This window comes from Streptomyces sp. NBC_01622, from assembly GCF_045209635.1.
Classification (GTDB): Bacteria; Actinomycetota; Actinomycetes; order Streptomycetales; family Streptomycetaceae; genus Streptomyces.
Genome location: NZ_CP109293.1, coordinates 10,406,027 through 10,462,171 on the forward strand (window position 1 = coordinate 10,406,027; position 56,145 = coordinate 10,462,171).

The 56,145-nt window shown below is 68.3% G+C and carries 55 protein-coding genes and 7 pseudogenes (2 of these 62 only partly in view); 22 read left to right on the forward strand and 40 right to left on the reverse strand.

The window, feature by feature from the left end:
* From OH768_RS48030 to OH768_RS48050, 5 genes are all read left to right on the forward strand, one after another.
* Positions 1 to 557 carry the 3' portion of an MFS transporter gene (locus tag OH768_RS48030; RefSeq protein ID WP_406463386.1) on the forward strand. Its footprint begins 607 nt before the window's first position, so 557 of the gene's 1,164 nt are visible here — the last part of the coding sequence; its start codon lies off the left edge, out of view; it ends in the stop codon at positions 555 to 557.
* Entirely contained in the window at positions 554 to 1,207 is a 654-nt protein-coding gene (locus OH768_RS48035; protein WP_406463387.1) for an HAD-IA family hydrolase, read from the forward strand. Before OH768_RS48030 ends, OH768_RS48035 begins: the two co-directional genes overlap by 4 nt.
* 44 nt (positions 1,208 to 1,251) lie before the next feature.
* Positions 1,252 to 2,868 carry a DUF317 domain-containing protein gene (locus OH768_RS48040; RefSeq protein WP_406463388.1) on the forward strand — a complete coding sequence of 539 codons (1,617 nt, stop codon included), beginning with the start codon at positions 1,252 to 1,254 and terminating at the stop codon, positions 2,866 to 2,868.
* 42 nt (positions 2,869 to 2,910) lie between these two features.
* Positions 2,911 to 3,789: a hypothetical protein gene (locus OH768_RS48045; protein WP_406463389.1), complete on the forward strand. Its 879-nt coding sequence runs from the start codon at positions 2,911 to 2,913 to the stop codon at positions 3,787 to 3,789.
* Between the two features lie 64 nt (positions 3,790 to 3,853).
* Entirely contained in the window at positions 3,854 to 4,855 is a 1,002-nt protein-coding gene (locus OH768_RS48050) for a SpaA isopeptide-forming pilin-related protein (protein ID WP_406463390.1), read from the forward strand.
* 167 nt (positions 4,856 to 5,022) lie between these two features.
* On the opposite strand, the gene OH768_RS48055 is transcribed toward OH768_RS48050, so the two are convergent.
* Both OH768_RS48055 and OH768_RS48060 read right to left on the reverse strand, forming a co-directional pair.
* The gene (locus OH768_RS48055; RefSeq protein WP_406463391.1) at positions 5,023 to 5,529 is read right to left on the reverse strand and encodes a DUF6233 domain-containing protein; all 507 of its coding nucleotides are present in this window, start codon (positions 5,527 to 5,529) and stop codon (positions 5,023 to 5,025) included.
* Positions 5,530 to 6,039: 510 nt separating this feature from the next.
* A complete protein-coding gene (locus tag OH768_RS48060) occupies positions 6,040 to 6,285 on the reverse strand; it encodes a hypothetical protein (RefSeq protein ID WP_406463393.1) in 246 nt (81 codons plus the stop codon).
* Between the two features lie 806 nt (positions 6,286 to 7,091).
* Between OH768_RS48060 and OH768_RS48065 the strand changes: the two genes are divergently transcribed.
* From OH768_RS48065 to OH768_RS48080, 4 genes and pseudogenes are all read left to right on the forward strand, one after another.
* On the forward strand, positions 7,092 to 7,457 hold the full coding sequence (locus OH768_RS48065) for a DUF317 domain-containing protein (RefSeq protein WP_406463395.1): 366 nt from the start codon (positions 7,092 to 7,094) through the stop codon (positions 7,455 to 7,457).
* Positions 7,458 to 7,561: 104 nt separating this feature from the next.
* The gene (locus OH768_RS48070; protein WP_406463396.1) at positions 7,562 to 7,843 is read left to right on the forward strand and encodes a hypothetical protein; all 282 of its coding nucleotides are present in this window, start codon (positions 7,562 to 7,564) and stop codon (positions 7,841 to 7,843) included.
* A gap of 78 nt (positions 7,844 to 7,921) precedes the next feature.
* Positions 7,922 to 8,608: pseudogene (locus tag OH768_RS48075) on the forward strand (DUF317 domain-containing protein).
* 214 nt (positions 8,609 to 8,822) lie between these two features.
* On the forward strand, positions 8,823 to 9,866 hold the full coding sequence (locus OH768_RS48080; protein ID WP_406463398.1) for a hypothetical protein: 1,044 nt from the start codon (positions 8,823 to 8,825) through the stop codon (positions 9,864 to 9,866).
* A 79-nt stretch (positions 9,867 to 9,945) separates the two neighbouring features.
* On the opposite strand, the gene OH768_RS48085 is transcribed toward OH768_RS48080, so the two are convergent.
* The 11 genes from OH768_RS48085 to OH768_RS48135 form a co-directional block, all read right to left on the reverse strand.
* Complete coding sequence (locus OH768_RS48085) at positions 9,946 to 10,644, reverse strand: hypothetical protein (RefSeq protein WP_406463400.1); 699 nt, start codon at positions 10,642 to 10,644, stop codon at positions 9,946 to 9,948.
* 95 nt (positions 10,645 to 10,739) lie between these two features.
* Positions 10,740 to 11,171: a hypothetical protein gene (locus OH768_RS48090; protein ID WP_406463401.1), complete on the reverse strand. Its 432-nt coding sequence runs from the start codon at positions 11,169 to 11,171 to the stop codon at positions 10,740 to 10,742.
* Positions 11,172 to 11,253: 82 nt separating this feature from the next.
* The gene (locus tag OH768_RS48095; RefSeq protein WP_406463402.1) at positions 11,254 to 12,972 is read right to left on the reverse strand and encodes a relaxase/mobilization nuclease domain-containing protein; all 1,719 of its coding nucleotides are present in this window, start codon (positions 12,970 to 12,972) and stop codon (positions 11,254 to 11,256) included.
* Positions 12,969 to 13,325, reverse strand: coding sequence for a plasmid mobilization protein (locus OH768_RS48100; protein WP_406463403.1), 357 nt, complete (start codon positions 13,323 to 13,325; stop codon positions 12,969 to 12,971). Before OH768_RS48100 ends, OH768_RS48095 begins: the two co-directional genes overlap by 4 nt.
* Positions 13,326 to 13,627: 302 nt before the next feature.
* A complete protein-coding gene (locus OH768_RS48105; RefSeq protein WP_406463405.1) occupies positions 13,628 to 13,795 on the reverse strand; it encodes a hypothetical protein in 168 nt (55 codons plus the stop codon).
* 165 nt (positions 13,796 to 13,960) lie between these two features.
* Positions 13,961 to 14,152 carry a hypothetical protein gene (locus OH768_RS48110; protein ID WP_406463406.1) on the reverse strand — a complete coding sequence of 64 codons (192 nt, stop codon included), beginning with the start codon at positions 14,150 to 14,152 and terminating at the stop codon, positions 13,961 to 13,963.
* A complete protein-coding gene (locus OH768_RS48115; RefSeq protein ID WP_406463408.1) occupies positions 14,149 to 15,759 on the reverse strand; it encodes a hypothetical protein in 1,611 nt (536 codons plus the stop codon). Before OH768_RS48115 ends, OH768_RS48110 begins: the two co-directional genes overlap by 4 nt.
* A gap of 14 nt (positions 15,760 to 15,773) precedes the next feature.
* Positions 15,774 to 16,427 carry a WhiB family transcriptional regulator gene (locus OH768_RS48120; protein WP_406463409.1) on the reverse strand — a complete coding sequence of 218 codons (654 nt, stop codon included), beginning with the start codon at positions 16,425 to 16,427 and terminating at the stop codon, positions 15,774 to 15,776.
* A gap of 147 nt (positions 16,428 to 16,574) precedes the next feature.
* A complete protein-coding gene (locus OH768_RS48125) occupies positions 16,575 to 17,267 on the reverse strand; it encodes a hypothetical protein (protein ID WP_406463410.1) in 693 nt (230 codons plus the stop codon).
* Between the two features lie 5 nt (positions 17,268 to 17,272).
* Positions 17,273 to 18,178 (reverse strand): helix-turn-helix domain-containing protein, encoded by a 906-nt coding sequence (locus tag OH768_RS48130; protein ID WP_406463412.1) that lies wholly within the window; start codon positions 18,176 to 18,178, stop codon positions 17,273 to 17,275.
* 1,077 nt (positions 18,179 to 19,255) lie between these two features.
* Complete coding sequence (locus OH768_RS48135; protein WP_406463413.1) at positions 19,256 to 19,933, reverse strand: SDR family NAD(P)-dependent oxidoreductase; 678 nt, start codon at positions 19,931 to 19,933, stop codon at positions 19,256 to 19,258.
* A 327-nt stretch (positions 19,934 to 20,260) separates the two neighbouring features.
* On the opposite strand from OH768_RS48135, the gene OH768_RS48140 reads away from it, so the two are divergent.
* A complete protein-coding gene (locus tag OH768_RS48140) occupies positions 20,261 to 21,070 on the forward strand; it encodes a helix-turn-helix domain-containing protein (RefSeq protein WP_406463414.1) in 810 nt (269 codons plus the stop codon).
* 823 nt (positions 21,071 to 21,893) lie between these two features.
* Here the strand turns inward: OH768_RS48140 and OH768_RS48145 are convergent.
* The 12 genes from OH768_RS48145 to OH768_RS48200 form a co-directional block, all read right to left on the reverse strand.
* Complete coding sequence (locus tag OH768_RS48145; RefSeq protein WP_406463415.1) at positions 21,894 to 22,679, reverse strand: aldo/keto reductase; 786 nt, start codon at positions 22,677 to 22,679, stop codon at positions 21,894 to 21,896.
* Entirely contained in the window at positions 22,676 to 23,272 is a 597-nt protein-coding gene (locus tag OH768_RS48150) for an AAA family ATPase (RefSeq protein WP_406463416.1), read from the reverse strand. The genes OH768_RS48145 and OH768_RS48150 overlap by 4 nt, the downstream gene beginning before the upstream one ends.
* A complete protein-coding gene (locus OH768_RS48155; RefSeq protein ID WP_406463417.1) occupies positions 23,269 to 23,874 on the reverse strand; it encodes an exonuclease domain-containing protein in 606 nt (201 codons plus the stop codon). The genes OH768_RS48150 and OH768_RS48155 overlap by 4 nt, the downstream gene beginning before the upstream one ends.
* Positions 23,871 to 25,064, reverse strand: coding sequence for a radical SAM protein (locus OH768_RS48160; protein WP_406463418.1), 1,194 nt, complete (start codon positions 25,062 to 25,064; stop codon positions 23,871 to 23,873). The genes OH768_RS48155 and OH768_RS48160 overlap by 4 nt, the downstream gene beginning before the upstream one ends.
* A gap of 22 nt (positions 25,065 to 25,086) precedes the next feature.
* Entirely contained in the window at positions 25,087 to 26,175 is a 1,089-nt protein-coding gene (locus OH768_RS48165; protein WP_406463420.1) for a nucleoside-diphosphate kinase, read from the reverse strand.
* On the reverse strand, positions 26,133 to 27,155 hold the full coding sequence (locus tag OH768_RS48170; RefSeq protein ID WP_406463421.1) for a thymidylate synthase: 1,023 nt from the start codon (positions 27,153 to 27,155) through the stop codon (positions 26,133 to 26,135). Before OH768_RS48170 ends, OH768_RS48165 begins: the two co-directional genes overlap by 43 nt.
* 244 nt (positions 27,156 to 27,399) lie before the next feature.
* Positions 27,400 to 27,573, reverse strand: a complete 174-nt coding sequence (locus OH768_RS48175; protein WP_406463422.1) for a hypothetical protein — start codon at positions 27,571 to 27,573, stop codon at positions 27,400 to 27,402.
* Positions 27,574 to 27,732: 159 nt separating this feature from the next.
* Positions 27,733 to 28,248: an NUDIX domain-containing protein gene (locus OH768_RS48180; protein ID WP_406463423.1), complete on the reverse strand. Its 516-nt coding sequence runs from the start codon at positions 28,246 to 28,248 to the stop codon at positions 27,733 to 27,735.
* A gap of 37 nt (positions 28,249 to 28,285) precedes the next feature.
* Positions 28,286 to 28,993, reverse strand: a complete 708-nt coding sequence (locus tag OH768_RS48185) for a hypothetical protein (RefSeq protein ID WP_406463425.1) — start codon at positions 28,991 to 28,993, stop codon at positions 28,286 to 28,288.
* Positions 28,990 to 29,388 carry a DUF6415 family natural product biosynthesis protein gene (locus OH768_RS48190; protein WP_406463426.1) on the reverse strand — a complete coding sequence of 133 codons (399 nt, stop codon included), beginning with the start codon at positions 29,386 to 29,388 and terminating at the stop codon, positions 28,990 to 28,992. The genes OH768_RS48185 and OH768_RS48190 overlap by 4 nt, the downstream gene beginning before the upstream one ends.
* Positions 29,388 to 29,792 carry an ATP-binding protein gene (locus OH768_RS48195; RefSeq protein WP_406465737.1) on the reverse strand — a complete coding sequence of 135 codons (405 nt, stop codon included), beginning with the start codon at positions 29,790 to 29,792 and terminating at the stop codon, positions 29,388 to 29,390. The genes OH768_RS48190 and OH768_RS48195 overlap by 1 nt, the downstream gene beginning before the upstream one ends.
* Positions 29,793 to 29,857: 65 nt before the next feature.
* Positions 29,858 to 30,658 (reverse strand): TauD/TfdA family dioxygenase, encoded by an 801-nt coding sequence (locus OH768_RS48200; protein ID WP_406463427.1) that lies wholly within the window; start codon positions 30,656 to 30,658, stop codon positions 29,858 to 29,860.
* Between the two features lie 168 nt (positions 30,659 to 30,826).
* Here OH768_RS48200 and OH768_RS48205 point away from each other — a divergent pair, with 168 nt between their 5' ends.
* From OH768_RS48205 to OH768_RS48215, 3 genes are all read left to right on the forward strand, one after another.
* On the forward strand, positions 30,827 to 31,246 hold the full coding sequence (locus OH768_RS48205) for an NUDIX domain-containing protein (RefSeq protein WP_406463428.1): 420 nt from the start codon (positions 30,827 to 30,829) through the stop codon (positions 31,244 to 31,246).
* Between the two features lie 6 nt (positions 31,247 to 31,252).
* Entirely contained in the window at positions 31,253 to 32,416 is a 1,164-nt protein-coding gene (locus OH768_RS48210; RefSeq protein ID WP_406463430.1) for a helix-turn-helix domain-containing protein, read from the forward strand.
* Positions 32,417 to 32,608: 192 nt separating this feature from the next.
* A complete protein-coding gene (locus OH768_RS48215; RefSeq protein ID WP_406463431.1) occupies positions 32,609 to 33,850 on the forward strand; it encodes a helix-turn-helix transcriptional regulator in 1,242 nt (413 codons plus the stop codon).
* 65 nt (positions 33,851 to 33,915) lie between these two features.
* On the opposite strand, the gene cutA is transcribed toward OH768_RS48215, so the two are convergent.
* Entirely contained in the window at positions 33,916 to 34,242 is a 327-nt protein-coding gene (gene cutA / locus OH768_RS48220; RefSeq protein ID WP_406463433.1) for a divalent-cation tolerance protein CutA, read from the reverse strand.
* Positions 34,243 to 34,560: 318 nt separating this feature from the next.
* Here cutA and OH768_RS48225 point away from each other — a divergent pair, with 318 nt between their 5' ends.
* The gene (locus tag OH768_RS48225) at positions 34,561 to 34,893 is read left to right on the forward strand and encodes a hypothetical protein (RefSeq protein WP_406463434.1); all 333 of its coding nucleotides are present in this window, start codon (positions 34,561 to 34,563) and stop codon (positions 34,891 to 34,893) included.
* 227 nt (positions 34,894 to 35,120) lie between these two features.
* On the opposite strand, the gene OH768_RS48230 is transcribed toward OH768_RS48225, so the two are convergent.
* The 3 genes from OH768_RS48230 to OH768_RS48240 all read right to left on the reverse strand — a co-directional run bounded on the left by OH768_RS48230 (position 35,121) and on the right by OH768_RS48240 (position 38,245).
* Complete coding sequence (locus tag OH768_RS48230) at positions 35,121 to 36,059, reverse strand: sigma-70 family RNA polymerase sigma factor (RefSeq protein WP_406463436.1); 939 nt, start codon at positions 36,057 to 36,059, stop codon at positions 35,121 to 35,123.
* Positions 36,060 to 36,069: 10 nt separating this feature from the next.
* Complete coding sequence (locus OH768_RS48235; protein WP_406463438.1) at positions 36,070 to 37,260, reverse strand: NAD(P)/FAD-dependent oxidoreductase; 1,191 nt, start codon at positions 37,258 to 37,260, stop codon at positions 36,070 to 36,072.
* A gap of 214 nt (positions 37,261 to 37,474) precedes the next feature.
* Complete coding sequence (locus OH768_RS48240) at positions 37,475 to 38,245, reverse strand: transposase (protein ID WP_406463439.1); 771 nt, start codon at positions 38,243 to 38,245, stop codon at positions 37,475 to 37,477.
* Positions 38,246 to 39,088: 843 nt separating this feature from the next.
* Between OH768_RS48240 and OH768_RS48245 the strand changes: the two genes are divergently transcribed.
* From OH768_RS48245 to OH768_RS48255, 3 genes and pseudogenes are all read left to right on the forward strand, one after another.
* Positions 39,089 to 39,262 (forward strand): helix-turn-helix domain-containing protein, encoded by a 174-nt coding sequence (locus OH768_RS48245; protein ID WP_406463441.1) that lies wholly within the window; start codon positions 39,089 to 39,091, stop codon positions 39,260 to 39,262.
* A 156-nt stretch (positions 39,263 to 39,418) separates the two neighbouring features.
* Entirely contained in the window at positions 39,419 to 40,462 is a 1,044-nt protein-coding gene (locus OH768_RS48250; RefSeq protein WP_406463443.1) for a tyrosine-type recombinase/integrase, read from the forward strand.
* A 12-nt stretch (positions 40,463 to 40,474) separates the two neighbouring features.
* Positions 40,475 to 40,570: pseudogene (locus OH768_RS48255) on the forward strand (IS5/IS1182 family transposase); the annotation flags it as partial.
* 70 nt (positions 40,571 to 40,640) lie between these two features.
* Here the strand turns inward: OH768_RS48255 and OH768_RS48260 are convergent.
* A pseudogene (locus OH768_RS48260) lies at positions 40,641 to 40,802 on the reverse strand (LuxR C-terminal-related transcriptional regulator); the annotation flags it as partial.
* An 11-nt stretch (positions 40,803 to 40,813) separates the two neighbouring features.
* Between OH768_RS48260 and OH768_RS48265 the strand changes: the two are divergent.
* Positions 40,814 to 41,321, forward strand: a pseudogene (locus OH768_RS48265) (sensor histidine kinase); the annotation flags it as partial.
* A 408-nt stretch (positions 41,322 to 41,729) separates the two neighbouring features.
* Here the strand turns inward: OH768_RS48265 and OH768_RS48270 are convergent.
* Positions 41,730 to 42,773, reverse strand: a complete 1,044-nt coding sequence (locus tag OH768_RS48270) for a tyrosine-type recombinase/integrase (RefSeq protein WP_406463443.1) — start codon at positions 42,771 to 42,773, stop codon at positions 41,730 to 41,732.
* A gap of 205 nt (positions 42,774 to 42,978) precedes the next feature.
* On the opposite strand from OH768_RS48270, the pseudogene OH768_RS48275 reads away from it, so the two are divergent.
* Positions 42,979 to 43,143, forward strand: a pseudogene (locus OH768_RS48275) (pirin family protein); the annotation flags it as partial.
* A gap of 733 nt (positions 43,144 to 43,876) precedes the next feature.
* Here the strand turns inward: OH768_RS48275 and OH768_RS48280 are convergent.
* Together OH768_RS48280 and OH768_RS48285 are read right to left on the reverse strand one after the other, a co-directional pair.
* A complete protein-coding gene (locus OH768_RS48280; RefSeq protein ID WP_406463445.1) occupies positions 43,877 to 44,995 on the reverse strand; it encodes a fatty acid desaturase family protein in 1,119 nt (372 codons plus the stop codon).
* A gap of 7 nt (positions 44,996 to 45,002) precedes the next feature.
* Entirely contained in the window at positions 45,003 to 46,058 is a 1,056-nt protein-coding gene (locus OH768_RS48285) for a ferredoxin reductase (protein WP_406463446.1), read from the reverse strand.
* An 87-nt stretch (positions 46,059 to 46,145) separates the two neighbouring features.
* Here OH768_RS48285 and OH768_RS48290 point away from each other — a divergent pair, with 87 nt between their 5' ends.
* Positions 46,146 to 47,285 (forward strand): PucR family transcriptional regulator, encoded by a 1,140-nt coding sequence (locus tag OH768_RS48290; RefSeq protein ID WP_406463448.1) that lies wholly within the window; start codon positions 46,146 to 46,148, stop codon positions 47,283 to 47,285.
* A gap of 439 nt (positions 47,286 to 47,724) precedes the next feature.
* Entirely contained in the window at positions 47,725 to 48,063 is a 339-nt protein-coding gene (locus OH768_RS48295; protein ID WP_406463450.1) for a thioredoxin family protein, read from the forward strand.
* A 96-nt stretch (positions 48,064 to 48,159) separates the two neighbouring features.
* Here OH768_RS48295 and OH768_RS48300 read toward each other — a convergent pair whose 3' ends face one another.
* Positions 48,160 to 48,747, reverse strand: coding sequence for a transposase (locus tag OH768_RS48300; protein WP_406463452.1), 588 nt, complete (start codon positions 48,745 to 48,747; stop codon positions 48,160 to 48,162).
* An 819-nt stretch (positions 48,748 to 49,566) separates the two neighbouring features.
* Here OH768_RS48300 and OH768_RS48305 point away from each other — a divergent pair.
* Positions 49,567 to 49,728, forward strand: a pseudogene (locus tag OH768_RS48305) (pirin family protein); the annotation flags it as partial.
* Positions 49,729 to 49,735: 7 nt separating this feature from the next.
* Here OH768_RS48305 and OH768_RS48310 read toward each other — a convergent pair.
* The 6 genes and pseudogenes from OH768_RS48310 to OH768_RS48335 all read right to left on the reverse strand — a co-directional run.
* Positions 49,736 to 50,956 carry a metallophosphoesterase gene (locus OH768_RS48310; RefSeq protein ID WP_406463454.1) on the reverse strand — a complete coding sequence of 407 codons (1,221 nt, stop codon included), beginning with the start codon at positions 50,954 to 50,956 and terminating at the stop codon, positions 49,736 to 49,738.
* A gap of 19 nt (positions 50,957 to 50,975) precedes the next feature.
* Positions 50,976 to 51,488: pseudogene (locus tag OH768_RS48315) on the reverse strand (carbohydrate binding domain-containing protein); the annotation flags it as partial.
* Between the two features lie 404 nt (positions 51,489 to 51,892).
* Positions 51,893 to 52,813, reverse strand: a complete 921-nt coding sequence (locus tag OH768_RS48320; RefSeq protein ID WP_406463456.1) for an ROK family protein — start codon at positions 52,811 to 52,813, stop codon at positions 51,893 to 51,895.
* Complete coding sequence (locus OH768_RS48325) at positions 52,810 to 54,504, reverse strand: class I mannose-6-phosphate isomerase (RefSeq protein ID WP_406463458.1); 1,695 nt, start codon at positions 54,502 to 54,504, stop codon at positions 52,810 to 52,812. Before OH768_RS48325 ends, OH768_RS48320 begins: the two co-directional genes overlap by 4 nt.
* 29 nt (positions 54,505 to 54,533) lie before the next feature.
* Positions 54,534 to 55,448, reverse strand: a complete 915-nt coding sequence (locus OH768_RS48330) for a carbohydrate ABC transporter permease (RefSeq protein WP_406463459.1) — start codon at positions 55,446 to 55,448, stop codon at positions 54,534 to 54,536.
* Positions 55,445 to 56,145: the 3' portion of a carbohydrate ABC transporter permease gene (locus OH768_RS48335; protein WP_406463460.1), read on the reverse strand. 232 nt of this gene lie beyond the right edge of the window; the window shows 701 of its 933 coding nt (coding positions 233-933); its start codon lies off the right edge, out of view; its stop codon occupies positions 55,445 to 55,447. The genes OH768_RS48330 and OH768_RS48335 overlap by 4 nt, the downstream gene beginning before the upstream one ends.

Genomic DNA, 56,145 nt, shown 5'->3' on the forward strand with positions numbered 1-56,145 from the left:
TGGACCAGGGCGCGGCTCTGCCGCGGCCCCGGCTGTGGCTGCTGGGCGCGCTCGCGGCAGCAACGCTGCTGGGCGAGGGGGCCGCCGCCGACTGGGCCGCCGTCCACCTGCACGACCTCGGCGCGACAACCGCGACCAGCGCCGCCGCGTACGGCTTCTACAGCGCCGCCATGGCCGCCGGTCGCCTCGTAGGAGATCGCCTCACCGCCCGGTTCGGCGCTCCCGCCGTCGTCCGCACCGGGGCTGCCCTGGCCTCGCTCGGCCTCGCCACCGGCCTCGTCGGCTCCACCGTCAGCTTCGCCCTGCTCGGGTGGGCGACCTTCGGCCTGGGGTTGTCCGTCACCATCCCCAGCCTGATTACCGCCGCAGGCATCGGCGGCCCGCGTGCGGTCGCTACCGTCGCGGTCACCGGCTACGTCGGCCTGCTCGCCGGACCCGCCCTCATCGGCGCCCTCGCCACCGTCACCGCACTGCCGCACGCCCTGCTGCTGCCCGCCCTCCTCGCCGCAGCTGTCGCCGCCCTCGTCCCCAAAGCCCTGGAGAAACCCGCCCCTTGACCCACACTTCTGTCGCCCCGAACGGCTTGGACGCCCTGATCCTCGACTACAACGGCGTCCCGGGCTTGCAACCCACCACCGCCATGTGGATGCGTCTCGCCGACCTTGCCGAGTGGCCCGGCCGGCACCTGCCCTCGTTCCTGGACGCCTTCTGGGCTCCCCGGAACGCTTACGACGCGGGGGAGTTGAGCGATCTCGCCTACTGGGCGAAGGTGCTCGGCCACCACCCGGGCGCGCGGTGGCTGCGCACGCTGCGGGCCGCTGATACCGCCATGTGGACCCGCACCGACCCGCGCGTCCTCGACATCCTGTACCGAGCCCGGGCTGCGGAACTGTCCATGGTGCTGCTCTCCAACGCGCCGGCCCACCTCAGCAATGTCTTGGACGCCACGGTGTGGCGGCGCGAGCTGATGGCCGACGCCCTGTACTCCGCCCGCCTGGGCCTGTGCAAGCCCGATCCGGCCGCATACGAACACGCCCTGGCGGCCACCGGCATGGCCGACCCGGCACGCGTACTGTTCGTCGACGACCGCGAGGACAACTGCCGGGCCGCCGCCGAGCTGGGCCTGCGCACCCTGCACTACACCGGCCAACCCGCAGACCTGGAACAGCAGTTGCTGCCCGCCCTCGCGGACCGCACCGGTTCCTGACCGCGCATCACGCCGCTCACCACAGCCCCGACCCCTGGACTTTTGTGCCCGACACCGAAGAGATCGACGGCGACATCTACGTTTCCCCCCGCTACCTCGCTGGCAGTACCTGGACCGGAGACCCTGCCATGGAGCCCTTCCTCGCGCTCGGCTTCGACCTCCGTCACGACGACCTCGGCAACGTCTATGTCACTGCTCCCGACCACCGCATCCGCCTCGGCTATCTGCCCGAGGGAGACGACGACGGACTGTGGCGGATCAATGCCTACCGCGACCGATTCGGCCCGCCCGCCTGGGGCGTGAGCTTCAACGACATGGCGCCCACGGAGTTCGTCACCGCCTTCACCACCACCCTCGCTCAGGCGTACACCGCCGGCCCCGACACCTACCTCGCCGAGCCCGATCTCAAGGACCCCGAACTCGGCGCCTTCGACGCCGTCGTCCCGCTGATCAAGAACGGCTGGCAGTTCCAGCAACCGCGCTGGGGCGTGATCGCACTACAGCCTTCGGACGGGATGGCCACGTGCGAATACACCACCAACCGGCTTGACCCCGAGAAGGAACTCACCACCCTTGAGGCCCGATGGCACCTTTGGGGTGGTCCGAAGAGCGGCTACGCCCGCTGGTACGCCACTGCCACTACCAACACCCCCATCGCCTTGGTGAAGGCCATCACCCAGAGCGTCTCCGACCCGGCCCCCTGCCGCGCTCGAAGAACTCGTTGCTCCCGCGGCTGCGCGAGACGGCGAGGCTCACCCCCGTCGCACCGTTTGCGCCCCCGGTTCCGACCCCACTCGACGTCCAGAACGCCGCCGCCCACCGCCCACCTGCGCTCGGCACCCGCAGCGTCCCGCGCTGGAGCACCACCAGCCTTCCTGTCTCCACCGCCGCCCCACGTACCCCCGCACGTCGCTGATCCGCGCCGCCCACCACCAGCAACTCCCGTCCAACGAAAGGACCTTGTGCCGCTCAGCCCGCTGGACGATCTCGACGACCACGACGTGGTCGAGGTCCTGCCCCGCCACCTCGCCGGCCCCGGTGTTCACGACCTCGCCGACGTGTGGCCCTTCTCCTTCGGCCAGGACTGGACCCTGACCCACGCCTCAGACGGGCCAGCCATTGCCGTCAGCCCCGGCATGCGCCTGCTCGCCGGACACTTCCCCTCCGAGACCCACCCACGCAGCGGAGAGTGGCTGGTCGCCGCGCACAAAGACCCCTTCCGGCCGGCCACCTGGACGGCCACGCTCCAGTACCTCCGCAGCCCGGACGGCCACGGCGTGCTGCAACACGCCTACGTGCACAAGAACTTGGCCGCACCTGTCTGGTCCGCGTGGGGCGGGTCACCGGACTACCTGCTGTGGAAGGCCACGTTCTCCTCCGCCGTGCCCGCTTCTCTGGTCGCGGCGTTCGCCTCCTCCTTGAGCTCACCCGTGCCTCTCGCGCGGGCGGTGTGGAACATTCCGGCCGACACTCGTCTCCATCTCACCCTCCTTGCCGCCTTGGCCGCTACCGCCGCGCACCGGGTCGCCCCGGCACAGAGCCGAGCGTCAGCACGCACTTCGCCGACCTTGTCGTCCGAACCCGCCTCGGCGACCGGGGTCCCGGGCACCGCGCCCGCGCCGTGCGCCCCTCCCGCCCCGTCGGTTGGCCGACTCAGGTAGCCACCCCGCAGAACCGTCCGCTGCCGAGGAGCACCATCACCGTTGTCCCTTCATGCCCAGCACTTCTTCACTGACCTGCTTGCCCTGCCCGTGCACGAACGGCGGGTGATCGGCGACGCCTGTTACGCGGTCCTCTCGCCCGACTCGCCGCTGCGTCTCCGAATCGAGTTCGCCCAGACGATCCGACACCGCGAGTACGGCGGACTACGCCTGAGCATCCTCCACCCCGACCGCGGCGCCCTCGACCACGCGTACCTGTCCTTCGCCGACCACGGCACGTTCGCCGTACGAGATGCCCGCCTCGGCAGACAGCCCGGACACGACGGCTACGGCGTCGTACGCGACTGGCACGATGACGACAGTTCACCTTGGACCGGCGCCGCCGTCAGAGCCCTGAGCCATGCCGTCCAGGACTACCTCAAGGTCTGGACGCCCGAACCATCCCCGACCAGCAGTGCCGACAGTGGACAACGACGGCCGACCCGTGTCGATACGGATCCCGAACCGGCCCGGGGATGCTGGCTCACCGACGCCGACTTCCTCACCCGCCTCCACCAGGCCACGCTGCTCTGGCTGGACATCGTCAACGACGTCCTCGACGACGACTTTCACCTCCCTGAGGCACTGACCGAAAGCCGCGAACACGCCGCCCAACTGCTCAACATTCCACCGGCGTTCGGCCTCCTGATCGAAGCCGAGGCAGCCGCCCGGATCGTGCACGCCGCTGGCCTACCGGCGGGTGCCCTGCGCGGTACCTCCATCGCGCAGGGACTGTCGCACATTGCGACGTTGCCCATCGAGGACCAGCACCACCTCGTCCGGGCCGCCATCCGCAGCAACGCGATCGACCCCCCTGTACACCTTCCCGGGCAATCACGCCCGGCCCCGCCGCCCCACCCGTCACCGGCCCGCACCCGTTGACCGGCCTTACCCAGCCTGCACCGACGGGCAGCCCTACCCGCGCCCACTCCCGGAAAGTTCCTTCTTGCCTACCCGTTTCCACCGCTGCCTGCCCGCCGTGGCCGTCACTTTCGCCACGGTGGCTTTGGCCCCGGCCGCCTCCGCGCAGACCCCCGAGCCGACCCCGTCCATCACTCCCCTGAGCGCGGCCGGGAATGGCGGCGTCACCATCCTGAAGAAGGACCCGGGCGGCGATGTTCTCGCCGGCGCCACGTTCACCCTGCTCGACTCCACCGGTCAAAAGATCGCCACAGGAAACACCGACGCCGACGGCCGGCTGGCCTTCCAGGATCTTGTCCCCGGTGTTTATCGGCTCAAGGAAGTCTCCAGCGGTAGCCCGCTGCACGACGTTGTCGACGACCAGGACGTCATCGTCACCCCCAGTGCCGACACCCCGCTAACGATCATCGACCCGTTCAAGCCCGCCTCGGTTCTGCTGAAGGCCAAGGGCGACAAGACCGGCAAGCTGCTGGCCGGATCCACGGTCAACATCGGCAGCGACGACAAGACCATCCTGACGCTGACGACCGGCTCCGACGGAACGGCCAGCGGCAACCTGCCCATCAACTCCCGCACCGGCAGCGACTTCTGGGTCAAGCAGATCAAGGCGCCCGCCGGCTACGAGATCCACAAGCCCTCGAAGGCATTCAGGGTCAAGCCGGGCGAACCGGTGACCGTGACCGTCACCAACGCCAAGAAGACCAGCGGCACGACTCCCGAACCCCCCTCCTCCGAGAAGCCGTCTGACGAGCCGACCACCGATACATCCACACCAGACTCCTCGGCCCCGGAGCAGGGCGACAGCCCCGCCTCGTCGTCCACCGCGCCGTCTGATGGCCCGGTCGCCGATTCGACCGCGCCAAGCAGCACGGCACCCGCCCCCAGGGGCTCCCTCGCCCACACCGGCGCCGACGCCACCCCTTGGCTGCTCGGCGGCGCCGGTGTCCTCCTCGCCGCTGGCGGTGGAGCTGTCTTCGCAGCACGGCGCCGCCGTACCGAGCACGACAGCGACAGCGCCCAGGACTGACACAGCCCTCCAGGCCGTTGCACCAGCCCCCGAACTCCCTCAGTCACGGACTTCGGGGGCTTTCGTCTGCCCGGTAGACGGATGAACCAGATGGCCGCTCGCCCAGCCCACCGCTGGTACCGGCGATAGACTCACAGCGGTTGCGGGGTCCCGGAACTCAGTGGCAGCTACCCGTACCCCTTGCCCAACTCCAGTACAGGAACAAGGACTTCGGCCGCACAGCACTCATGGCACGCTGAAGCGCCCGGCCCCATCAGCGCATCCAGCGCCTCCAGCGTGCCCAGCTCCTTGCCTCCGCCCGTCGCATCGGGGCAGACAGCATCGTGCACGACCGTCCCTCCGCGACGTCGCGGATCAGGCCGCACGACCCACCCTGACGGCTTCGGAGGCCGCAGGGGCTCAGGACGCCGACGCGTCGGCACGACCGACAAGTCCACACCCTCGATCGGCTTGAGTTGCTTGTCTGTGACCCACACCGAGTACTCGGCAGGCTCCACGCCCTCCTCCGTCGTGATCCAGGCGGGTACGCCGATCCGATACCGCCACGGATGCCCTCGCTTCGCACGAAGCCGCTCGTAAAGCCGCACTTCCACGGTCTGTCCGTCAGGCAGAGCCAGCAAGATCCTGGCCGGAGTCCCGTTCACCGACCGCCGGTCACCGGACGTTCCCTCCATCTACCGCACCCCGGACTCCAGCTCGCGTGCCCGCATGAGCAGAGCCGCCCGCTGGCCCGAGCCCGCCATGCGCCAGTACGGGTGACAACCCACCCGTACCGACAACTCCAGCAGGCGCCGCCGCAGCGCAGTCGTCCTGCCTCGGCAGGAGGGATCAGAAAGCGCTCGATATGTGCGGTCCCACTCGCACTGTGCGGCGATCAGGTCCTCGGGGAATGCAGGGCATCGCATACAGCTATTGCATCACGTGTTCGATTTAATGCGCATCCGTGCAGGTCGACCATTGGGACGTCCAGATGTGGCAGCGGCCTCCAGTTTGTGGTGGCCGTCGCGGAGGAAGTGGGTCGGCCCCAGTGTGCGGAGGGGGCATCGCCCAAGCCGAGGGGGGCTGGCACACGTCCAGCGTATAGATCGCCACTGCTGTGGGGGCCGTTCCCCGTCCCACAAGCGCGACGGACTCCTCGACACGCTCCCTCTCGTTCAGTGGCACTACCCGCAGTACGCCCTCACTCAGCAGTCGTAGCTCTTGAGCGTCTTCGAGGCACCGGTGGCCGACTTCAGGTAGTCGTTCTCCGACTTCAGGCTCTCGTTCTCCGCCGTCGACTCCGCCAACTGCACGACCAGTCCGGCAGCCATGGACAGGAGCCCGTCGTGCTTCGTCTGGAGCTCCTCGTGCTCTTCCTGAAGCCCCTTGTACTTCCAGGCGAGGACCCCAATGGTGGTGGCGGCTAGAACGCTGGCGCCGGCCTTAAGCACGACCCTGGCTTTGCCGAACTTACCTCCGGCTGGCCCGGCACTGTCCTTGCCGATGCAAATGTGGCCCGTCTGGTGCGAGTGCTGTTGAGCCTCGCCGAGATGGTCGCTCTGATACGAGCACGATCCGCATTGGTAATGGGTCATCAGTCGTTCCTCTCCCCCAGGGAGATGAGCTTGCCACAGGTCACATGCCTCCCGTGATCACTTGGTCATCCTCCGTACGCCCACCGACGCTGAGGGAAGAACGCGCACCTACCGCGCCAGTGACCAGGGCCTTCTTCCCCACCTGCTTGTGATCGCCGCACTGACGAAGAAGGAGCCGAACTCGTTCTTCCTGCCGGGCGTCGATGTGTGGTTCAGCGACCAGACGCACAGCGAGGCCGATGTCTTCGGCCTCTACGGGGGCGGCTGCTGTCCGGCGAGGTCAAGACGTCCGCGTCCCAGTCCACCAACGAACAGCTCACCCACGACATCGCCCTGAGCACCCGTTTGGGCATCGACGTCCGCCTCCTCGCTGTGGTCGACGCCGTCCCCCAGGCGACTCGCGAGCAGGTCGCCAAGCTCTGCTCCGGCGCCGGGCTGGGATCTCCTCGTCCTCGATAAGAGCGAGCTCCGCCGCTCTTGACGGAGAGTCGGCCAAAGCACCATGTCAGTCAGCGTGCAGCGGGCGCCGGGCTTTGCCGTCCAAGGACAGTTCGCCTGTGGCAGACAGGAAAGAGCCCGCAGGAACTGGTGATCGCCGCGACACCATGTCAACCTAAACGACCTTCCCTAAACTCCCAGGTCAGAGAGGTGATGCTGTGGCATTGGATGCGACGCGATCCGGATTCGCCACCACGGTCGCGGCCCTGCGGCTCCGCTCCTGGAAGCTCGGTGCCGGTCAGGCGATGGAGGTGATCGACCAGTTTTCGGAGGCCGATTTCACCCACATAGTTGACGACCGCGGCGACGTACATGTCAGCTCGCGCGACGGCAGGTTCTACCTCGGCTACTTCCCGAACGGTCGGCCCGGCGGCGCGGACGAGGACTGGGTGACGGGCGAGGGCTGGGTGATCGCGGTCACCGGCACCGCGAACGTCCCCGGCTACCGGATGGCCTTCGGTACGGAGACCCCGGCGGAGATCGTCGCTGCTGTTGTGGCCCAGATCCTGGCCACTTCCCGGTCCCTGTGACCGGCACGTCCCCTTCCCCTCGTCCGCGCCGCTTACCCTGCCTCTGTTCTCGTGGCTCCGTCCGCTACTACTTGGAGAATGCCTTGGACCTGCACACGCCCGAGATGACTGTCGGAGATCTGCTCGACCTGCTGTCCGGCTGCGACCGTGACGCGTCCGTCCGTCTCGCCGTCAACCCCTTCTTCCCTATGGCCCACCGCCTCGGCGGTGTGGAGAAGGCGCTGGACGAGCATGGCCGGTCGATGGTCTACATTGCCGAGTCTGCGGAAGCCGAGCAGTTCGGCCCCCTGCCGCCCGCCGTGGCTGTCGCTCTGACCTGGCAGCCGCCGGCCGAGGGACCCGCGCACCGCCGACGCGGCGCGACCGGGTCGAACACCGGCCAGTGATCCAATCTCTAACTGATGGAGGCGCCCCTGCACCCGCACCACCCCATCGATCCCTCCCACTCCTACTCGCGGGACCTGATGTACTGGGTCACCCCGCGCCACCTAGCCGGTGATGACGGCGTCCTCGCCGAACGGATCGGCGACATCCTGGCCGACCTCGGCTGGCGCATGTGGCCGACCTCCCGCAGCACCCTGCTCTATGTGAGCCCCGACGGCCTGCGCGGCGCGGAGTGGATCCTCGCCGCCTATCCGTTCGCGCTGGGCGGTCTCCCGGTGGCCTAGCAACTGTCCGCCCGTCCGTACCCCGCCTCGGCCCTGACCGAGTGGAACGCGTACTTCACCGCCGGCGTACCGCACGAGGCGCTCACCGATTTCCTGCTCGCGCTCGACGCCAGCGAGACCCCCGATGCCGGGCTCGAGAACGCCGAGTCGGTGCTCACCGCGCTCAGCGAGCGGGGCTGGCTGCGCGACCTGGACCGCCCGCGCACAACCGCCACCGACCCGGGCTTCTCTACGAACGTCTCGCTGGAGATGCTGCCGCCGCTCATCCACGACGCCGACCCCCGCGATGACCTTCTGGGGTGGCAGGCGTGGGCGGAGCCCGTGCTCGGGGCGCCGTACCTGTGGTGCGCCAGCTTCAGCGCGAGCGCCCCGCACGAACTGGTCGCAGCCTTCGCCTCCTCGCTTGCCGCGCCCGGCCCTGTACCGCGCCGGGTACTGCCCGAGGGTGCGGCGGACCGGCTCACCGTCGTCCGCTGCGGCTGACGGGCTGCTCATAGCCGCTGACCGAGGCGGGAGAACGACGAAGGGACGCCCCCTTTCCCTGGGCCCGGTGGTTCCGCTCTCTTCACGAGACCGGAACCACCGGGCCTTCGCTGTACCCCCGGCATCAGCGAACCCCTGACGGCACCCTGGAACCAAGATCCAGGCCGCGCATAGGATCGCCGTCGTGGCAGCCAAAGTAATCGGCAAAGGACCCTTGCGCGGCTACCTCCTGGAGGAGGTGCTGGCCTGGCTGTTGCGCTCCAGCGGCTTCGAGGTCCTGACGGCCGACGACGACAAGGACAAAGAGCCGTGGAAGGTCCTGAAGGAGGACAAGAACGGTCTGCTGGTCCGCGGACGCGGGGCATGGCACCAGGTCGATGCGCTCGGACAGTTCCGGTACGTCCCGCCGTTCTCTCTGCCAGTCCGCTTGTTCGTCGAGGCAAAGTACCTGACCACAGCCCCAGTTGGCCTGCCCACCGTACGCAACGGCCACGGCGTGATCCACGACGTGAACGAGGGCGAGACAACCACGCTCACCGCCCCGGGGACCGGCCGACCACGGACGCGGTACCGCTATAGCTACGCGATCTTCTCCACGTCCGGCTTCAGCCCGGAGGCGCAGGACTATGCGCTGGCCCACCAGATATCCTTGATCGATCTCTCCGCACCGGACTTTGCCGTACTGCGGAATCTCGTGCGGACCACGGCCGACACGATTCACGCAGTGCTCGAAGCCACTCCGGCGGCCGAGCGGCCGAAGGTGCGCGAGATACGGACGTATCTTCGTGGGCCACTCTTGGACATGGATCCGGGCGAGGCGGAACTGCCCGATGCGATTCGCGACCCCCTCGATGACTTGGCGCAGGCCCTGTACAGCCGGTCGCAGCTCGGTCTTGTCCTGGCCTTTCCAGCAGCGCCGTTCGTCCTGGGCCTGGCCTCGGATCATCTCTACGCCTTCGTGGAATACGCGCAAGAGCACCCCACGCACGCGGTGCGCCTGCGTCGCATCAATCAGGCAGCCTCACACCCCGTCTGGGAACTGCGCTCCGCGGAGCACCCCGAGGCGTACGCGTTGCGGTTCGGGCTGCCGGAGCGCGTGGAAGCCTGGATCATCGAGCAGGATGAAGGAATGCCCTCGCGAACCCGGTACATCAAGCGCAGCATGCTGTCGACCATGACCCTGTACTGGATGCACGGGGAGCACGCGCAGACCTTCCAACTCCGCTACGAGCCGGGCGAACTCCGTCTCGACGGCTGATCGCCGGATACGACGAAACCCCGGGGTCCGGGCCTGTCGGGAGGACAGGCCCGGACCCCGGGGCAGGTGCAGAAGTGGGTCAGCGTGTGGTGCGCGCCTTGGCGAGCGCCTTGTCCAGATGGGCGTCCACGAGGCCAGGCGAGCCGGAGACGATCATCAGGATGTTGTCGGCGCGGATCGCCGTCTGCTTGACGACGCTGCGCTGCCCGCCGGCGGAGAAAGTGAGCAGCTGGCTCCACCGCTCGTCGCCGAGGTTCGGCGCGGCCGACCTCTCGGCGCGCATGTCGACGACGGTGCTGCCCGAGGTCACCTGGTAGGTGGGGCAGGAGAGCATCGCGGCGAAGACCTTCGAGATGCCCGTGGACAGCTTCGCCGGGCTGTCGCTGTACAGCTCCTCGCTGACCTCGGAGCTGCTGCTGCCGATGTAGGTGAAGGATGTCTTCGCCTTGCGGGTGAAGTCGAGGCCGGAGCCGGTGGCCGCGTCGCTGCCGAGCTTCTCCAGGGCCGGGCAGCCGATGAGGGTGACGTCGTCGCTGCGGCGAGGGATCTCGGACTTGCGGGTGTAGCCCTCGCCCAGGTCGCTCTCGTTCAACAGCCGGTGGTTCAGCTGGGCCGAGGACAGAGGTGCGGATGCCGAGGGTGTGCTGGCACTGAGGTGTGCGGGTGCGGAGGCGGCCGACGAAGTGTCGGCGGGCTCGGGGTAGCTGGCGCAGCCGGCCAGGGCGAGGACGGTGAAGACGGCGCCGAGGCTGAGGGTGGTCGTGGTGGAACGGCGCATACGGAAACCCCTTGGTGATGCGAGACGGACGGTCTGACCGGGTCGGCCCTCCGGGTGCCGACGAACGCAGGAGTGAGGGAAGGGGTTTCGCGAATTCAGTGGCCGAGGTGGCGCAGTCCGTCTTCGAGGGTGGGGTGGAAGTGGTCGACCGGACCGGAATTGCGGTTGTACCAGACGGTGTCCAGCCGGGTCTCCTCCGCTTCGTGGCCGGCCTCGCAGCGCAGCCACACCGAGTCGTCGCGCATGTTGAAGACGATCCAGTTCCGGTACGCACCGCAGTGGCACGCGTGGACCTCGCCGTTGATGACGAGCGGCAGGTCCCAGCGCATCATGAAGCCCGAGACGTCCTGGCGGCACGGTGCCCGGAACTCCGGCGGCAGGAAGTCGTGCACCACCGTGGCGTTAGCCGACCCAGCGACCGGACCGGTGACGTCCGAGTGCGGCCACTCGGTGTGCATCGCCAGCACCGCCTGGCCGGCACGCTGGGCTTCACGGAACTCTCGGTCCGCACGGTTGCGTCGGAACATGCCGTCTCCCTCTCTGTCGTCTCGCCTGCACGAGGAGAGTGCCGCAAGTCCCTGACCTGCTGCAACTCTAAGAATGTTGAATTCAGCGGGACTTGGCGGAGCGCTCCTTGCGGTTCGTCGGACGCTTCGCGGTACCGCGGCCAGCGGTGGGCGCGGTGGCCGTGCGGTCGGGCAGGGCGGAAGCGTCGGCGGGCAGGTCGGCCATACGCCGCAGCCGCCACACGAGGACGTCGCTGATCGAGTCGGCGGTGCCCAGTTCCCGTCGTCCGGCAGCCTCGGCCAGGAACGCGGCCGGGTCGTGCCCGGCGCTCTCGACGTCGGCGAGCGTGGCGGCCAGCGCGTACCAGCCCGGCTCGGCGAGAACCTGCTCGGCCAACTCCGGGACCGCCTGGCGCAGGTAGGCGGTCTGCTTGCGCTGCAGGGGGTGGGACAGGCGCCGACCGCGCTGGTGCATGACGCCCAAATGCATCGGCGCGGCGGTGTGGTAGGCGGCGCGCAGGTGCTCGGCGGCCTGGTGGGCAGCCGCGGCCTGCTGGGCGTGCTCCTTCATTCCGTGCCAGTGGGCGGCGGCGGTGACCAGGAAGAACATCGTGTCGATCAGCATCGCGGTGGTGGCGCCGTCTTCCCCGCGGCCGAGTGCCGGCCCGCTGTGGACGAGGTCGCGGGCGGCCTGCCGCAACCCGCGGGCGTGCCCTCGCTCGGCCCGGATGTGGGAGCGGGTGGCCCGCTCGAACGCGAAGGCGGCGTCTCGCAGTTCGCGGCGGGTGTGCGCGGCCGAGGTCTTGGCGAGCGCGTCGAGGACCTCGCCGCCCGCGGCGATCAGCCCGGCGGTCTGTCCGTCGTCGCCCTGGTCGATGAGGAGTACGGCCTGCCAGGACGCCGACGTCGCTTGGCGGCGTGCGGTCGAGGGGCTGACACGCGCCGAGCCGGAGGAGCGGTCCGTGGTGGCGTCGCGTTCGGGGGCGTTGCCGGCCCACCGTTCGCGGATGCGTGGCAGGGAGAGGTCGGGTGCGAGGGTGGAGCCCGAATAGTAGATCGGTTCTTGGTCCTCGTTGCGGTCGTCGGGCAGCGCGACCTTGTAGCCGAGCAGATCCCCGGAGGGTGCGACGCGCTGGCTGACCAGGAGGCCGGCGGCGGCCAGGCGGTCGAAGAACTCCTGCTCGCCGACGACGCCGGCGGCGGCGCGGCGCACCGTCTCGCGCAGCTCCTCGCGTGGCGTTCGCTCCTTGCCCCGGCGGTTCGCCTTATGGCGTTCTGCACTGGAGGGGCGCTTGGCGGCGGTTCCGTCGCCGGTGTTCAACCGCCGTAGTCCGTAGTCGATTTCGATCTTCCGTGCTTCCGCCTGGGAGCGGGCGCCATCGTGGCGGATACGGGCCCGGCGGCCGTCATGGCGGACGACGGTGGCGATGATGTGGATGTGGTCGTCGGCATGGCGGACGGCCGCCCAGCGGCATGCGGCGTCGTCGCCATCGGGGGCGATACCGGTGGCGGAAACCATGCGGCGGGCGATGTCCGCCCACTGCTCGTCGGTGAGGATCGGGTCTTCGGGGGCGGCGCGAATGGACAGGTGCCATACGTGTTCGGCGGGCCTGGCGCTTTCGGGCAGGGCCATGACGGGCTGGTCGAGCAGTTGTTGCAGGTCGCCGTATGTCGCCTTGGGGTCGCGGCCGGGGGCGGGGGCCAGGCGGTCCCACGCAGCGACGAGGTGGGGGTCGATGTGCTCCTCGGCGTTGCCGGGGCCATACAGGTACTTCAGCAGGCCGTAGGTGTCATCGCCCATGTCGTGGACTGAGGGGATCATGCCGCTGGACGCTCGCCGTCCAGGTAGTGCTGGACCAAGGCGTCCACACGCAGCGACACGCGGTCGACACCTGCGAGGACTGCCTTGGCCTGCGGCGCCGGATCGTCCGAATTCAGCGCCGCCGCAACCTGGTTGAGGTTGTTTCCGATCCGGTTCAGTGCGGTGCGCAGGTCGAACAGCTCCTTCAGCATCTCGCGCTCGCCGGCGATCTCTGCGGCGGTGAGGTCGAGGTTGCGGGCGGCTTTGAGGGCGGCGCGGGCAAGGTAGTTGGCGATGCTCATGTGGCAGGCGGCAGCGGCGCGGACGAGGAGCTGGTACTCGTCGTCGTTCATGCGGCAGCTCGGCTGGTGCATGCGTTTCTTCTCGTCGCGCAGGCGCTCACGTTGCTGAACGTGGGGCTTCGGCGGGGCGGCGTGGGTGCAGTCGGTGCTGTGGCAGGAGTGGTCTTCCCCCTCTGCAGGATGCGAGCCGCCCCCGGTCGCGTCCTGACGGATCGGCGCCCCCTGGTGCCGATCCGCTCCCGCCACCCCCGGGGCGGGAGACGCAAGAGCATTGCTCCCAACGGGAGCAATGCTCTTGCACCAACTTGCTTCCGCTGAGGTCGAGTTGGTGTCCGGCTCGTCCGTTGCGGGGGTGGAGGTTGTCGTCGGATTTGTCATCGGGTGCGGTTCCTCGTAGTGCGGATGCGGTATTGGATGTGGGCGGCGAGATCGACCATGTCGGTCGGGCCGTCGAGGAGCTGGACGGGGGATTCGGCGTGGCGCTGGACGAGCCACTGGCCGGTGGGGGCCGACACGGCGGCGTGCAGGAGTTGGTGGCGCACGAGCACCTCCGCCCAGGCGGCGGCCTCGGCGGTGGACGGCGCGTGTGTACGCGGGTGACGGGCAGGAATGGCGGGTTCCTCCAGCGCAGGGGCGGTGGCCCGGCCGAGGCCGGGCCACCGGAAGGATCGAGGGAAGCAGGGGCTTGGCCTGCTGGTTTGTGAAGGTCAGCCGCACTCGGGGCAGCGATCGAGGTGCCGGTTCAGGGCCCGCGCCATGTTCCGCGTCAGGGAGCGGGCGTTCGTCGCGCTGGTCTTCGCCGACGCGGATCCCTGGTAACGCTCGGCGTGGATGCGCAGGAGGCGGATGTCCTGCTCGAAGCCGGACTTGATGTGCGCGAAACGCTGGCAGTTCTTCATCGAGCCGTACTCCGTGCCGTCGTGATGCCTGCCTCGCTGCGGAGCTGCTGCAGAACCGGCGTCAGACGCTCGTTCCGCCCTCCCCGGATCTGCTGGGCGCGCAGGATTTCCCGGAGCTGAATCCGGGTCAGGGACTCGTTCCCGTCGCGCTCCAGCAGCGCGGGCACGTGGGGACGGACCCGTTCGACCATCTCCTCGACGCTCAGCTTCGGCTGCTTCCGGGACCCGGCGGACTGACCGTTGCGGGGCCGGTTCCGGGACGCCCTCGCCTTCGGGGTCCGCCGTACGGGGACCGTGTGGGGACGGTCCCCGACGGGCTTCGTCCCCGCTTCGGCATCCGGGTGCTCCCGGCCCCCGTCCCCGGTGGGGACGGACACCGGGGACGGGCCTGTGTCCCCCTGAGCAGCGGCTTCGTGCGAATAGTCGGCACTGCCGTTCGCGTCGTCGTCGGGATCTTCGGTCCCGGCGGGCACGGTTTCCCGGTCCCCGACGGCCGACTCTTGGCCCTCGTGCAACAGGCCCGAGCCGGACTTGGCGGCTCGGTCCCCGTTGCCGACCGAGTCCGGGTGGGGACGGTCCCGGTCGGGCTGGTGTCCCGTCCCCGGTTCCGTACGGTCCCCGTCTGCCCGGTCCCCGTTCGATGCGGCGCGTCGGGGACCGCCGCCGGGGACCGTGCCCACCCCCGGAGGCTCCTGCGTCCCATTGACCGCCGACGTTGCGATGGACGCGGGGAGAAGGGACCGGTCCCCGTGATCGGCGTCCTGCTCGTGCGCGGGCTGAATCCAGGGCGACGGCAGGATCACGGTGGCGAGCTCCGCGGCGTGCCGGCGCGCGGCCAGCTGCTCCAGAAGCGCCCGACGCTGCTGCTGGTCGGTGCCGACACTGGATCGCGCGAGAGCCGACTGGAGCCGACGCGTGATTCGGCGGCCACGACGGTTCTCACGCTCCTCCTCGGGCATCGAGGCCAGCAGGGAGGCGAGCGCCACGGCCCGCCGGGTCGCGCGGTCCTTGGTGATCTGCGCGGCATCACGGTTGCGGGTGGCGATACCCAGGCGGGAGAGGAGACGCTCCCGTACTTCGCGTCCGAACGTGGCGAGGAAGCCTTGGGAAGCGGCGTCCGGCTTGTGCAGCCGCAGCTCGATGCCCATGGCCAGGTGCCAGAGCACGGCCGCCATGACCGGGCCGACGAAGGCCCGCACGGTGCCGCCCACCGTGCCCGACTCGGCGTACGCGGGGATGATCTGCACCCCGGTGATCACCCAGACCAGCCCGCCTGGGAGACCGGGTGCTCCCTGGGTCTTCAGGTTCTGTCGGGCCATCAGCGCGGTCGCGAACAGCGCGAGTTCGGCCGCACTGAACATCATGGCCCGCTCCACCGCGCCGGCCATGTCGAGGTAGTCGGCGGCGAACCGCCAGCTGGTGTCGGCGCTGTAGGCGGTGCAGTTGAGGGCGGCGAGAGCCGCGACCCAGACCGCGGGTGTGCCGGCGCGCTGGTCGCCCGCCCGGGCCCCGTTACGCCGGATCGACCATCGGGCCAGCACCAGGGCGAGCACGCCGACGGCCGCGACGAGGTGAACGGGCTCGATGCCGGCAGGAAGGAAGGGCATGGCGATGGGGTGAGTCATGCGGCCTTTCGGAGAGCGGCGATCAGGGCGTGAGTCTGCGCCTGGCGGGGCACCTGCACCGGGGAAACGGCGTCTTCGGAGTCCTCATCCGAGGCGTCTTCGTCCTCGGCGTACTCGTCGTCGGTGGCCGCTTCCGGTTCGGCTTGGCCCCAGTAGCGGTCGCGGTCGGCAACGGCGTGGGCGGCGTTGCGCATCAGGTCGCGAGCCCAGTCGAGGTTGTCGAGCCGCAGGGCGTAGGCGAGGCGCTCGGGACTCCATCCGCGCACGTAGGCGTGGCGGGTGACGGCTTCGCGCTCGGCGTCACTGAGGTGGACGTCACGGCCTTCGAAGGCGGCCTTGACCCGGGCGTAGTCCAGGCGCTTGTTGACCCGGGCGTGCCAGGGGCGGCGCTCGTCCTCGGTGAGCCCGCCCCACATGCCCTGGCGGATCTCGTTGTCGAGGGCGTAGTCGAAGCACGCCTTCTTCACCAGGCAGCCGCCGCAGATCGCCTTGGCCGCGTCGATGGCCGCGCGGTCGCGGGCCGCGTGGAAGAACAGCTCGTCGATCTCCTTGGCCGGCAGACCATGGCACCGGCCGTGGGCCTGCCAGCTGTGGTCGGCGATGCCCCGGATGGTCGGGGTGGGGGTGGTGTTGGTGGTGATGTGGCGCAAGGCAGTCTCCGGAAGTCGCCTCGGCGGGTGCGGGACACACGGCGCCAGTGGCGGACGGGGTGCGGCGTGTCGGCGTCGAGGCGGGCTCGGGGTACGGCGTGGAGCCGTACCGCAGGCGGAACGTTTCGGTGGAGAAGCGGGCGACGGTCAGACGGCGGATGCCTGCCAGGCCTGCACCGCTTGGGCGCGGTCAATTCGGCCGGGATGGGCCGTGGTGCGCGGTGCGCTGCCCCGTGCGGTGCCATCGAGGGTGAGGCGCCGACGGCGGCAGGGCTCGCCCTCGGGAGCGTGACACCAGTCGCACGGGACGCCGAGGACGTCGGGGCCTCCGGCAGCGATGGCGGCGTCGCGGCTGGCGCGGGCCGGTCGGTAGGGGGCCAGCTCGGCGCGTACGGCGGGCGGGATGTAAGAGCCGACAGCGGCCAGCTGGTCCTTGAGACCTGGCCGGTATCGCCCGGCAGTGATTCCACGGTGCGGCGAGGGAGCGGCCTGCCCGGCAGCCACGGCGTCGCGCGCCGCAAGTAGCTCGGCCCTCCAGGCGTGCGGATTGTCCGGGTCGGCCATGGGCGTCGGGTCGGTGTGCCGGGCCACGCGGTCACGGCGGTACGCCTGCCATTCGCGGGCCACGTCGGCTGGCAGGATCGGGTACGGCGAACTCACGATGCGCTTGCGGACGGTCTCACGGACGTCCCAGCCCTGGGCGGTGGCTATCGGGACGTCGCCGAGCAGCTCGTGCCACATGGCGAGCTGGTCGCGGGCCTCGCCCGCGTCGGTGCGGATGGTGCGTGGGTCCAGGCGGCCGACGTAGGTGAGTACGGCAGCAACTTCGCGGCGGTCCAAGGTAGTTACTCCGTTCCAGTCGGTTCGTCGACGGCGGCGAGCAGGGCGGCCATGTGCGCGTCGGCGCGGGTCATGCCGGCCTGCGGCGCGGAGGTGCCGCCGGGCAGGGCGTAGAGGTTCGGTCGCTGGGGGGTTGGGCTGTGCTCGCGGGCGATCCAGGCCCGCCAGTCGGCAGCCCAGGTGGCAGTGGGGCGAGGGCTCCAGGCAGCGCGGTGGTGGCGCCACTTCGCGTCGGCTGCCTGGAGGCCGTGCTCGCCGAGGCGAGTGAGATGTCCCTGCTGCTGAGTCCAGGACAGGCTCGCGTCGTCGACCTGCCAGTCGGCGGCGGAGGTGAGGTCGGCAGCACCACTGCTGCTGTACCTACGGTTCACCTTCGGTTCACTACGGTTCTGGGGGTCAGGTTCAGACCCGGAGGGGGGTCGGATTTCGACCCGGGCTGGGGTCGGAATCCGACGAGGGGGTGCAGATTCCGACCCGGTCACATTTGGATGGCGGGGGTCGGATTTCGACCCGGTCCTGGGCCAGATGCCGTGCCTGCGCAGCCGCTCGATGTCCAGCGCGGGCACCGGATCGGACTCGGCCGGGGCCTCGACGTACGCCTCGGGGTCGTCCTTGCGGGCGACAGCGACCTTGGCCAACCACGCAGCGGTACGCGGCAGCCGGTAGACGGTGCTGTGCCGTGGGCCGTCGAGGTCTTCGAGCACCTCCAGCTCGCCGACCTCGGCCAGCGTGACCAAGGCATCGCGCACGGTGTTACGGCTTGCGTTCGTGCGCTTCATCAACGAGGTGAGCGACGCCCAGGCGACGCACTGCTCGTCCGGTATCCGGTCAGCGATCGACAGCAGGACCAAGCGCGCGTTGCCGCGGCTCGCGCTGTACTCCCACACCCATTCGCGGGATTCCCGGCTCATCGGGTCACCGCCCAGACGGGGCGGGCGCCGGAGGCCGGCTCCGGCGCGAGGGCCCTGAGCGACCGGTTCGGGGTCGGGGAACCGGGCAGTGAAGCGAGGACGGCTGCCGCACGAGCCGGGGATACCAGCCCTTTGCGCAGGGCAGGCGGCATGTGGGACTCTCCTCCGTGGTGAAACCCGCGCCGGTGTGCCCCGTGGAAGGGCCGGTGCGGTGAAGGTGGGTAAATCTCCGCCCTTGCCGGGGCAGGAGTGCCATTTGGCGTTCGGCGTCCGGGAGCTACTACTCCCTGGGCGCCGTCGCTGTCTTCGGGGCTAACTCACCCGGCTGGATCGCACGTTCCGCATATGGCTCCTAGCGTCGTCTGCTGCCAGGCTGAGTGCCCGGCGAGGGACGACGAACATATGCAGGCCTTGCGGCAAGATCCAGACCTTGCTAAAGGACTCTCTACAAGTCGTAGTCGAGGACAGCGGCACCTGTACCTACCGGTGGAGGCGGCGTGCTGCGACTCCGGCAGCGGAGTGATTGCCCCGACGTACTCGGAGATGGCCTTCACCGCGCCTCCTTGTGTCTCGCGCCACAACGCAAGGCGGAGTCGAACAGGACGAGTTCGGTGTCGCCGGACGTGGCGGCGTGTTCGGAGGCACCCGCTACGTGGATTTAGTTGGCGCTAACCGCCAGCCACTGTCAGGACAGCAGCCGTTAGCCAGGACGGCGGCCTGGACCGTTGACGCAGGCGACCGCGCCGTTTCGACGTGGGCTCGGGGGCGCAGAGCCGGCCATCCGCCCACGGGCATGATGAGGGCGGGCAGCGACATGTCGGTGATGATCACGGTTGGCATCGCGAAGGAGTGGACGGCCAGAGGTGCGGCGGTGGGTTGAGCATCTGTGTCACCGGCTCCTGGCACGGGTGGTGCACCAAACGCCGGCAGACGACCACCCGGTGCCGGTCGTGCAGGGAGGCGGGTGTGGCGGGGTTCCGTCCGCCGAAAGAACTCTGAGCACCACATCGTGCGTCCTGATCTGCCCGGCCGGCGGTAGAGCACAAGGCGGCGCAGGCGGTCGTTGGGGGAGGAGGACTAGTGCCCCATGGAGATGCCGCCGCCGACCGGCACCCTGACGCCGGTGTCGAAGGCGGCTTCCTCACCGACCAGGATGGCGATGGCCGAGGCGATTTCCTCCGGAGTCCCGATCTGGCCCAGCGGAACGTCACCGGCCATGGCGGTGCCGGTCGGGCCCGGGGTCACGATGCTCACGGTGACCGTGCTATGGCCGATCTCCCTGGCCAGCGAGCGGCCGAAGTCGGCAAGGCCCGCCATGGAAGCGGCGTAGTCGGGCTGTGCTGCGTCCTTCAGTCCGATGGCCGAGGGCACGAGGATGATCCGGCCGCGCTTGGCCTTCAACATGTCGCGGGCGGCACGCCTGGCCAGCCGGTAAGAGGCCGTGAGGGGCGCGCCCAGGACCGCGTCGAAGTCCTGCTCGGGCGTGCGCAGCGGGTTGTCCCGGGTGATGCCGGCGTTGATCACCAGAACCTCGACCGGCCCCTGGTCGGCCTCGACCTCCTTGAAGGCACTCTCGACCTGTTCGGGATCGGTGATGTCGCAGTACACGGGCAGGGCTCCGTCGTGGACGAGATCGAAGGAGGCGCTCTCGGTGTAGTGGGTGAACGCGACGTGATCGCCGCGCCGGAGGAATGCGCAGGCCGCAGCGTGCCCGATTCCATGGTTTCCGCCGGTGATCAGAACAGAGCGCGACATGAAGATCCTTTACGCGAGTCAGCTGGCTTGGTTCGCCGTTGCGGAGATCGCCTCGCCGCGGCGGTGCCAGTGACAGTAAGACGTCGCTACGCCATTCAAGGGAACGCAAAGCTTGTGCTTATCCTGGGGATGGGAACTGACAGTTCCCATTGCCCGGTGCAGGGGCACCGTGTTCCGAATGTTGGACACGGCGTTTGGCGCCAACTCCCTTACGAGCGGGCCGTGATGCGTTGAGCGGCCAGCGAGGAAAAGGGGTCGTGAATATGTGGGCAATGTGACCTGGGTCTCAGTGCCCGTCGTTATGTAAGCGTTACGAATGAGAATGAGATGCAGAACCTGATCGTCACCCGCATTCTGCAGCAAGCGCGGGCGCGCCGTGACACATCAGACATCCCAGGCTTTGAAGCGGCTTTCGGGGCGCATCAACCTTCCGGAATCACGCAGGCGCAGGTGGCCCACCTGGCCGGCGTCAGCCGTCGCTGGTACGGCAGTCTGGAGGCTGGGCGCCCAGCCAACTACAGCGATGCGTTTCTCCAGGCCGTGCGGCGCATTCTCGACCTGACCGACGAGGAATGGGACATCGTTTACCGCGTCACCCGCGGCCACGCCCCTGCAGCCGCCCCCGTCAGCCATCTCGGAGCTCTACTTCCCGACGCGTTCCGCGCCTTCATCGAGGAGAGTCGCACCTGGGCCCTCTACCTCAATGACTACCGCTGGGATCTCTTGGCCTACAACGCCAAGACCCTGGAGTATTTCCCGTGGATGCAGTACGGCCTCAACGTCATGGAGTGGGCCCTCGCCTGGCCTGAGGCGCGCACCCAGCTCGTCAACTGGGAAGAGGAGTGGGCCAAGCCCATGATGGCGCAGCTGCGCGTGCACGCCGAAGAGTGGCGCACCGACGAGCGCATGCGGGCCGTGGTCGAAACCGTCCGCGCAGACCCGACCGCACGCAAGCTCTGGGATGCACGCGACCTGCCCGCCATCACCCACCCGGCATCGGAACAACCCCGCCGCCTCTACCTCGCGGGCCGAGGGGACCAGGAGTTCGCCGTCCGGTTCATGGCGGGAACACCCGACGAACTTCCCTCGTGTCGCCTCATGGTTGTCACGCCCGCAGAGGCGGTATCGAGCAACTAGGTATTGGCTTCCGTGGTCTTAGTCATCGATTGATTCGGCTGTCGGAGCTGTGGCTCGGCGGTCGAGGAGAATATGAGGCGGCGAGGTTGGTGACAGTGCGCGTATATCTCGCATCTGCGCGGCGCTACTGCCGTCCCGACTCTGCTTGAAAGCCGTTTCCGCTACAGAGAGATGACGGAGAATCAGCCTGATCAGGTACGTGGCCTGGGCTTGCAGAGAGATCTTCTATCGCGCTGAACTCCCAGCGATTCTCGGCCATTTCAGCGCCTTCGCTGTCGAACCGTTGGACGGGTGGGCGGTGTCCAAAGCGAAGACTGCGCCGCAGCATTGTTTACAGGCGGGCTTCTATCTAGCACAACACCGTCTTCGATACAGGCTGTCGTACCCGTGGCGAGGGCTTGCAGAGCAACGAGAATCCTCAGCCTGGGCTCGGGCCGCACTTCTCCGATGAACTGCACGGTAGGGATGACGCGCACGTCGGCCCGGGGGTCGCGGTAGGCCATGTTGTCAGCGGCCGCACAGGTCATCGGCGCGGAGGCCAACACGTGGGTGATGACCTTCCGTCGGCGTGTCTGCACCCGATCCACGACAACTCGGCGAAGGAGGGGGAGGCCTTCGCGCGATGCAAGTACCCGCTGAGCCGCCTCCTCCGGGGACTGCCCCACGCGGACGTCTCCGACGGGCAACATGAGCATCCCGCGCAGGTCGGCGACAGCGAGGCAGTCCGCGCCGACCGGCATCAAGAGTGCGATGCCGACGACCGGGGGCCGCCAGTCCTCATAGGCGGCTCTGCGCTGTGCGGCTATCGCGGAGGTGGCGGGCATCAACGCGAGCCCCGTTGTACCGTTGCCACGATCTCGGCGAGGTGGCTCGGCTGGCTGGTGCTGGGAATGGGAGCGATGTGGCTGCCGTGGTCAAGGAGCCATTGCAGGGGTGCGGCCGGCCCGTTCGTCCGGGCGAGGAGGCCGGCGTCGAGCGGCCGGTAGGCCACGTACGGAATGCGGAGTTCGCCGCACACCTCCACCGCATCGTCGAAGCGGTCGGTGGTGTTGAAGACGTTCTGCACAGCGGCGACGGTCAGGTCCTTGCCCACCAGATGGATGACCTCGGGGGTGACCTTGGACAGGCCGATGTGCCCGATCTTGCCCTCGTCCTGCAGCGCCCTCAGAACGGCGATCTGGTCATCGAGTGCGATCTCGGGGTCGATGCGGTGCAGGTAGCACAACTCCAGCCGCTCGACTCGCAGTCGGCGCAGGCTTGCTTCCGCGCAGGCCCGCAGGTAGTAGGGGTTGCCGAGGGGTATCCACTGACCTGGTCCGGGGCGCACCAAGCCGATCTTCGTGGCGATCAGCACGTGTTCCGGGTACGGGTAGAGCGCGTCACGGATCAACTGCTCGGCAGTGTGGGGGCCGTACGCGTCGGCGGTGTCGATGTGGCTGATGCCGTACGTGTGCACAGCCTGACGCACGATACTGAGCGCGGTCTCACGGTCTGCGGGCTCGCCCCACGTTCCGGGACCGGTCAGGCTCATGGTGCCGAAGCCGAGGCGGGAGACGGTCTTCCCGGCGATGGTGATCGTGCCCCCGGGCAGCGCGGATGTGGATGTCATACGAGGGCCTCCGCCAGGCAGCTCCGTATGGCTTCGTCGACGATGTGGGCCTGGCTGTCGGGATCGCTGTGGACCCGAAGGTGTGGGATGTCGTCGCGGTCCAGGAGCTCGTGCACGTGATGATCGACGAGGCGCCGGTAGCGGGGGTCGTAGTCGTGGCGGGTGTCGACGGGCACGCTCTCGTCGAGGATCGTCGCCAACAGCAGGTGGTACTTGGGAAGTTGGGTGGCAGCGAGCATGAGGAGACGTTCGCGTTCCATCCGGGGAGCCGTCTCACCGCGGTATTCCAGCGCGGCGTGGAAGTAGGCGACGGCGTCATGGGCGGCCCGGTCAAGAAGGACGACCTCGGCACCCTGCGCCACGGCGGCGATCTCGTCGGCAATGCCCTGCGTGATGATCCACTCGGCGGACTGGGCGGTGTGGTGCTGCATCTTGGGCAGGCCGACCGCCGCGGCGCGCTTTCCGAGACGGCCGGTGCGTCCCACGGTGATTCCTTCGGCGCGCAGTTCCATCTCGATGCGCTTCAGGAGTGTGGTCTTGCCGGTGGAGTGGGTGCCGAGCACACCGATACGGATGGGCTGGTCGGTGGTCACCACAGGGTGGGGTCCTCTTCTGGTTCGGGAGCGCCGGGCAGGCCGGGAGGCACGGCCGCGGCGATCAGCTGGTCCCAGCTCGCGTAGTGCTGGGCCATGGCGAGCAGGAGTTGGGCGGTGACATACGCGTCGTAGGTCGCGCGGTGCCGACCGACCCGCGGGACCTGCGACAGGTCCGGCCCCACGTGCTTGATCAGGGCGTCCAGGGTGTAGGACGACAGGTTGGTGTAGGTCGCCCGGGCCAGGCGCAGGGTGTCGATGACCCCGGCCGGCTGCCATGCGGGGAGGTGGCGGTGCAGTTCCCGGTAGTCGACGTGGGCGTTGTGGGCGCAGATCCAGTCCTGCCCAAGGAACTTGCCTACCTCGTCGGCGAGTTGAGCCCAGACGGGCCTATCGGCGAGGAACTCGTTGGTCAGGCCGTGAATGCCGGCCGCGCGCGGGGTGACGGGCCGTTCGGGGCGAATCAGCCAGGCCCCGGCCGTGGAGGTGTCTGGGGTGCCGGCGTGGACAGGCAGGGCGGCGATCTCGACGAGGTCGGGCGGGTTGGTGCCGTTGCCCTCGACGTCGACGACGAGCAGCGTGGGCCAGGAGGCGAAGTTCATGGTGTGGTGGGTCCGTTCTCCGCCTCCCAGCCGATGGGGGCCCGGCCGTGCTGGCGGTAGAGATGGGGTTTGTTGCGGTCGTGGCACTGGTAGCCGAAGCCGTGCTGGAGGTAGTAGCGGGGCGGTTCGTCCAGTCCCTCGACGACGATGGCACGCTCGTTGATCTCAACGTCGCCGATCGCCCCCAGGGCGCGCGACTGCCGGGTGACCTCCACCAGATCAGGCTTGACCCAGGCCCTCTTACACAAGGCGATCTGCTCGGGCGGGCAGATGAGGCACAGTTCCTGGATGCCGAAGTGGCCGTTGTAGTCGGCCTCACGGTGCGCGTAGGCGACGCCGCAGCTCGTCTTGAGGAACAAGGTCCCCCACGGGGCGCCGCCGGGCTCATCCCGGGACGCATACGCCTCCATGATCCGCTGCTCGGCCAGCTCCGGCATGATCTTCCGCCGTGCCGTCCCGCCGTACGGCATCGGCAGGCCGTGCGCCTCGTAGTAGGCCCTGATCTCGTCGCGGAAGAACAGCCCTGTGAACACGGTGGCATGGGCGTGCAGGGACAGTTCGCGGGCCTGCTCCAGGTGTTCGTCGGAGTCGTTGAGACCCGGCACGATCGGCCGCCAGTACAAGACGGTCCGGTAGCGGTCGGCGTGCTCGAACAGCATGCGCAGGCTGTCGGCCGCGTAGGTGGAGTTGACCGGTTCGATGGCCGGGTCGTCGATGCCGGAGTGCGTCACCAGGATGGTCAGGCGCAGGTTCGTGTAGGAGTTGAGGACGGCGCAGTCTTCGGCGCTCACGCGCCACCGGGTGATGACCAGGACGTGGTTGGTCAGGCCGCGGTCGTCGAGATCGCGCAAGACGGCGAACAGGTGCGGCTTGACCACGGGCAGCATCGGGTCGGTCGCCCGGTTGAACAGCTGGATCGGAGTCCGGTGCGGCCGGAAGTAGCGATGGCCGACCAGGGCGGCGACGGCGGCTTCGTCGCTCATCAGGCGCTTGGGTGTCTTCATGCCGAAGTTGTCGAACTCGTGGCGCACGCAGTAGCCGCACTCCAGCGGGCAGCCGACGATGTGGTTCAGCGACAACCCCGACTTGCGGTACTCGATCACGTCGGCGAGCGCGGGCTTCAACTCACCGATCTGCTCCTCCGTCAGGAGCGGGAGCAGGCGGCGGCGCGGTACGACGGGAACGGTCATCAGGATCTCCACACAGGCGTGTTCAGCGGTCGGCGGACGTGGGCTGAGCGGGAATGTGGGCGGGAACGGTGAGCAGGTCGCGGCGGTCGGCGCCGAACCAGGTGCCGAAGTCGCGGCGGGCAGCACCGGCGTCGTCGGAGGTGTGCACCAGGTTGTGGACGAGGCGCTTCTCGTCGAGGGCGCGCTCCAGGCTGTCGTGGCCGAGGTCGCCGCGGATCGTGCCGGGGGCGGCCCGCAGTGGGTCGAAGTGGCCGATCAGCTGGCGTAGTTGGAGGTGGATGTCGGGCTCGCCGTAGGCGAGGGCGACGGTCACGGCCTTGCCCGCGTAGACGTCGTCCAGGCAGGCGGGGATGTCCCGGTCGGGGAAGTGGTCCGCGTCAACGAGGAGATCCCAGTAGTGCACATGGACCTGCCACGCCTGGACGGCGACGGTGCGGCGGCTCGCGATCGTGCAGCCGGCGGCCTCGATCCGCGCCAGGACGGCGTCGGTGAGACCGCGTTCGACGGCGTCCGGCTTGCACAGGATCACCGAGCAGCGGTCGAAGTCGGCGGTCTGCAGGCGGCGGCCCGGTCCGTACCACGTCCCGTACTCCCGGCGGGCGCTGGCCGCGTCGTCGCTGGTGTGGATGAGGTTGCGTACGAGACGCTGTTCCTCCCCGGCCGCGGTGAGGCTGTCGTCGCCCAGGTCGCCGCGGATCGTGCCGGTGGCCGCCCGGGACGGATCGGTGTGCCCGATCAGCTGCCGCAGTCGGGCATGGAGGCCGGGTTCACCGTGCGCGAGCGCCACGGTGACGTGCCGGTCCGCGAACGCGGCATCGATCCACATCGGCAGGTCGGGGAGATGGCGGCGCCCGGTGTCGGCGAGGAGATCCCGGTAGACGACGTGCGGTTGCCACGTCTCGGTGATCAGGTCCAGACGGCCCGAGATCGCGACGCCCGCAGCGGAGATCCGCTCAAGGATTTGTTCGACAAGGCCGCGGGCCACCGCGTCGGGCTTGCAGAGGATGACCGCCCAGCGGTCGAAGTCGATGCCTTCGACGACCGTGCCGCTCATCGGCCGGCCGCCGCTCACCGGGAACCGCCGCCCGAACTCGCCACGAAGTGCGGCCACTTGCGTTCCATGAGCCAGCGCAGGTTGGGTTCGAGCGCGGCCAGGACATCCGGGTCGAATGCCGTGGTCTGTTCGTGCTGAACCTGCCGGTACAGCTCGAACAGCAGCACTACCTGCTGCCAATACGGATCCAGGTCCAGGCTCGTGATGTGCTCGGCGCTGTAGCGGCGACGGTTCGTACGGAGCACGTGTTCGTGGTGCAGGACGTCCGCGATGGTGGAAGCCCCGGTGTTCCGCGGCATCGCCGGGAACGCGAAGGACAGCGGTGCCGGCCGGGAGTCCGCCTCCTCCAGGACTCGCTCAACACGCTCGGCGTCGCTGTCGTTGACGTGGGCGGACCCGATCGTGTGCGTGTACGTCCCCAGCTCCAGGCCGAGTTGGATCGCGGCGTACTCGTGGATCATCGTGAAGGAGAAGACGTCGGACAGCAGGCCGCAATCAAGGTCGTTCGCCCGCATGTTGCACACCATGTGCAGTTGCCCGTCGCGCAAGAGCAGGTGCAAGCCGGCCAGACACGCGACGTCGGGGTTGTCGAGGTCGTCGAGTTCCTTCGCCGCGAACACCGGCAGGTAGCCGCGTTTGCTGTCGGCCTCGTTGAGCAGCAACGTCACCACCTGGTCGAACTGAGACCGGCCGCCACGGATCGGGCTGAACAGCGCATGCCCGTAGGCGGACCCGCCGAGACGGATGCCGTCGGCGCTGCTGGCGTGCATGGACGTCGAGTAGTAGCCGATCATCTCCAGGTCCCGGCGGCCGGCGAGGTACCACAGAGCCTCGGCGAACTGAAACACCGGATTCGCCCGGCGCTCGGCCAGATACGGGAGACGCTGACGGGGATCCGTGAGTCGGAAACTGACCCCGATCACTTCACGGGCGGCGTTGCCGCGTGCGTCAATCCGGTGCTCTGGCTGCTCGGTTGTAAGTCGCAGCAGAGCGATGTAAGCACCTTCGACGCTGTCGAAGATCGATGCTGTGAGCAAAGCACTCTCCAGATCGTGAGAACAGAAAAGCGTCAAGTGGAGTTCAGTGAGCGGGAGTTGAACCCGCGTGCGGCAGTGGATGAGAACGGGGTTGCCGCGCACGGGGGTCAGGAGCGGGACTGCCAACGGGGTGGGCGACGTGGCGACCCGGCCGACGCCAGCAGCGTCGACGAACTTGACGGCGCGGGCGTCAGCCCTCTGTTGCACGGTCGTGGTCAGCGGTGGTGCGGCTTCCGGTTGCCGGTTACTCGGTAGTGGTTGCGTCGTCGCCGTAGAGGCTGTCGGGTGTGTGAGCGCGGACGTGTCGGTCCGAGAGAGCCCCTTGGGTGTTCGTCGACTTCGGGTGGGGGTTGTCCTTGGTGTCCCGATTGATCTGGGCCATCGCGGCTCTGACCGTGGACTTCTTATTGCTCGTCACGCGTTGCACTCTTTCTCTGCTCGGTTCTCATCGGGGATCGCTCCGGCCGCCGGCCGTCTCAAGGGGACGGTCGGGATGGGGTCTTGGCAGTCCGTCCCCTGTTGCAGGCCTTCCGCCCTGGGCGGGGCACCCGGGTCTTCGCAGACAGGGGACAGAAGTTCATGACGCGTCGGCCGGGACCGGTCGGCCTTCCACGAGATACGCCGGGTGCAGGGACGGGTCTTCCAGTACCGCGACCGCGGCTCGAATACGCCGCTCGGTGTGCGCCCCGGCCACTTCGCCCAGCTGGTGGAGAAGTACGAACCGATACCCGATCAGCTCCGGCTGTTCACCAGGGGCCGCTTCGGGTAGGACTACCTGGGTGTCGCTCGGCACTGTGCCGAGGTCGTAGACGAGGTTCAGTCCCTCTGTCGCCCCGGTCTCCTCGTTGCGTGGAACGTAATCCACCGCGAGGAACCGTCCTGGCGTGATGATCAGACCCGTTTCCTCGCGCACCTCCCGCGCGCAGGCCAGGTGCGGTGCCTCGTCCCCGTTCGCGCAACCGCCGGGCAGTCCAAAGGCTCCGTCCTTGTAGCCCTTCTGCACCATCAGCACCGCCCCGGCCTCGTCCCGGATGATGGCGAGTGCCCCCGTACGACGACGGGGCGGATTCGTGAAGTCAGTGTCTTTATGCATGCCTCTCCTCTGGTCAGCGTTTTCGGAGCCGCTTCTTCTAAGCGGCAGAAACCAGGTCGTCCAGATCGACGACGGTGACGCCTCGTAGCTCGCGCACGAGTTGCGAGGCCAGGAACCACGGGGTCAACTGCCGATGCCTGTACGGCAGCGGGGATTGTGCCAACTTGCCGTCGAACTCGACGGGCTCGGGGCGTCCGTCGGCACCGGCGCGGTAGAGCGCCCCGATCACTCCGTGCAGCCGCGGCACCCTGGCCCGGAGCGCGACGGTTCCGGCCCGCACGAGGTGTCCGCACTGCTCGACGGCGGCCTTCGCGTGTTCCAGACACAGAGGCGGCTGAGCCGTGAGGCACCCTTCCCAGCCATCCGTGGAGCCGGCCTCGTGCTGCGCGGCCAGGAACAGGTAGCCGAGCTGGGTGTGGCTGGGCTGCTGCACGCAAACCTGGCACCGCAGCCCTTCCATGCACTCCCGCTGTCGCGAAGGGTGCACGTCCCGCCACCGCGGTGTCCCAACGACGTCGTTGCCGTGGCGGGACTGAGAGCAGCGTGCCCAGAGCACGCCCCGCTCGTCCCGATCGCCCGGTCCTTCGTTCACGTAGAACAGACCCTTGCCGCCGGGCCGCAGTCCTAGGTTCGACAGCGAGTCGGGCTGTTCGCCTTGGCGTGCGGTGATGTACGGCACGAGACAACTGGGCGGGGCGTGCGTGCTGGTCAGGGAGTTCAGCTCCCTCGACGTGGCGCGCGTCATGAGGCGGTATCTCCCATCAGGTCGAGAAGCGCGAGGATGGCCAGGGCGAACCGCCGGAGATGGCCCGGTGCGTCACCGGGGTGGGGGTGATCGGCGCTCAGGTAGATGAGCCGCCGAACCTCGTCGACCGGGTACGGCTGCACGAGGTAGGGAACGATCTCCACGAACGTGGTGGTCGCTTCCCGGAAGCGCGCGGCGATGGCCGCGACCAGATGCAGGTCAGGGTGGGCGTGCTCGCCGAGTACGGCCTCAAGGTCCTCGTACAGCTGCTCGCCGATCGCCTCGCCGGCGAGCGAGCGGCGCAGGCCGAAGAGGACCATGCCCAGCGTCTCGTGATCGTTGGAGGTTCGCGGGCGCAGCAGCCGCACGGCGACATCAGCCGTCACTGCGACCATCACGACCTCCCACCGGGGATCGCGAGGGAGCACCACGTCATGGTGCCGTCGGTGCTAACCCCCCACTCTTTGGCGACGGAGGCGACAAGTAGCAGGCCACGGCCGTTCTCGTCGGCCATGCCTGCGGAACGCAGTCGGGCCGGAGTAGAGGTTCCGTCGGTCACTTCGATGCGCAGTTCGTAGGCGGAGTGCAGCACCTTGAGCCGGACCGGTTGTCCCTCGCCGTGCTTGACGGCGTTGGTGACCAACTCGGAGACGACGAGCGTGGCGTCGTCGGTGAGCAACATCAGGTCCCAGCGGCGCAGTTGATCCCTGGTGATCCGTCTCATCCTCCCAATCCGGCGTTCAGCCGGAAGGAAGTCGACCTTGAAGCCACGCTCGCCCGCTTGGTCCCAGGTCTCGATAGCAGTGGCGCCAGACGTACAGGATGTCATCGCTCCGGCAGCGAGCGGCTGGGCTCGCCCTGTCATCACCCCGCCTCCGAAAGCGCGGGTGTACGGCCGGAAGTGGGGGCCGGCGCGAACCCTCGGTTCATGGGAAACAGCGGCTGGCCAAGGGCGCGCCAGAAGAGCCGATCTCCGGTGAAGGCGCGTCGCGCGTGAAGCCAGCGTTCGTTGTCGAGCAGGTACCCCTGGCCGGGTGCCAGGGCGAGGCAGAGCTGATGACGTCCTGCTGCAGCTCGCAATTGCGGGAGGTAGGGCTGAACTATCGGGTTCCAGCGCGCCAGCCCGTCGAACCGCAGGCGCACGGATACCCGTCGATCGTCGTGGACGGTGAACACCTGCGTGGCATGACCGTCTCCGGCCCCGAAGAACGCGGTGCGCGCCTGTGCCAGCGCAGCTCCCGCCTCCTGCTCGCCGGCGAAGAGGTCGGAGTGCATGGCCTGTCCGTCGGTGAGCAGGCATTCCCCACCCGTGGCGGCAGCTTGCGCGCACACGAGGAGCATCAGGCGGGGCGGATTGGGGGTGCCGGAGCGTTCGGTGTGCGGATCAAGCGGGCCGTTGCTGAGCCCGGCAAATCCCGTTCGATGCGCATGGCGGCCGGTGTCGCGGATGGTGGTGAGCCCGTCCGAGTCGCTGTCGCGGTGCGGCACCAAATCCATGGTTCGGGTCGTGAAGGCGAGCACGGCAGCGCGCGAATTGAGACCGTCGACAGTGACCAGGCCCGTGTCCCGCAGCCGTCCCGCGATCTTCTCCACGGCCTCCGGCGCAGCCAGGTCGACACGGTTGCGCATGAAGACATCGGTGCATGGCTGCTGAACTCCGCGCATCACGGATCTCCTTGGCTTCGGTGGATTGGTCCCACTGTTCGGCGCCGCTGGACGGGGGGTAAAGCGACAGATTGTCGACTCGGGCATTTCACCCACGCCCAACTCGCGCCACCGGCCACGTGCTACGTTCCGACCACCTCCGGCCGTACGTGCAATCCGAGGAGAGCGATGGCGTACACGCCCCCCACCTGGCCCGTCTCCGTCAAGGGCGTCGCCGTGGACAGCCACCGACGCGTCCTGTTGCTGAAGAACGAACGCGATGAGTGGGAGCTGCCCGGCGGGCGACTCGAACCTTCCGATGGCACACCCGAGTTGACTGTGGAGAGGGAGATCGAGGAGGAGACCGGCTGGGCGGTCAAGGCCGGCCCTCTCCTGGACGTGTGGATCTACCAGCCCCTGCCCGTGGCCATGCCGGACCGGCGAGTCGTGATCGTCACCTACGGCTGCGTAGTCCTCACCCCTGACAAGACCCCCGTGGTGAGTCACGAGCACAAGCAGCTCGGCATGTTCACCGCTGACGAAGTGCCCAACCTGGTGATGCCGGACGGATACAAGCAGTCCATCGCCGCCTGGTACGCACGGATGTGACGGAACATGGACAGTTCGATGGCCCCGCGGCGCTCGCAACACACCGTGTGGCACTGGGCGACTCCGCAGGCCGAGGCAGTCCTCGCCTCCCGCGATCTCGGAGCCATCCTGCGCTTCCACCGTGCCGTGCACGGCATAAACCAGTCCGAACTCGGACGACTCCTCGGCTACGACAAGACGTACATCTCGCTCCTCGAACTTGGCAAACGGAGCCTTGAAGACATCGGCTCCCGCCGGCACATCGCGGACACCCTGTGTCTTCCCCCGCACATCGTCGGCGTCACCGATCCAGCCGACACCGACCACCGCGCCATGCTCCAGTTCGGCGAGTCCACGGTCCGCCTCGCCGAAATAGCCCGCCAGTCCGGACATGCCTCCGAAGCCGTCGCCGAGTTGTGGCCTCTGGTCGCCCGACTGGAAGCCCGCATGGAGGACGGGCACGCGGAACGGGATGTCCTGCACCTCCTGGCCCGAGCCCGTGTCGGTCTCGGCGTCGCCCTGGGCAACGTCCTGCCGGAGGAACGGCTGAGCACCGCCGCGCACTGGACTGCGAAGAGCATCGACATCGCCCGCTACTTCGGCGAACCGCCCTTCACCTCTTACGTGTTGCGCATGCACGGCAACGAACTGCGTAAGGCCCGCCTCCACGGAGCCGCCGTCGACCGTCTGCAGCACGCGGCTGCCATCGCACCGCACAACGAGGCGAAAGCAGCCGTACTTCCGCTGCTTGCTCGTGCGGCCGGCGCCCTCCGGAACAAGCCCCTGTTCGACGAGGCGATGCGGGAGACGAATCGACTCCTCGACGAGACCGACCACACCTCGTTGTTCAACCCCTACGCCCTGCACGAGATCCGTCTGCGAGGGCTGATGGCCACGGACAGGACCGACATCGCCATACAGCTGATCGAGCAGGGCAGTCCTGTACCGACAACTACCGTCGCCCCGCAGTGGCGCGTGATCGAGCTCATCACCGTGGCCCAGGTACGGCTGGCCGCCGACGACCCAGGCAGCGCGGCGCAGTCCTTGCACACCGCAGTCGACGAAGCAGTCCGCCAGCGACTTCCCCACCAGTTGCAACGCATCGTGCGCGCGGCGCAGTACCAGCTGCCGGAGATCAGGGAAGTCGCGGGCCATGCCCTGGACCGGATTCGGCAGGAGATGGCCGCCTAACTTGATCTCGTTCCAGAGCAGCACCGGCTGGCCTCGGTCATCCGACTTAAGGAACGTGGTCATGGGCCCATCGCACCGCGCTACGAAGCCGTCTGCCAGGGGAATACAGAGGGGGAAAAATCTGTCAAGGGGGGAAACTCCAGGGGGAATTGAGGCCATGATTGAAATCCGCCCACAACAGAGGTCACACTCATGACAGATCCGTTCGCCGAACTGCTGATCCGGCTCCGCAAGGACGCAGGCCGGACGAAAGAGCAGCAGGCAGACGCGATCAACGCTGCCTCAGGCCGGGAAACCCTGACCCGCCGAGAGATCAGCCGCTACGAGAAGTTCGAGAACATCCCTACGAACCACACCCTCGCCCACATCGCAGTGGCGTCGGGCGTCCCCTTCGAAGAGCTACTGCGGGAGGCCAAGGCCGCCCGTGCCCGACGGAGGAACGGGAACGTCCGTGAAGAGGAGGACCAGGACGACGTGAAGCGCCGCACGCTGCTGGGCAGCGCCGCCATCGGCGTAAGCGCGGCTGCCGAGCCCTGGGGACGCCTCGCCTTCGCCCTCAGCAAGGGCTCGGTCATCGACACGCCCGCGGCGGTCGCGCTCGTCAACCGTGCTGCCGACCTGCACGTCCAGGAGCTCAACCTCAGTGCCCGCCGCCTGCAAGGCACGGTTGAGTCGCACCTTGACGCGATCACCGCGGCCCTGCCTCACGCCGGCGAGCACGAACGGGCGCTCACCGTCGCAGCCGGGGAAACCGCCGCCCTTGCCGGCTGGGTGGCCTGGGACCTGGGCGAGTACACCAAGGCCGGTTCCTATTACGACGTCACGATCGAGTGCGCGGCGAAGGCCGGGCATCCTCCCCTCAGGGCCTTGGCCCTCACCTACGCCAGCTACGGGGCGCCGACGTCGAAGAGGAAGCTGGAACTCCTGTCCCAGGCCTCCCAAGATGTGCGTGGCCACGGCAACGCCACGGCCGCGGCCTGGGTTCTAGGGAGGCACGCGGAGGAAGCCGCCGCGGTCGGCGACGAGGCAGGGGCGCTTCGTGCGCTTGACCGAGCACGCTTCGCATACGACTTCGCGGATCACACCAACGAGCAGGCGTGGGTCCGCTTCGTGACGCCGTACCGGATGGATTCGTTGGCTCTTTCCGTGTACGGGCAGTTGAGGCGATCCGAACTCACCGCCACGGCCGACACGGCGGTCGGTCGCCTCGGGGACGAACTACCGGACGGTGGTGTCGTCGTCCTCGGCGATCTCGCCTCGGCCCTGCTGCGCGGAGGCGACGTCGAGCAAGGCGTCTACGTATCGCGCCAGTTCACGGCCGCGTCACAGGCCAAGCCCAACACGATGGGCAAGGAACGCGCCGCGAAAATCGCCGCCTGGCTCCCCGACAGTGAGCGGGAACTTGCCCACCACTTGCGGCAGTTCGCGTCCTGAATCGTTCCCCTGATTCGCACACGGCAAGCTCGGAACACGACCGCCGTCGAGCGGTACGTCGTTCCTCAGTCCCGTGTCGTCTCCTCAAGGACCCACGACAGATACGCCTCAGACCCGCCGGTCACAGGCAGCGTGATCCACTGCGGGACGTCGTACGGGTGCTTCTCGGAGAGCCATGCCTCCAACTGCGGGAGACGGTCCGTCGTCGTCATGTACGAGATACGCCACTCCCGCGCCGTCTCGACCGCGTTCTTCCACCAGTAGACGGCGGTGATCGGCGCATCGATGTGAACGCCCGCTGCCAACTTGTTCTCAACCGCACCCCGCGCCAGCGCCCTTGCCTGGTCCTCGTCGTCGATGGTCGTCTGCGCGATCACAATCTCGTTGGCCATGCAACTACCTCTCCAGCTCGGTGTAGCACGACCCTACCCAGCCGTATGGGCCGCTTGCCCACCTCGTCCGAGGCGGAGATTGCGGGGCCAACCACCTTGAGCGGAGCCCGAGCTGGCATGATCCACTGCATGGCTGAGGGTGGGGAAGCTGTAACGGAACCAGCGCCGGTGTCGCTAACAAAGACCCCGGAGAAGAACTGGCGACGCATACCGATGTGGGCCGCTGCTGCCGGCATAGCGGCTGTCACAGTCGGCGTCGTGCTTTGGGTCTGAGCGCCGTGGGTCGACCGCAGCCCGTTCACCGCCTACACGGTAGGAGTGCAAGACGAGGAACACACCGTTCCTGGTTCGACGCCCGACAGCTGTGTCCGCACGGCCGCCTCCGAAGAGGAGACCGTCATCTACGACGAGGACGGCAAGAGGCTGGCTTCCGGTCGCGCCGAGCGAGAAGGCGAGCGCCTGGGTCCCGAGTTCGGAGAGTGGGCCGGAGACTGCCTGATCGTGACTCGAATCGACGACATCCCCGGAGGCATGGGCACATACGTGACTGAGTGGGGCGGAGGCACCCGCAACGAAATCTCGGAAGAGGAGCTGCGCCGTCCATTGGAACAAAGTCGCGAGCAGTTCAAGACGTCGGATAAGCCGGAGTAAACCGTACGCGGTCCACCGATAGCGAATTGAAGGCGCCAGCCACTCACCCCCTTCATCGGCTCTACCACCTCGTCCTCGGCGCCAGCCCAACTCAGTCCAGATCAATACCTAAGTGCTGTCCCGCAAGCTTCGGGTGTTACTTCGCGCGATGGGTGGCCAGGGGCGCTGTGATCCGCCCTGGTCTGCCCTCAGTGACGATTCGTAGGTGGCTACTCCGGTGGCTTCGGTCACCATGCGCTAATGAACGGTGCGTCGGGTTCGTGCTGCCGCCAGACCTCGTTGAGGCGCGCGAGCCGGTCTGCGGCGGCGATGCCACGCAGCGACGCGATCTTGCCGTCTGTGACTTCGAACGCCACGGCGCCTACGACCCGGTCGTCGACCACGGCGAGGACGGCTGGGGAGCCGTTGACCAGGCCGATATGCATCGCAGGTGAGCCGCCGGCCAGCCGCAGCTTCGCCGGCGTGGGCTTGAAGCCAGCCCGCACGTAGGAAGCCACCCGCTCGCGCGTCTCGTACCGCAACAGCCGCCCGGCGAGTCCGTAGCCGTCCGATACCGCCGTCACGTCGTCGGTGAGCAGGGCCACCAGCCGTTCGGTGCGCCCCGACATCGCGGCGGCGAGGAATTCCTCGACGACCCGGCGGGCGGACGCGGGGTCGGCCTCGCCGCCGTGACGGCGCTCGGCGGCAACCCGGATCCGGGCCCGGTGCACATGTTGCTGGCTCGCGGACTCGCTGATGTCGAGGATCCCGGCGATCTCGGCGTGGCTGTACGAGAAAGCCTCGCGCAGGACGTAGACGGCCCGTTCGACCGGCGAGAGCCTCTCCATCAGGGTCAGGACGGCGAGGGACACCGATTCGCGCTGCTCGAAGGTGTCGGCCGGGCCGAGCATGGGGTCGCCCTCAAGAAGCGGCTCGGGCAACCGGGCACCGGCCGCCCGCTCGTGGCGCGCCTGCGCCGAGCGGAGCCGGTCGAGGCAGAGATTGGTGACGACCTTGGTCAGCCACGCCTCCGGCACCACGACCTGTTCGCGGTCCGCGGCCTCCCAGCGCAGGAACGTGTCCTGCACGGCGTCCTCGGCATCGGCGGCCGAGCCGAGCAGACGGTACGCGAGCGAGGCCAGCCGGCCCCGGCTGGCCTCGAACCGATTGATGGCTGCGCTCTCCATGCGAGGCAGCCTATGCAGCGGCCCTCACACCGGCCCGGTCAGGCGCGCTGGCCAGGCGGCGCTTGCGCTTCGGCATACCGAAGGTCGGGTGATCGATACCCCACCCGGCCCCCTTCAGTACGCCCGACTTGAGCCGCGCGGCAACCTTGCCGCCCAGGTACCAGGACTTCGACCGGACGTCCCCGTCCACCATCTGGAAGATCGCGTCCCGCCGCCCGAGGCTGATGTGGTTGCCGTAGTACTTCAGGCCGATGGTCGGCACGTCACGGGCCGTCAGGCGCGCGATGATCGCGGCGGTCGCCTGCATGTTGGTGACACCGGCCAAGGCACACGACATGGGCAGTGGCCGGCCGTTCTCGCCGATCGCATAGGCGCAGTCACCGGCGGCGTAGACGTCCGGGTGGGAGACCGAGCGCATGGTGCGGTCGACGACGATCTGGCCGGTCTCGGCAACCTCCAGGCCGCTGGCGGCCGCGATGGGGTGCACGGCGAACCCGACCGACCACACGGTCACGTCGCCCGGGACGGAGGTACCGTCGGCGGCGATCGCCCGGGTCGGCTCGACGGCTTCGATGCCGGTGTATTCGTGGAGGGTGATGCCGAGCCGGTCGAAGGCATGGCGTAGGTGACGGCGGGCCTTTGGTGAGAGCCAGGCGCCCAGTTCGCCGCGGGCGGCGAGCGCGACCGATAGGTCGGGCCGGGACTCTGCGAACTCGGTGGCGGTCTCGATGCCGGTCAGCCCCTCACCGACGACCAGCACGGCAGCGCCCTCACCCAGGCCGGCCAGGCGCTCACGCAGACGGAGCGCCGAGGACAGGCCGGTCACATCGAAGGCGTACTCGGCCACGCCGGGGACGCCGTGGTCGGCCACGGAGCTGCCGAGCGCGTAGAGAAGCGTGTCGTACGCGAGCTCGCCATCGCCGTCCTCACCGGTCACGGCAACGGTTTTGCGCCCGGGGTCGACGCCGGTGACGCGCGCCAGGCGCAGCCGTACCCCGGTGCCCTCGAATACGTCGGCGAGCTTGCGGAACGCGAGGTCCTGGCCGATCGCGAGCTGGTGGAGCCGCATCCGCTCGACGAAGTCGGGCACGGCGTTGACGACGGTGATCTCGACATCCGAGGGGGAAAGCCGACGGGCCAGGTTCCCGGCGGCGAAGGCCCCGGCATATCCGGCACCGAGTACGACGATGCGGTACTTCATGGCGTTGCTCCTGTCTCGTTCGCGTGTCCTTCGAACGAGACGGCGCCCCGATTGCTGACAGGACCTGGGTGTGACGCGGGTCACCGAACTAAGACGAGTTGCTGGGCCTCAGGCAGACGTTTGGACCTGTCTTGGGCAGTGGAAACAGGGTGATATGGCCGCCCGCCGGTCGGCGTCACATCACGCATGTTTGCTGACCTGGCTGATCGCTTGGTCATTCGGCGAGCGCGAGGTTGTGCAGGCGGGCGATGCCGAGCATGGCGTGGTGGACGCCGTCGCCCTTGAGACGGCAGTCGCGCAGGATTTTCCAGGTCTTCATACGGGCGAACGCGTGCTCGACGCGGGCGCGGACCTTGCGGTGGGAGGCGTTGTGCTCCTCCTTCCAGGCCAGGAGTTCAGCTCGTCCGCGTTCGCGGCGGTGCGGGATGACTAGGCCGGTGCCCCGATAACCGCCGTCCGCGATAACCGTGGTGCGACCGACGGCGTCTTTCGCTCCGGACAGCTCCGATGCCTTGCAGTCGTTGCGATTGCCAGGCAGCGGCCGGCCGACAGTATCGACGAGCCGGGTGTCGGCATGGATCACGACCTGGTGGTTGGTCGAGTACCTGTAGTTCTTCGACTGCTCGGCAACACTGTGATCACGCATGGGGACCAGAGTGCCGTCCACGACCAGCACGGTGTCCTTGCGGAATCGCTTGCGTTGCCGAAGAGCAAGCGCAGGCCCGAGGTGGTCGATGACGCGGTCGGCCGCGGACTTGGACACCCCGAACAGCAGCGCTGACTGGCGCATGGTCAGGTTCGTCCGCCAGTAGGCGGCGACCAGCAGCACGCGGCCCTCAATCGGCAGGCTCCACGGCCGACCCTTGCGTACCGGATCCGCACCCTCGCGCCGCAACACGGTGACCAGCTTGCCGAACTGACGCGGGCTCAGCCCGGTGAACGGGGCTATCCAGGACGGCTCCGACGCCGTGATCACACCAGACACCGCAAGATCATCTCACTCGTAACCAGCAGTTGCGGGACAGCACTTAGGTTGTAGCGGAGAGCCTGCGGCGAAGGAAATCCGTAGAGTTAGTTTCACGAGATCACCGACAGAGATAAATCCAAATGACTTCATCCGGTCGGGTTCTTAGGGCACGCGTCCCGTCGGGCGCGAACGGACTGCCATAAGCGGAAACGGCGCGCCTTCGATGTGGCTGGCACTTCAAGCCCCAATGCCTTTGCGTTGGTAGGGATTTGCCGGGCCGATCTGCGGGAATGGGTGCGCGGCAGGCGGAAGCCGGGTGTCACCTGCAAAGATGTCGAGTCGAGCGGTCGTGTCGGGGCCGGAGATGGGTGATCGAGCGCACGATGTCGCGGCTGTCCGGCTAGCGCAGAATCAGTCCCTGCTTCGAGGCTCTACTCGCAACTACCTGGCCTTCGTTGAGCCGGAGGCCGCCCTCTGCTGTGGCAAACACCTTGCCTGCCTCAACTCGCAGGACACGGCCTATGCGCCTGGCTGCGCGGACTATAGGCCACGATCCCCGGTTACCGAAACCGGGGATCGTGCAGACCATTGATGCTGTTCGTCCTTGTCTGTGCTTGGCGGTGGAGCCGTTGCGAACTTGGGGGATCGGGTCGTGTCTGGGAGGGCGACCCTGTCCTCTACTGACAAGATTAATATTCGGCGCCCGTTGCGGAAATGCAAGGACGCTTCTGTGAGCGGATGGTGACGAAATCCGATTTCGTTCCGAGGCGCTCGGCGGCCAATGAAGAGTCGGGGAAGGTTGAACCCCCGCTCGCGCTCGCATCTCACGACGATTGCTAGGAATTTATGGGAACGAAATTTATGACTGTCAAGGAGGCGGCTGATTATCTTGGCGTCTCGGTTTCTTGGCTGTATAGAAACGCCGCGCGATTGGGTTTGGCCTCCTATAGATTCGGCGGAGGATCTAATGCGAAGATACGATTCAGGGTCTCGGAAGTCGAATCCTGGGTAAAGCAGCAGCGTGTTACAGGCTGAACGCTGTCGAGTAAGTCATAACCATGCACAATCCAAGTCGGGATTCTTGTGGCGCTTTCGTTGGTTCGTGGGATGGGGTCGTTCTTCAAGGAGTGTGGGCATCCGAGGTCTCGGTGGTCGAAGTGCCCTCATCCGTACAAGATCCGGTACCGGGCGGTGGGCGGACAGCAGACGGAGGAGTCGGGGTTTTCGAATCAGGACCAGGCCGTTGATCGTCTGTTGGAGGTCTACAACGCGAAGAAGGCGGCTCCGCGGGGGCAGGCGAAGGCGGCGCGGGTCGCGAAGTACGGTGCGATGCGGTTCGGGGAGTACGCGGCTGAGTGGAAGGCTGGGCAGCGGGATCTGGGGCCGGCATCGGTGGCGCATCTGGAGTCGCTGCTCTCGATTCATCTGCTGCCGCTGGTGGGCAGTCGGCGGATGGACACCTTCGACCACAAGGTCGTTGAGGGGTTCATCCAGACGATGGAGCGCAATGGTGTGGGTCTGGCGGCGCAGTCCAATGCGTTCGACAAGCTGAAGGCGATCCTTCTGGACGCGCACCGGCTGGGGTTGTTCGACGACAATCCGGTGACGGGTGTGAAGGCGCCGCAGTACGACCCGAAGCGTGTGGTGATTCCCTCTCCGGCGCAGTTGCCGGGGATACGTTCCGCCGGTGATGACAGCTTCCTGCTCGTCGCGGACCTGATGAGCGGGTGCGGGATGCGCAATGGGGAGGCGTTTGCGGTCAATCTCAACAACATCGTGGCCGATGACGTCTACCGCATCAGTGAACAGGTCAACCGGACCACGGGTGAGTACGACCGGCTCAAGCACCGCAAACCTGATGAGTACCGGGACGTGCCGCTGCCTGCCCGGACGAGACGGAGCATCGAGTGGTACGCGGACAAGCACGGCACCTTCGATGGTTATCTGCTCCGTCACCCGGGCGACCCGTCCAGACCGTTCCCTCACTATCACATTGCGAATCAGTGGCAGCGGATCAAGAGGGCCGGGCAGACCGATATCCCTGACGGCATGGTCGTCTACAGTCTGCGGCACTTCTTTGCGTCCAACTGCCTGACCCACGGCATTCCGATCACGGACGTCGCGGAATGGATGGGTCACAAGACCATCGAGGTCACGTACAAGATCTACCGGCATCTCATGCCCGGCTCGATCAGCAAAGCCGCCCAGACACTCAACCTCGATCTCGTCGCATAACGTGGACAGTGGCTGATCCCGCGTCAGTTCGGCAAGCTGATCACAGCGTTGCGGCGGGAGGGTGCGGATTCGGTGCGCAAGGGGCGGCCGTGGAGCCTGCCACTGGAGCTCACCCATTAGTTGGTCGACGACTTCGTCACGCACGCCGAGGCGGCCGTGGACGTCTCGGCGTGAGGGCTCAGGAGCCCGGCCGTACCTGATCGTGCTGGCAGGCCCAGGCCGCGATCTCGACGCGGTTCCATGCGGCCAGTTTCAGCTGGACGCTGGAGAGGTGTGTCTTCACCGTGGACAGGGAGACGTACAGCTCGGCGGCGATCTCGGCGTTCGTCCGGCCGAGGGCGGCAGACGGACGACCTCGACCCTGTGCTCTCGGGCATCGAATGCGCCGCGACCGAGGCCCTGGCGTCCATGCGGCGCACGGTCGGTGTGCTGCGCGACGCCGGACCGGACGCGGCCGGCCGGCGACCTGGCGGCCGTCGCCGAACTGGTCGACGGTTTCGCGAGCCCGGTCCAGAAGGTCACCCTGCGCCGCGACCCCGCCTTGCCCGACGACCTCCCGCACGAGGTGCAGTCCGCCGCCTTCCGCGTCGTACAGGAGGCCCTGACGAACGTACGACGGCACGCGGCCGACGCCGCCGAGGTCACCGTGGGGCTGCGCCGGGCGGGCCGTCGGCTGGAGGTCACGGTGACGGACGACGGCCGCGGCGGCACCCAGCTCCCGGCCGCCGCGCACGGCGGCGGCTTCGGTCTCGTCGGCCTCACGGAACGGGTGACGGCGCTCGGCGGTGAACTCCGGGCCGGCCCGCGCGCAGGGGGCGGGTGGGAGGTGCGGGCGGTGTTCCCGGCGGGGTGGTTCTGAGGGGGCGGGATGCGAGTCTTTGCCCGGCAGACGGGCCTGCGACAGATAAGCCGCGGCCCGGAGCAGGACCTCGTTCTCCTGCTCCAGCAGCTTGATCCGCCGACGTGCTTCCCGCGGTTCCGCGCTCTCTTGACTGGACACCCCCGGCCTGGCGCCGTCATTGATGTCGGCCCAATGTATCCATTTCCAATATGTCATCCGGTGCATTCCGAAGTCGGTGGCCACTTGCTCGACCGTCACACCCAGGCCGCGGTTCTTCGCGACTCGCACGACGTCCTTGTTTAAGGTCCAAGGCTTGGGTAGGACGGCCGAGTTCTTCAGCCCTATGGGCTGAGGCAACGTCGTTTGTGGTCGCGAGGTCACTCACCTATCTGTGAGATCGGCAGATGCTGCTTTCCACTGTCCACGTTATGCGACGAGATCGAGGTTGAGTGTCTGGGCGGCTTTGCTGATCGAGCCGGGCATGAGATGCCGGTAGATCTTGTACGTGACCTCGATGGTCTTGTGACCCATCCATTCCGCGACGTCCGTGATCGGAATGCCGTGGGTCAGGCAGTTGGACGCAAAGAAGTGCCGCAGACTGTAGACGACCATGCCGTCAGGGATATCGGTCTGCCCGGCCCTCTTGATCCGCTGCCACTGATTCGCAATGTGATAGTGAGGGAACGGTCTGGACGGGTCGCCCGGGTGACGGAGCAGATAACCATCGAAGGTGCCGTGCTTGTCCGCGTACCACTCGATGCTCCGTCTCGTCCGGGCAGGCAGCGGCACGTCCCGGTACTCATCAGGTTTGCGGTGCTTGAGCCGGTCGTACTCACCCGTGGTCCGGTTGACCTGTTCACTGATGCGGTAGACGTCATCGGCCACGATGTTGTTGAGATTGACCGCAAACGCCTCCCCATTGCGCATCCCGCACCCGCTCATCAGGTCCGCGACGAGCAGGAAGCTGTCATCACCGGCGGAACGTATCCCCGGCAACTGCGCCGGAGAGGGAATCACCACACGCTTCGGGTCGTACTGCGGCGCCTTCACACCCGTCACCGGATTGTCGTCGAACAACCCCAGCCGGTGCGCGTCCAGAAGGATCGCCTTCAGCTTGTCGAACGCATTGGACTGCGCCGCCAGACCCACACCATTGCGCTCCATCGTCTGGATGAACCCCTCAACGACCTTGTGGTCGAAGGTGTCCATCCGCCGACTGCCCACCAGCGGCAGCAGATGAATCGAGAGCAGCGACTCCAGATGCGCCACCGATGCCGGCCCCAGATCCCGCTGCCCAGCCTTCCACTCAGCCGCGTACTCCCCGAACCGCATCGCACCGTACTTCGCGACCCGCGCCGCCTTCGCCTGCCCCCGCGGAGCCGCCTTCTTCGCGTTGTAGACCTCCAACAGACGATCAACGGCCTGGTCCTGATTCGAAAACCCCGACTCCTCCGTCTGCTGTCCGCCCACCGCCCGGTACCGGATCTTGTACGGATGAGGGCACTTCGACCACCGAGACCTCGGATGCCCACACTCCTTGAAGAACGACCCCATCCCACGAACCAACGAATCCGAAGCCATGGCTTGCTGACCCCTCACGACCGATGCTGACAGTTTGCTGACCGTCAGAACTCCGAGTCGCCGCCGACCTGCGCAAACGCGCGCAGGGTCGCCTTTGTTCTGGAACTGGATCGGCCGCACCCAGGAGGAGATCGTGCAGGCGCGTGAGGACTGGATGACGGGGTCGCGATTCGGTGAGGTGAAGGGGTATGAGGGGGCGCCGCTGTCGGCTCCTGAGCTGCCGCCGGTGGCGTTGAAGCCGCGAGGGAGAGTGCGTTGACCTGCTGGGCCGTGTGCGGGCAGCTGTGGCAGTCCGCTTGCTGACTTTCCTGATGGTGTGTCAGTCATTGGCTGCAGTTTGTGGGCGGGCTTCGGTGGTGCCTGGTGCCGTGAGTTGCCATCTCGGGCCCGGCGTATCGAAAGTCTCTTGGGGGCGCTGACGGTTGGTCCGATCGGGGATGTTGCCCGGCCGTCTCGCGATTGGCGGGCACTGACAAGACGCGAGAACAGTGATGTCTTGGCTTGGTAGTCCTTGGTGCCCGCTTCGGATGTTGTGCACCAGCAGTTTCTTCGTCTGCTGGTGGTACACGAAACTCGTGCTCTGAGCTGCAGAAGCGAGTCCCCTGTCGGCGGTGGACGGCGACTTGGTCCGCGCATGGCCGGAATCTTGCTCACCGGCAGCAGCGCGGGATCGGACACAGAGGCGGCGAGCATCGGTGGCAGCAGTGTCCACGTCACAGCCCATGCCTTCCACCCAGCCCGCCCGTCGGCAAAACGAGTGCGCGTACGCACCCGACTACCGGCCCGACCACGGCAGGTCGGCGCGCTACAACACCTCGCCGGGGGCTGTGTGCTGAGCTCCTGGCGCACGTCCAGGCAGCGCAGCCGGACACCGGGCTGCCCGGATCCCGTGTCGTACGGTCTGATGTCGCGGCCGCCCACCGTCCGCAACGGATCTCACCGAACCCGGCGGGGCCGCCGGCACGGCCGGAAGAACTGAACCACTACCGGAATCAGGCCGCGACGAGCTCCTGCTCGCGGTCCGGCGTCTTGACCTTGGGCTTCCTGTTCGGCAGCGAGAGCCGGAAGACCTTGTACCACGCGGAGAACACCTGCTTGGGCAGCGGGCCGGTGACGTATTGCAGCTCGTACTTTTCGAACAGCGCGCGCACCTTCACCGCGACCTCGGCATACCGGTTGCTCGGCAGGTCCGGGAACAGGTGGTGCTCGATCTGGTGCGACAGGTTGCCGGTCATGAAGTGCATGGCCCTGCTGCCGCTGATGTTCGCCGAGCCCATCATCTGGCGCAGGTACCACTGGCCGCGGGTCTCGTCCTTGATCGACCGGCGCTCGAAGACCTGCACGCCCTCGGGGAAGTGCCCGCACATGATCACCGAGTGGGTCCAGATGTTGCGGACCAGGTTCGCGGTGAACGTGGCGGCGAGCGTGGTGAGGAACGACGGGCCCGACAGCAGCGGGTGGATCACGTAGTCCTTGAGCACCTGCTTGCGGATCTTGCGGCCCACGGCCTTGGCCCGCGCGCGGAACTCCGGGTTCTTGCGGCGGCGCTTGTTCAGGTTCTTGCCGAGTTCCAGGTCGTACGCTGCGATGCCGTACTCGAAGAAGCAGGCGTTGAGGAAGTTCCACAGCGGCTGGCCGAGGTGGAACGGGTGCCACCTCTGGTCCTCGTCGACGCGCATGATGCCGTAGCCGAGGTCGTTGTCCTTGCCGATCACGTTGGTGTACGTGTGGTGCAGCTCGTTGTGCGAGTGCTTCCACTGCTCGGACGGCGAGACGTGATCCCACTCCCAGGTGGTGGAGTGGATCTTCGGGTCCCGCATCCAGTCCCACTGGCCGTGCAGGATGTTGTGGCCGATCTCCATGTTGTCCATGATCTTCGCCACGGAGAGACCGGCGGTGCCGAGCAGCCACGCGGGCGGGAAGATCGAGAACAGCAGTACGCCCCTGCTGACCAGTTCGAGCTTGCGCTGCGCCGAGATGACCTTACGGATGTAGGCGGCGTCCTTCTCGCCGCGGCCGGCGATCACCTCGTCGCGGATCGCGTCCAGCTCGCGGCCGAGCTCCTCGATCTGCTCCGCGGTCAGGTGGGCGGTGGGGTCGGTGGCGGTCAAGGTGCTCCTACCGTTCGATGTCGCAGGGGCCCGCCGCGGCGGACACGCAGGTCTGGATGAGGACGCCCGGTTCGGCCTCGGTGATCTCGCCGGTGCGCAGGTCGCGGACGGCGCCCGCCTTGAGCGGCGTGACGCAGCCGAAGCAGATGCCCATGCGGCAGCCGGAGGGCATGAGCACGCCGGCCTCCTCGCCGACGTCCAGCAACGGCGTGGCGCCGTCCGCGTCGACGGTCTTGCCGGTGGCGCTGAACGTGACCTCGCCTCCTTCGCCGGCGACGACGATGCTGGGGCGGAAGCGTTCGGTGTGCAGGCGCTCTTGTACGCCGTGCTCGGTCCAGTGCTCTTCGGCGGCGTCGAGCAGGCCCGCGGGCCCGCAGGCCCAGGTCTCGCGCTCGGCCCAGTCGGGCACGAGTTCGTCGAGACGGGCGATGTCGAGCATGCCGTCTGTGGCGGTGTGTACCTCGGTGAGCCGCAGCTTCTTGTCCGCGACCAGGTCGTGCAGTTCGTCGCGGAAGATCACGTCGTGCGGCTGTGGCGCGCAGTGGACCATGACGACGTCGTCGAACTCGATGTCGCGCAGCATGCCCATCACGGGCGTGATGCCGCTGCCGGCCGTCAGGTAGAGCACCTTGGCGGGCTTGGCCTGCGGCAGCACGAAGTCACCGGTCGCCTGGTCGAGCTGGATCAGCGTGCCCGGTTCCGCTCTGCGGACCAGGTGGTTGCTGACCTTGCCGTCCGGGATCGCCTTCACGGTGATCGTGACGCGGCCGTCCTGGCGGTTTGTCGGCGAGGTGATGGAGTAGGCACGCCACAGGCGCACCCCGTCGACGTCGACCCCGATCCGCACGTACTGACCGGCCGTGTGGCCGCGCCAGCCCCGCCCCGGTCTGATCACGATGGTCGCGGCGTCACCCGTCTCGGGGTGCACGGCCTCGATTCGCCCACGCAGGTCAGCGCCCGTACGCAGCGGGCTGACCAGGTCGAGGTAGTCCGACGGCAGCAGCGGCGTCGTGACCATCTCCAGCAGTTTCCACGCCCTGGTGCGGAGGGCTGTACTCGTCATGACTCCAGCCTGCTGCGCCTCAAGGCGTAAAGTCCTGTCCGCAAGATGTGAATCTGGTCGGCTGAATTGTTCGCAGGGAATAGAAACGTGAGCCATGCAGTTCGGAGGGCCAGCGAACTGGCCCTGGATGAGACGACGGTCACCGCACTTCGGGCCGCGCTGAAGACCACCGCGGACGAGGTCGTCGAGGCGATCATCGACGAGGTCCCGCCCTACGCCAACGCCCTTTCGGGCCGCATGGGCGCCACCATGCGCCGAGCCGTCCGCACCGCCCTGGGGCACTACCTGGACCTCGCGAGCGGGAACGCCACGGGCGGTGACGCCGGTGACGCGGCCTACGAGCTGGGCCGCGGAGAGGTGCGCGACGGCCGTTCGATGGACGCCCTGCTCAGCGCCTACCGCGTCGGCGCCCGCGTGGCCTGGCGATGTCTGGCAGCGGGTGCCGTACCCGCGGGTCTGCCCGCCGCCGAGGTCGCCAAGTTCGCCGAGCTGACCTTCGCCTACATCGACGAGCTCTCCGCCGCCAGCGCCGCGGGCCACGCCGACGAACTGACCGCCCGGGGCAGGGACCACGAGCGCCACCTGGAACACCTGGCCCGCGACCTCCTCGCCGGCGCGAGCCCGGACGTGCTGCTGGCCTCTGCTCAACGGGCCGGGTGGCAGCCTCCGGTTTCGCTGACCGCGGTCCTGCTGCCCGCCGCCCAGGCCCGGCCTGCCTACCGCGCGCTCGACCCGGGCACCCTCGTCCTCGACGATCTGCCGGACGCGACCGGTGTGCTGCTCGTCCCCGATGCCGACCGATCACATCTCCTGCGGCAGCTGACCGACCGCACCGCCGTGGTCGGCCCGGCCCGGCCATGGACTCGAGCGTCCGCCTCGTACGCACGAGCCGTACGCGCGCGCTCCCTCTCCGCTGATATTCGCGACACCGAGGACCACCTGCCCGAGCTGGTGCTGAGCGCCGACGTGGACGCGTTCGCGGACCTGCGTGCCCGAGCCCTCGCACCGTTGCGGACCTTGCCTGTCGCGACCGCACGGCGGCTGGAGGAGACGTTGCGGGAGTGGCTGCTGCACCAGGGCAGGCGGGACGAGGTGGCGGCGGCGTTGTTCGTCCATCCCCAGACGGTCCGGTATCGGATGTCGCAGCTGCGGGAGCTGTTTCCGGATCTCGCATCGCCGCAGCGGGTCCTTGAACTGACGCTGGCGGTCGGTCTTGGGGTCAGCTGACGCGTACTTCGACCGTCCACGACCGCGTCCGCTGGCGGTCCAGGAATCGTGCCTCGTTCTCGTGCCATCAGCTGGCTCATGCGGCCCGGGGCGAGCGGTCTCAGCCGGCTGAGACCTGGGGTTGGTGTGAAGACCGGACAAGGCCTTGGGAAGCCCGTCGGGGGCGCCGTCTCTGAGAAGCGTGGTGGCGGATACGGCTGTCCTGGCACGAGCTGACCCACGGGCGCGCGGAGGGCTGCAGCTGGGTGACCGGCGGGGCGGCCGGGCCGGGTCACCAGAGGCGGGGGGCCGGGCTGCTCGCGCCGGGGACCACCGTGGTTCTGCGACGGCCCCGCGCCTCCCTTCCCACAGGCCAACGGGACGACCGACCGGGCCGGCCTGGCGCACCGCGGGAGGGATGATGGGGATGGAATGACGGAACGTGAGATCAGGAGCTCCTATGGCGAAGCGGGTTCACCGACCGCGTGAGGACGCGGAGTTCAATTTCATCCTCGGGATGAGCGGAGTCCCGGTCCTCGCATACTTCACCGGGACATGGCCCAAGGCGATCGAGCCCTGCCGGGTGATGGACCTCGTCGTGGGTGGCATCGCCGACGCCTACACGGGCCGCCTGACGGCCGTCCGCGCCGACATCACGCGTTGTCCGGCCGCGACCGAGCGATACGGGATCACCGGAGCCCCGTCCTACGTCCTGCTGAAGGAGGGAGAGGCGGTGGCACACGGCACGGGGCCCATGACCACCGCCGAGGTGCGGAAGTTCCTGGACGGCCACCTCTGAGCGGCCGCTGCGGCACGAGGCCGCGACGCCCGTCACGTCTCGTCTGTGGGAGCTGCGCCGCCTGAGACACCTTGGGGGCTGAGACACCCCCACAGGTCACATAACGCAGTCGATCGCGGTCGCGTCCGGCAGTCGCCCGGCTGCGGCCACGATCTCGGGGAAGCCGGTCCCATGTCGGTGCCCCGGCGTGAGCACAGCACCACGGTGCAAGCCTCGACGGACAACGCCCCCTGGCAGTCCGACACTGCCCCATGCGGGCGCCTTGGCCGGGGCAGAGAGGCCGAGCTCGCGATGGACAACAGACAACACAAAGCCCTGTCGACAACGTGGACTCCGCCGCATGATCCAGCGCGAGTGTGCGTTCAGCGCGGCGCGCAGATGTTCGGCGGTGTTCTCCAGCCGGCGCACCGCGGCCAGGACATGCGTGGAATCGGTGTGTTGGCCACCGGGCCGCACCAACAGGCCCGCCTTCCGCAGTCGGCCCAGGTTCAGGTCAAACAGACGCCGTGGCGCCCGGTCGGCCACCAGACGGTGCCGGAACTCGCTCAGCACGGAGTGGTCGAACCCGGGATCGGTTAACTCCAGCAGCCGGAGAAACTTCCAGTCGATGCGCCTGCGCAGGGCAGCGGCCGCCTGGCGGTCCGGCGAGCCCTCCGCGAACTGCAGCATCGACACGATCGCCAACTGATGGGGTGGTCATGTGGGTTGACCACGTGACGGGAACAGATCCACGAGGTCCTTGTCGGTGAAAGTGGCCCGACCGCTTCCCGGATCCGCATGCGCAGACACCCCTTCGGGAACGCCGGCCGGGCAACCTCGGCGGTCTGGGCCGGAGCCTCACCCGGCAGACGTGGCCGCAGCGGCACCTCGATCACCTCACGTTCGCGCCCCCGCGCCGTTCAGGCCATCATCCCGCCGCCGCAAGGGCATTTCGCGACCACGACCGAATTCGCCGACGGTGTCCTCGGCGGGACACCATCGGTCCAACGCAGTTCAACCATGCCTCGATGAGGCACGCATCTGCCAAGAACATGGCGTCTACACTTCCGCGGTCATCGTGCTCGGCGGCCTCCTCCACCGCGTCCTGGTCCACGCAGCCGAAGCCAGGACCGCGATCCGTGCTCCTTCCCAAGCCGCTACGCGCCGTCGTTGGTCAAAGGATCTTGTCCAGCACGCTCACGTCAATGGGTGGATCGACCAGGACGCGAAGAGGGCCTCGAAACCGCTCCGGCCCCACCGAAACGTGGCCCCCGCTAGCTGGCTGGGAAGCGAGCCAAGTGCAGCGCAGGCTTTGACACGGCCGATCTGTGCTGGACGACCGTCAACGCTGTTCTCAACATGCGCGAGTCTGTCGGCGATCAGTTCGACGTACGGGGAACTACTGTCACCCGGCTCTGCAGGTGGGCAAAGAGGTGTATGGCGCCCTGTCTCCGTAGCGGCCTGATGCTGACTTTGGAGGACTCGTACGGCTCTGGCCTGCGGAAACGCCGGGTGGAGCAATGGTTCTGGAACTGGATCGGCCGCACCCAGGAAGAGATCGTGCAGGCGCGTGAGGACTGGATGACGGGGTCGCGATTCGGCGAGGTGAAGGGTTATGACGGCGCGCCGCTGCCGGCTCCCGAGCTGCCTCCGCTGGCGTTGAAGCCTCGGGGGCGGGTGCGCTGACGGGGGGCTACGGCGCGGCGGCCGCCTGCGGGGAGCGGAGTACCAGCAGGGTGATCTCGCTGGGGGCGAAGACGCGGAACGGCGGGCCCCAGAAGCCGGTGCCGCGGCTGGTGTAGAGCAGCGTGCGGGAGCCGTGGCGGCTGAGGCCGGCCAGGGCGGGCTGGTCGAGGCGGACCAGGTGGTGGAAGGGCCAGATCTGGCCGCCGTGGGTGTGGCCGGAGAGCTGGAGGTCGATGCCCGCGGCAGCCGCCCGGTCGACGAACTTGGGCTGGTGCGCCAGGAGCAGGACGGGCAGGTCGGGGTCGGCGCCGTTCAGGGCTCCGGCGAGGTGGGCGCGGTGGCCCGCCAGACCGGAGGACTCGGCGGTGACGTCGTCCACCCCGGCGACCACGAGGGTGTCGCCGCCGCGTTCGAGCAGCAGATGGCGGTTGCGCAGCGGCTCCCAGCCCAGCTCGTCCATCAGGTCGACCCAGCCCTGGGCCTCGCTGTAGTACTCGTGGTTGCCGGTGACGTACACCCGGGCATGGGTGGCCCGCACGGTACCGAGCGGGACAGCCTGGGCGCGGCGGCGTTCGGCGGTGCCGTCCGCGATGTCGCCGGTGTGGCAGACCACGTCGGCTTCCAGAGCGTTCACGGTCTCGCACACCCGCTCCGACCAGCGGGCGCGGTCGAGCGGGCCGTAGTGGGTGTCGGTGATGAGGACGACGCGGGTGCCGTCCAACCCGGCGCCCAACCGGGGGAGTTGTACGTCCAGGCTGCGCACGCGTGGCACGCGGCGGGCTTCGGCGTATCCCCAGGCGAGCAGTACGGCGGTGGTGCCGAGGACGGCCCAGGTGACGACGCGGGCCCGGTCCTGGCTCTCGCCGACGCCTGCCAGGGTCAGGGCGAGCCGCAGCAGGACGCCGAGCAGAACGGACCAGGTGAACAGGACCCAGGTGCTGCCGAGCAGCGTGTCACCGAGGATCGCCATCCGGTCCTGCTGGCGCCGGCCGTGGCCGCGCACCATCGCGAGCGGCATACCGGCGAGGCCGAGGACGAACAAGGTGGTGCCGGCGAACGCGACGGGCAGCGGCCAGTGCTGGCCGGTGTACAGGAGCACCCAGCAGGGCACGGCCCACAGCAGAACCGGGGCGATCAGGGGGAGATAGCGCATCAGGCGGAGCAGTGGGCTCCGCCGTGGAGCCTGCGCCTCGCTGTCGGCGGGGAGAGTGTCGCTGGTGTCGGTCACGCGCCCCACTCTAGGTAGGGCCGCCGCCACCGGACACGCCCAGGGTGATGTCGTCGGCGTAGTAGCCGCCCTGTGCGTACCAGCCGTGGACGTAGACGGTCGCGCTGGTCTGGGACGGGCCCGTGGTGAAGGAGACGGTCAGGGGGCTGTAGCCGGCGGGGGAGGTGGTCCAGGTGGAGGTTCCGCCGTTCACGCCCAGGTAGACGTAGGAGCCGCGGACCCAGCCGCTGAGCGCGTAGGTGGTGTTCGGCCGTACCGCGACGGTCTGGTCGCACTGCGCGGTGTCGCTCGAACTCACCGTTCCCTTAAGGGCTTTGGAGCCCCCGTGGACGGGTGAGGAGACGATCGGGCCCGAGTGGCCGGCGCAGTTCCACGGCGAGATGCTGCCCGACTCGAAGCCGGGATTGGTCAGCACGTCGGGAGTCCCAACTGTGCTGGGGGCGGCCGAGGTTGGGGCGGCGGACGTCGGGGCGGCCGACGCGCTCGGCGAGGGTGCGGGCGGGGTGGTGGCTGCGGTGGGGCCGGGGATCAGGAGGGAGCAGCCGAAGCCGGCGACCGCCGCCGCGGCGACCGCGATCAGTACGGCCGCCCGGCGCTGTCCGGGTCCCAGGCGCGGGCGGACCGCGGGGAGTCGCTCCGTCCTGCGGCCGGGGACGGGCGGGAGTTCCGCTGTCTCGCCGTCGGGCGAGGTCTGCGGGACGGGTGCGGTCTCGGTGGCGTGGCCGCGGTAGTGCTCGTCCTGGCGTATGTCGTCGAGGAGTTGGGCCAGCGCGGCGGTGCTGCGCGGGCGCAGCACGCGAATGGGCTCCAGCGCGGTGCGGTCGTCCGCCGAGTCGGACGCGGGCGGTGTGGGCACGGCGCTCTCCTTACGTCACATCCCGTGGCAGAGACCGGAGTTGTCCCTGCGGATGGATACGCAACGTCCGCAGCGGAGGTTCAGTCGGGGTCCCTCACCGCCGCCGCGCGGGCCGCGCCCACCAGCGCGGCGTCCCCCGCTGGGCCGGCAGGTTTCATCACGCGAGGGCGTCGGACTCCGGGAGGCAGCGGAGCCGCGTCGGCACGCGGGTCGTCCGGTGCCCAGCCCCCGGTCACGAGGCCGGCGGACAGCGCGGGGGCCACGAGGTCCCATGAGCGGGCCATGGAGCCTCCGACGGCCAGGGCGGTCGCGTCGAAGTCCAGCAGGCGCGGGCCCAGCACGGCACCCAGGCCGGTGAAGACGTCGTCCAGCACCCGCCGGGCCCGCTCCTCTCCCGCCCTGGCCCGGTCGGCGATGTCGTGCACATCGGCGGCGGGGTCGCCGTATCGGGCGAGGATCGCCCGGCGGGAGACCGTGTCCTCCAGCGGTCGGCCGTCGATCTCGGTGAGGTCCATCCGCCCCTCGGGCGGTACGCCGGGACCGTCGTCGCAGATGCGGCCGTCGGCGAGAAACGCCGAGCCGACACCGGTGCCGAGCGTGATGCCCACGGCGCGGCGGTGCCCCCGGACGGTACCCGCGGACCACTCGCCGGTCAGGAAGGCGTGGGCGTCGTTGAGGAACACGACGTCGCCGGGGCGCTGCCGCAGCCCGTGCAGGAGCGCTGCCCGGACGTCCGTCCCGTACAGCGCGTCGAACTTGCCCACGCCCTTGAAGAGGGCGACCCCCCTCGCGTAGTCGAACGGCCCGGGCACCGCCACTCCCCACCGCGCACCGGGCGGCGCCGGCAGTCCGTCGGCGCAGCCCCGTACGACGTCGAGGATGTCTTCGGCAGCGCCGTCCGCGTCGAGCGGCTTGCGCGTACGGCTGGTGACTCCTCCGGCGCGCAGGTCGACGAGCGCGGCGGTGACATGGGTGCCGCCGATCTCCAGGACCGGGATCAACGGACCAGCGCCTTCACGACACGCACCGGGCCGGCACCGGCCGCTCGCAGGGTGTAGCGGCCGACCGCGGCCGGCATGGTCAGGGTCTCCGCGTAGGCCAGTTCGTGCCGGTCTCCGGCCGCCGTGCGCACGGTGACGCCCTCCCCTTCCACCACGTTCAGGACGTGGAACCGGCCCTGCGTGTCATCGGCGGTCTCGGCCCCGGCGTCGAGCACGAAGCGCCTGACCTCGTAGAACATCTCGGCCAGTTCGCCGATGACCTCCTCCCGCCAGCCGGTGCCCTCGCGCAGGGTGCGCGGTTGCTGAACCAGGTCGCGGGCGACGGCCTCCCCGCGTCGGCCGGTCTCCAGGTTGGCGAACCCGTGCTCGTACGGCAGCGGGCGCGGGTTGCCGTCGGCGCCGGGCCGCAGCCAGTCGTAGAACCTCAGGCTGTAGAGATACGGCGTGGCGCTGATCTCCAGCACGAGGTTGCCCGCGCCGCTCGCGTGCGGGGTGCCCGCCGGGATCATGAACAACTGGCCCTGCTCGGCGGGGAAGGCCAGGACATGGTCCTCGGGGTCCATGGGGACTCCGTCGGTGACGGCCCGCTCCACCTCCTTGCGGAATCCGTCGACGTCGGCGTCCTGGCGCAGGCCGAGATACACCTTGGTGTCGTCGCTGCCGAGGGTCAGGTAGTACGTCTCGTGCTGGGTGTACGCCCAGCCGAAACGCTCGCGCATGTACGACTCCTTGGGGTGGCAGTGCACGGAGAGGCTGCCGCCGCCGACGGTGTCCAGGTAGTCGAAGCGGATCGGGAAGGACGTGCCGAAGCGGGCGTGCACCTCTGCGCCCAGCACGCTCAACGGTTCCAGCACGCACAGGAGTTGGAACGGCACCTCGGCCTGGGCCTCCGGTCCGGTGCCGATGAGGATGCCGGCCTCGGGCGCGATCAGTTCGTAACCCAGCGCGGTGTTGCGGGAGTCGGGGTTGAAGCCGAGCTCGCGCTGTGCCCAATGGCCGCCCCAGGGCGTGGAGTTGAAGTAAGGGCGGGTGCGGACGGGCCGGCGGGCCAGGGTGGCGCAGGTGGCGCGCAGGCCTGCTCCGGCGATCCACGCCGGGTGGCCGGGGTGCTGCACGTCGAGCCAGGCGTCGAGGCGGCGGGCGAGTGAGTCGCGGTGCCGGTCGAGCATCGGCCAGTCGACGTAGAACAGCCGCCTGAAGTCGGGCTTCTCGTCCGGCAGACCGAGGTTGGCGCCCACCTCACCAGCGCCGACGGCGGCCTCCGCGTAGCGCTTGGGCACATCGGCGTACCAGAGCACGTCGTGCTCCACGAGGGCGGCGCCGGGCCCGTAGACGAGGAGCAGTCCCTCCGCCGGCGGTGCGGATACCGGGAGGGTCTCGAAGAGGTCGCCGAGGGGGTTGTCGGCGAGCCTGCGGAAGTAGGGGTCGTCGGCGTCCGCCGGTCGCTCGGTACGGCTTCTGACGAGCGCCGGCCCTGCGTAGTGGCTCCGGATGTCGAGCAGGGCGACGGGGGTGCCGCGCTCGGTCAGCTCGTGTGCGAGGCGATCGGCGAGGAGGGACCAGTCGACGGACGGTGGCCCCTCGACGGCCACCACCGCACGGCCGTAAGGGAGTTGGGAGGCCACTGCCAGCCAACCCGTGTGGAGGGCGGCCTGCGGGGCGGGGGCGTAGCGCGGATCGAGCCGGTACACGCGGTCTCCTTTCGCGGCCGGGGCGCCGCTCATTCCTTGCTCGATCCGGCGAGCATCCCGGACACCAGCGTGCGCTGCGAGAAGACGAAGAGCACCAGCACGGGCAGGATGGCGATGATGATGGCCAGGGCGAGTTCGGGGATGGTGATGTCCAGTCCGGCGCCGGCGACGGGGTTGAACGACGGTGTGGAGGTGAGCAGTTGGTTCAGGCCCACCTGGACGGGGAACTGCTCGCTGTTCGGCAGCACGAGATACGGCAGGAAGAAGTTGTTCCAGTTGCCCACGAAGCTGAAGAACGCCACCAGTCCGACCACCGGCTTGGCGAGCGGGAGCGCGATGCGGGAGAAGAGCTGCCACTCCGTGCAGCCGTCGATCCGCGCGGCGGACAGCAGGTCCCTGGGGAGGCTGCTCCCGAAGTAGATGTAGACCAGATACACGCCGAACGGATAGAAGGAGAAGGGGAGGATCAACGACCAGACGGTGCCGATGAGATGGAAGCGGTTGAGCTCCAGGAAGATCGGCAGCACCAGGGTGGCCTGCGGCATGATCATGGTGACCAGGGTGATCACGAGGAGCGTCCTGCGTCCCCGGAACTTCGTCAGCGCCAGCGCGTAGCCGGCCGGAACACTCACCGCCAGCGTCAGGACCAGTGAACCGCCCGAGTAGATGGCCGAGTTGAGCAGCCACCTCGACATCGCGCCGTCCTGGAAGGCGAACAAGTGCCGCCAGGCCGTGCCGATTTGATGGAACGAACCGAAGGAGAGCGGGTTGTCCCGCACCACTTCGCCTGCGGTCTTCGACGGGGCCAGCAGCAGCCAGATCACCGGCAGCACGAAGAACACCAGGAGAAAGGCCAGGAGGAGGCCGACTACCAGGAAGGGAAGGCTCCTTGACGGGCGGACGCGTCGCCTCACGGCCGTCAGGGAGAGAGTCGTCTGTGTCATTTCTCGTCCAACTTGAACAGGTTCGAGCGGGCGACCAGGAGCCCGGCGGCGAGGAGACCCACGGCCAGGAGGACCACGGAGATGGCGGCGGCGCCGTTGAAGTCGCCCTGCTGGAAGGCGTAGACGTAGGCGAGTTGGTTCGGCGACCAGGTGGGACTCACCCTGCCGAGGCTGGCGGTCTGGAGGAGCTGGGGCTCGACGAACAGCTGGGTGCCCGTCGCGAAGGCCATGATCGTCATATAGACGATCCACTGCCGGATCATCGGGATCTGGATGTGCCAGGCGGTGCGCCACGGTCCCGCGCCGTCCATGCGGGCCGCTTCCAGCACCTCGTCGGGGATGTTGTTCAGTGCCCCGTACATCACGACCATCCAGCCGCCGGCGCCGGTCCAGAAGGCGATCAGCATGAGGATCAGCGGCAGGTTGCCTGGTGCCAGGACGGCGGCGAACGTCTTGAACCCCATGGCGGTCAGCAGCTTCGACACCGGGCTGACGTCGGGATCCAGCATGAACAGCCAGACCAGCACGCTCGCCACTCCGGCGAGGGCGCCGGGGATGTAGTAGAGGAAGCGGAAGAGCGCCGAGGTGCCCGGACGCACACGGCTGCGCAGGACCACGGCGGTCAGCACGACCAGGACGACGAGCGTCACCAGCCACATGACGAGATAGATCAGCATGTGGGTGAAGGCCGGGGCGA

Excerpts from the sequence above, each read along its gene's own strand:
- OH768_RS48205 (WP_406463428.1), top strand. The coding sequence starts at position 30,827 with ATGGCGTACACGCCCCCCACCTGGCCCGTCTCCGTCAAGGGCGTCGCC.
- OH768_RS48130 (WP_406463412.1), bottom strand. The coding sequence starts at position 18,178 with ATGAGCCGGGAATCCCGCGAATGGGTGTGGGAGTACAGCGCGAGCCGC.
- OH768_RS48100 (WP_406463403.1), bottom strand. The coding sequence starts at position 13,325 with ATGCACCAGCCGAGCTGCCGCATGAACGACGACGAGTACCAGCTCCTC.
- OH768_RS48235 (WP_406463438.1), bottom strand. The coding sequence starts at position 37,260 with ATGAAGTACCGCATCGTCGTACTCGGTGCCGGATATGCCGGGGCCTTC.
- OH768_RS48200 (WP_406463427.1), bottom strand. The coding sequence starts at position 30,658 with ATGCGCGGAGTTCAGCAGCCATGCACCGATGTCTTCATGCGCAACCGT.
- OH768_RS48245 (WP_406463441.1), top strand. The coding sequence starts at position 39,089 with ATGACTGTCAAGGAGGCGGCTGATTATCTTGGCGTCTCGGTTTCTTGG.
- OH768_RS48285 (WP_406463446.1), bottom strand. The coding sequence starts at position 46,058 with ATGACGAGTACAGCCCTCCGCACCAGGGCGTGGAAACTGCTGGAGATG.
- OH768_RS48190 (WP_406463426.1), bottom strand. The coding sequence starts at position 29,388 with ATGGTCGCAGTGACGGCTGATGTCGCCGTGCGGCTGCTGCGCCCGCGA.
- OH768_RS48070 (WP_406463396.1), top strand. The coding sequence starts at position 7,562 with ATGACTGTCGGAGATCTGCTCGACCTGCTGTCCGGCTGCGACCGTGAC.
- OH768_RS48140 (WP_406463414.1), top strand. The coding sequence starts at position 20,261 with ATGCAGAACCTGATCGTCACCCGCATTCTGCAGCAAGCGCGGGCGCGC.
- OH768_RS48180 (WP_406463423.1), bottom strand. The coding sequence starts at position 28,248 with ATGCATAAAGACACTGACTTCACGAATCCGCCCCGTCGTCGTACGGGG.
- OH768_RS48115 (WP_406463408.1), bottom strand. The coding sequence starts at position 15,759 with ATGCCCTTCCTTCCTGCCGGCATCGAGCCCGTTCACCTCGTCGCGGCC.
- OH768_RS48095 (WP_406463402.1), bottom strand. The coding sequence starts at position 12,972 with ATGATCCCCTCAGTCCACGACATGGGCGATGACACCTACGGCCTGCTG.
- OH768_RS48155 (WP_406463417.1), bottom strand. The coding sequence starts at position 23,874 with ATGAACTTCGCCTCCTGGCCCACGCTGCTCGTCGTCGACGTCGAGGGC.
- OH768_RS48090 (WP_406463401.1), bottom strand. The coding sequence starts at position 11,171 with ATGTTCCGACGCAACCGTGCGGACCGAGAGTTCCGTGAAGCCCAGCGT.
- OH768_RS48215 (WP_406463431.1), top strand. The coding sequence starts at position 32,609 with ATGACAGATCCGTTCGCCGAACTGCTGATCCGGCTCCGCAAGGACGCA.
- OH768_RS48160 (WP_406463418.1), bottom strand. The coding sequence starts at position 25,064 with ATGACCGTTCCCGTCGTACCGCGCCGCCGCCTGCTCCCGCTCCTGACG.
- OH768_RS48145 (WP_406463415.1), bottom strand. The coding sequence starts at position 22,679 with ATGACATCCACATCCGCGCTGCCCGGGGGCACGATCACCATCGCCGGG.
- OH768_RS48295 (WP_406463450.1), top strand. The coding sequence starts at position 47,725 with ATGGCGAAGCGGGTTCACCGACCGCGTGAGGACGCGGAGTTCAATTTC.
- OH768_RS48110 (WP_406463406.1), bottom strand. The coding sequence starts at position 14,152 with ATGAAGAACTGCCAGCGTTTCGCGCACATCAAGTCCGGCTTCGAGCAG.
- OH768_RS48055 (WP_406463391.1), bottom strand. The coding sequence starts at position 5,529 with ATGGAGGGAACGTCCGGTGACCGGCGGTCGGTGAACGGGACTCCGGCC.
- OH768_RS48085 (WP_406463400.1), bottom strand. The coding sequence starts at position 10,644 with ATGCGCCGTTCCACCACGACCACCCTCAGCCTCGGCGCCGTCTTCACC.
- OH768_RS48135 (WP_406463413.1), bottom strand. The coding sequence starts at position 19,933 with ATGTCGCGCTCTGTTCTGATCACCGGCGGAAACCATGGAATCGGGCAC.
- cutA (WP_406463433.1), bottom strand. The coding sequence starts at position 34,242 with ATGGCCAACGAGATTGTGATCGCGCAGACGACCATCGACGACGAGGAC.
- OH768_RS48230 (WP_406463436.1), bottom strand. The coding sequence starts at position 36,059 with ATGGAGAGCGCAGCCATCAATCGGTTCGAGGCCAGCCGGGGCCGGCTG.
- OH768_RS48330 (WP_406463459.1), bottom strand. The coding sequence starts at position 55,448 with ATGACACAGACGACTCTCTCCCTGACGGCCGTGAGGCGACGCGTCCGC.
- OH768_RS48185 (WP_406463425.1), bottom strand. The coding sequence starts at position 28,993 with ATGACGCGCGCCACGTCGAGGGAGCTGAACTCCCTGACCAGCACGCAC.
- OH768_RS48210 (WP_406463430.1), top strand. The coding sequence starts at position 31,253 with ATGGACAGTTCGATGGCCCCGCGGCGCTCGCAACACACCGTGTGGCAC.